This window comes from Klebsiella sp. NPDC088457 (assembly GCF_044900465.1).
In the GTDB taxonomy this organism is placed as follows: domain Bacteria; phylum Pseudomonadota; class Gammaproteobacteria; order Enterobacterales; family Enterobacteriaceae; genus Klebsiella.
On record NZ_JBJDNH010000044.1, the window covers coordinates 1 to 48,053 of the forward strand.

46 protein-coding genes, 1 other RNA gene and 1 pseudogene are annotated in these 48,053 nt (G+C 57.4%); 17 read left to right on the plus strand and 31 right to left on the minus strand.

All coding sequences use genetic code 11. The features are described 5' to 3' along the window. Nucleotides 1-22 precede the first annotated feature (22 nt). Nucleotides 23-883, plus strand: coding sequence for a 16S rRNA (cytidine(1402)-2'-O)-methyltransferase (rsmI, locus tag ACI2JR_RS22510; RefSeq protein ID WP_462479534.1), 861 nt, complete (start codon nt 23-25; stop codon nt 881-883). A gap of 32 nt (nt 884-915) precedes the next feature. On the opposite strand, the gene ACI2JR_RS22515 is transcribed toward rsmI, so the two are convergent. The 9 genes from ACI2JR_RS22515 to kbaZ form a co-directional block, all read right to left on the minus strand. After that, complete coding sequence (locus ACI2JR_RS22515; RefSeq protein WP_462479516.1) at nt 916-2,805, minus strand: enterotoxin; 1,890 nt, start codon at nt 2,803-2,805, stop codon at nt 916-918. An 89-nt stretch (nt 2,806-2,894) separates the two neighbouring features. Further along, nucleotides 2,895-3,764 carry a tagatose-bisphosphate aldolase subunit KbaY gene (gene kbaY, locus ACI2JR_RS22520; protein WP_462479517.1) on the minus strand — a complete coding sequence of 290 codons (870 nt, stop codon included), beginning with the start codon at nt 3,762-3,764 and terminating at the stop codon, nt 2,895-2,897. A gap of 12 nt (nt 3,765-3,776) precedes the next feature. Beyond that, complete coding sequence (locus tag ACI2JR_RS22525; protein ID WP_132729579.1) at nt 3,777-4,931, minus strand: SIS domain-containing protein; 1,155 nt, start codon at nt 4,929-4,931, stop codon at nt 3,777-3,779. A 300-nt stretch (nt 4,932-5,231) separates the two neighbouring features. Beyond that, the gene (gene nagA / locus ACI2JR_RS22530; protein ID WP_462479518.1) at nt 5,232-6,365 is read right to left on the minus strand and encodes an N-acetylglucosamine-6-phosphate deacetylase; all 1,134 of its coding nucleotides are present in this window, start codon (nt 6,363-6,365) and stop codon (nt 5,232-5,234) included. Further along, entirely contained in the window at nt 6,362-6,796 is a 435-nt protein-coding gene (gene agaF / locus ACI2JR_RS22535; RefSeq protein ID WP_462479519.1) for a PTS galactosamine/N-acetylgalactosamine transporter subunit IIA, read from the minus strand. Before agaF ends, nagA begins: the two co-directional genes overlap by 4 nt. Nucleotides 6,797-6,813: 17 nt before the next feature. Next, nucleotides 6,814-7,692, minus strand: coding sequence for a PTS N-acetylgalactosamine transporter subunit IID (agaE, locus tag ACI2JR_RS22540; RefSeq protein ID WP_462479520.1), 879 nt, complete (start codon nt 7,690-7,692; stop codon nt 6,814-6,816). After that, nucleotides 7,682-8,461 carry a PTS N-acetylgalactosamine transporter subunit IIC gene (gene agaW / locus ACI2JR_RS22545; RefSeq protein ID WP_462479521.1) on the minus strand — a complete coding sequence of 260 codons (780 nt, stop codon included), beginning with the start codon at nt 8,459-8,461 and terminating at the stop codon, nt 7,682-7,684. The genes agaE and agaW overlap by 11 nt, the downstream gene beginning before the upstream one ends. Nucleotides 8,462-8,471: 10 nt before the next feature. Further along, the gene (gene agaV / locus ACI2JR_RS22550) at nt 8,472-8,945 is read right to left on the minus strand and encodes a PTS N-acetylgalactosamine transporter subunit IIB (RefSeq protein ID WP_132729584.1); all 474 of its coding nucleotides are present in this window, start codon (nt 8,943-8,945) and stop codon (nt 8,472-8,474) included. A 19-nt stretch (nt 8,946-8,964) separates the two neighbouring features. Further along, nucleotides 8,965-10,260, minus strand: a complete 1,296-nt coding sequence (gene kbaZ, locus ACI2JR_RS22555) for a tagatose-bisphosphate aldolase subunit KbaZ (protein ID WP_462479522.1) — start codon at nt 10,258-10,260, stop codon at nt 8,965-8,967. 250 nt (nt 10,261-10,510) lie between these two features. Here kbaZ and ACI2JR_RS22560 point away from each other — a divergent pair, with 250 nt between their 5' ends. Beyond that, nucleotides 10,511-11,320 (plus strand): DeoR family transcriptional regulator, encoded by an 810-nt coding sequence (locus ACI2JR_RS22560; protein WP_462479523.1) that lies wholly within the window; start codon nt 10,511-10,513, stop codon nt 11,318-11,320. Between the two features lie 69 nt (nt 11,321-11,389). Here ACI2JR_RS22560 and garD read toward each other — a convergent pair whose 3' ends face one another. Next, the gene (gene garD / locus ACI2JR_RS22565; RefSeq protein WP_462479524.1) at nt 11,390-12,961 is read right to left on the minus strand and encodes a galactarate dehydratase; all 1,572 of its coding nucleotides are present in this window, start codon (nt 12,959-12,961) and stop codon (nt 11,390-11,392) included. A 532-nt stretch (nt 12,962-13,493) separates the two neighbouring features. On the opposite strand from garD, the gene garL reads away from it, so the two are divergent. The 4 genes from garL (at nt 13,494) to rnpB (ending at nt 16,805) form a co-directional block, all read left to right on the plus strand. Beyond that, nucleotides 13,494-14,264: a 2-dehydro-3-deoxyglucarate aldolase gene (gene garL / locus ACI2JR_RS22570; protein WP_132729587.1), complete on the plus strand. Its 771-nt coding sequence runs from the start codon at nt 13,494-13,496 to the stop codon at nt 14,262-14,264. Nucleotides 14,265-14,292: 28 nt separating this feature from the next. Further along, nucleotides 14,293-15,183 carry a 2-hydroxy-3-oxopropionate reductase gene (gene garR / locus ACI2JR_RS22575; RefSeq protein WP_462479525.1) on the plus strand — a complete coding sequence of 297 codons (891 nt, stop codon included), beginning with the start codon at nt 14,293-14,295 and terminating at the stop codon, nt 15,181-15,183. Between the two features lie 65 nt (nt 15,184-15,248). Next, nucleotides 15,249-16,394, plus strand: coding sequence for a glycerate 2-kinase (gene garK, locus ACI2JR_RS22580; protein WP_462479526.1), 1,146 nt, complete (start codon nt 15,249-15,251; stop codon nt 16,392-16,394). A 32-nt stretch (nt 16,395-16,426) separates the two neighbouring features. After that, nucleotides 16,427-16,805: RNase P RNA component class A (gene rnpB, locus ACI2JR_RS22585), an RNA gene on the plus strand. Between the two features lie 190 nt (nt 16,806-16,995). Here the strand turns inward: rnpB and ACI2JR_RS22590 are convergent. Together ACI2JR_RS22590 and ACI2JR_RS22595 are read right to left on the minus strand one after the other, a co-directional pair. Next, entirely contained in the window at nt 16,996-17,163 is a 168-nt protein-coding gene (locus ACI2JR_RS22590) for a hypothetical protein (protein WP_165905716.1), read from the minus strand. Between the two features lie 24 nt (nt 17,164-17,187). After that, entirely contained in the window at nt 17,188-17,889 is a 702-nt protein-coding gene (locus ACI2JR_RS22595; RefSeq protein ID WP_462479527.1) for a pirin family protein, read from the minus strand. 104 nt (nt 17,890-17,993) lie between these two features. Here ACI2JR_RS22595 and yhaJ point away from each other — a divergent pair, with 104 nt between their 5' ends. Next, nucleotides 17,994-18,890, plus strand: coding sequence for a DNA-binding transcriptional regulator YhaJ (gene yhaJ / locus ACI2JR_RS22600; RefSeq protein ID WP_132729591.1), 897 nt, complete (start codon nt 17,994-17,996; stop codon nt 18,888-18,890). A gap of 41 nt (nt 18,891-18,931) precedes the next feature. Here the strand turns inward: yhaJ and ACI2JR_RS22605 are convergent, their stop codons facing one another. From ACI2JR_RS22605 to ACI2JR_RS22655, 11 genes are all read right to left on the minus strand, one after another. Further along, nucleotides 18,932-19,297 (minus strand): DUF805 domain-containing protein, encoded by a 366-nt coding sequence (locus ACI2JR_RS22605; RefSeq protein WP_462479528.1) that lies wholly within the window; start codon nt 19,295-19,297, stop codon nt 18,932-18,934. A 126-nt stretch (nt 19,298-19,423) separates the two neighbouring features. Next, nucleotides 19,424-20,410 carry a glutathione S-transferase family protein gene (locus ACI2JR_RS22610; RefSeq protein ID WP_132729593.1) on the minus strand — a complete coding sequence of 329 codons (987 nt, stop codon included), beginning with the start codon at nt 20,408-20,410 and terminating at the stop codon, nt 19,424-19,426. A 77-nt stretch (nt 20,411-20,487) separates the two neighbouring features. Next, nucleotides 20,488-20,880: a DoxX family protein gene (locus ACI2JR_RS22615; protein WP_004867955.1), complete on the minus strand. Its 393-nt coding sequence runs from the start codon at nt 20,878-20,880 to the stop codon at nt 20,488-20,490. Between the two features lie 290 nt (nt 20,881-21,170). Continuing rightward, nucleotides 21,171-21,467 (minus strand): YqjK-like family protein, encoded by a 297-nt coding sequence (locus ACI2JR_RS22620; RefSeq protein ID WP_132729594.1) that lies wholly within the window; start codon nt 21,465-21,467, stop codon nt 21,171-21,173. Then, nucleotides 21,464-21,862, minus strand: coding sequence for a phage holin family protein (locus tag ACI2JR_RS22625; RefSeq protein ID WP_132729595.1), 399 nt, complete (start codon nt 21,860-21,862; stop codon nt 21,464-21,466). The genes ACI2JR_RS22620 and ACI2JR_RS22625 overlap by 4 nt, the downstream gene beginning before the upstream one ends. Nucleotides 21,863-21,864: 2 nt before the next feature. Next, nucleotides 21,865-22,170, minus strand: coding sequence for an ElaB/YgaM/YqjD family protein (locus tag ACI2JR_RS22630; protein ID WP_132729596.1), 306 nt, complete (start codon nt 22,168-22,170; stop codon nt 21,865-21,867). A gap of 41 nt (nt 22,171-22,211) precedes the next feature. Then, nucleotides 22,212-22,580, minus strand: a complete 369-nt coding sequence (locus tag ACI2JR_RS22635; protein ID WP_132729597.1) for a DUF1090 domain-containing protein — start codon at nt 22,578-22,580, stop codon at nt 22,212-22,214. A 150-nt stretch (nt 22,581-22,730) separates the two neighbouring features. After that, nucleotides 22,731-23,117, minus strand: a complete 387-nt coding sequence (gene mzrA, locus ACI2JR_RS22640) for an EnvZ/OmpR regulon moderator MzrA (protein ID WP_207896652.1) — start codon at nt 23,115-23,117, stop codon at nt 22,731-22,733. Further along, a complete protein-coding gene (gene yqjA, locus ACI2JR_RS22645) occupies nt 23,117-23,779 on the minus strand; it encodes a DedA family general envelope maintenance protein YqjA (RefSeq protein ID WP_132729598.1) in 663 nt (220 codons plus the stop codon). Before yqjA ends, mzrA begins: the two co-directional genes overlap by 1 nt. A gap of 337 nt (nt 23,780-24,116) precedes the next feature. Then, nucleotides 24,117-24,893 carry a transcriptional regulator ExuR gene (gene exuR / locus ACI2JR_RS22650; RefSeq protein WP_132729599.1) on the minus strand — a complete coding sequence of 259 codons (777 nt, stop codon included), beginning with the start codon at nt 24,891-24,893 and terminating at the stop codon, nt 24,117-24,119. A gap of 129 nt (nt 24,894-25,022) precedes the next feature. Further along, the gene (locus ACI2JR_RS22655) at nt 25,023-26,324 is read right to left on the minus strand and encodes an MFS transporter (RefSeq protein ID WP_132729600.1); all 1,302 of its coding nucleotides are present in this window, start codon (nt 26,322-26,324) and stop codon (nt 25,023-25,025) included. A 483-nt stretch (nt 26,325-26,807) separates the two neighbouring features. On the opposite strand from ACI2JR_RS22655, the gene uxaC reads away from it, so the two are divergent. The 3 genes from uxaC (at nt 26,808) to ACI2JR_RS22670 (ending at nt 30,427) form a co-directional block, all read left to right on the plus strand. Further along, nucleotides 26,808-28,220 carry a glucuronate isomerase gene (gene uxaC, locus ACI2JR_RS22660; RefSeq protein WP_132729601.1) on the plus strand — a complete coding sequence of 471 codons (1,413 nt, stop codon included), beginning with the start codon at nt 26,808-26,810 and terminating at the stop codon, nt 28,218-28,220. Nucleotides 28,221-28,238: 18 nt separating this feature from the next. Further along, nucleotides 28,239-29,726 carry a UxaA family hydrolase gene (locus ACI2JR_RS22665; RefSeq protein ID WP_132729602.1) on the plus strand — a complete coding sequence of 496 codons (1,488 nt, stop codon included), beginning with the start codon at nt 28,239-28,241 and terminating at the stop codon, nt 29,724-29,726. A gap of 149 nt (nt 29,727-29,875) precedes the next feature. Beyond that, the gene (locus tag ACI2JR_RS22670; RefSeq protein WP_132729603.1) at nt 29,876-30,427 is read left to right on the plus strand and encodes a YgjV family protein; all 552 of its coding nucleotides are present in this window, start codon (nt 29,876-29,878) and stop codon (nt 30,425-30,427) included. Between the two features lie 17 nt (nt 30,428-30,444). Here ACI2JR_RS22670 and sstT read toward each other — a convergent pair whose 3' ends face one another. From sstT to ACI2JR_RS22690, 4 genes are all read right to left on the minus strand, one after another. Further along, a complete protein-coding gene (sstT, locus tag ACI2JR_RS22675) occupies nt 30,445-31,692 on the minus strand; it encodes a serine/threonine transporter SstT (protein WP_132729604.1) in 1,248 nt (415 codons plus the stop codon). 254 nt (nt 31,693-31,946) lie between these two features. Further along, nucleotides 31,947-32,915 (minus strand): TerC family protein, encoded by a 969-nt coding sequence (locus tag ACI2JR_RS22680; RefSeq protein WP_462479529.1) that lies wholly within the window; start codon nt 32,913-32,915, stop codon nt 31,947-31,949. 280 nt (nt 32,916-33,195) lie between these two features. Next, nucleotides 33,196-34,185: a Gfo/Idh/MocA family protein gene (locus ACI2JR_RS22685; RefSeq protein WP_132729606.1), complete on the minus strand. Its 990-nt coding sequence runs from the start codon at nt 34,183-34,185 to the stop codon at nt 33,196-33,198. A 73-nt stretch (nt 34,186-34,258) separates the two neighbouring features. After that, nucleotides 34,259-34,759, minus strand: coding sequence for a M48 metallopeptidase family protein (locus ACI2JR_RS22690; RefSeq protein ID WP_132729607.1), 501 nt, complete (start codon nt 34,757-34,759; stop codon nt 34,259-34,261). 136 nt (nt 34,760-34,895) lie between these two features. Here ACI2JR_RS22690 and rlmG point away from each other — a divergent pair. Then, nucleotides 34,896-36,032, plus strand: a pseudogene (gene rlmG, locus ACI2JR_RS22695) (23S rRNA (guanine(1835)-N(2))-methyltransferase RlmG). Nucleotides 36,033-36,145: 113 nt separating this feature from the next. On the opposite strand, the gene ACI2JR_RS22700 reads toward rlmG, so the two are convergent. The 3 genes from ACI2JR_RS22700 to lsrR all read right to left on the minus strand — a co-directional run bounded on the left by ACI2JR_RS22700 (nt 36,146) and on the right by lsrR (nt 40,941). Beyond that, nucleotides 36,146-38,167 carry an FAD-dependent oxidoreductase gene (locus ACI2JR_RS22700; RefSeq protein WP_462479530.1) on the minus strand — a complete coding sequence of 674 codons (2,022 nt, stop codon included), beginning with the start codon at nt 38,165-38,167 and terminating at the stop codon, nt 36,146-36,148. Between the two features lie 172 nt (nt 38,168-38,339). Beyond that, entirely contained in the window at nt 38,340-39,932 is a 1,593-nt protein-coding gene (gene lsrK, locus ACI2JR_RS22705; protein ID WP_132729610.1) for an autoinducer-2 kinase, read from the minus strand. A gap of 37 nt (nt 39,933-39,969) precedes the next feature. After that, complete coding sequence (gene lsrR / locus ACI2JR_RS22710; RefSeq protein WP_132729611.1) at nt 39,970-40,941, minus strand: transcriptional regulator LsrR; 972 nt, start codon at nt 40,939-40,941, stop codon at nt 39,970-39,972. Nucleotides 40,942-41,158: 217 nt separating this feature from the next. Between lsrR and lsrA the strand changes: the two genes are divergently transcribed. The 6 genes from lsrA (at nt 41,159) to lsrG (ending at nt 46,990) form a co-directional block, all read left to right on the plus strand. Then, a complete protein-coding gene (gene lsrA / locus ACI2JR_RS22715; RefSeq protein WP_462479535.1) occupies nt 41,159-42,646 on the plus strand; it encodes an autoinducer 2 ABC transporter ATP-binding protein LsrA in 1,488 nt (495 codons plus the stop codon). After that, nucleotides 42,643-43,677: an autoinducer 2 ABC transporter permease LsrC gene (gene lsrC / locus ACI2JR_RS22720; RefSeq protein WP_132729612.1), complete on the plus strand. Its 1,035-nt coding sequence runs from the start codon at nt 42,643-42,645 to the stop codon at nt 43,675-43,677. The genes lsrA and lsrC overlap by 4 nt, the downstream gene beginning before the upstream one ends. Further along, on the plus strand, nt 43,678-44,655 hold the full coding sequence (gene lsrD, locus ACI2JR_RS22725; RefSeq protein WP_132729613.1) for an autoinducer 2 ABC transporter permease LsrD: 978 nt from the start codon (nt 43,678-43,680) through the stop codon (nt 44,653-44,655). It begins immediately after the preceding gene. A 129-nt stretch (nt 44,656-44,784) separates the two neighbouring features. Beyond that, nucleotides 44,785-45,798 (plus strand): autoinducer 2 ABC transporter substrate-binding protein LsrB, encoded by a 1,014-nt coding sequence (gene lsrB / locus ACI2JR_RS22730; protein ID WP_132729614.1) that lies wholly within the window; start codon nt 44,785-44,787, stop codon nt 45,796-45,798. Between the two features lie 11 nt (nt 45,799-45,809). Then, nucleotides 45,810-46,697, plus strand: coding sequence for a 3-hydroxy-5-phosphonooxypentane-2,4-dione thiolase (gene lsrF / locus ACI2JR_RS22735; protein WP_462479531.1), 888 nt, complete (start codon nt 45,810-45,812; stop codon nt 46,695-46,697). Continuing rightward, complete coding sequence (gene lsrG, locus ACI2JR_RS22740) at nt 46,694-46,990, plus strand: (4S)-4-hydroxy-5-phosphonooxypentane-2,3-dione isomerase (protein ID WP_462479532.1); 297 nt, start codon at nt 46,694-46,696, stop codon at nt 46,988-46,990. The genes lsrF and lsrG overlap by 4 nt, the downstream gene beginning before the upstream one ends. Nucleotides 46,991-47,045: 55 nt before the next feature. Here the strand turns inward: lsrG and ygjG are convergent. Next, on the minus strand, nt 47,046-48,053 hold a 1,008-nt coding region (ygjG, locus tag ACI2JR_RS22745), incomplete at its 5' end, for a putrescine aminotransferase (protein WP_462479533.1).

Here is a 48,053-nt window from a genome sequence, read left to right on the forward strand (position 1 = left end):
ATTCGGCAATACGGTCGAGACAATGAAACAACACGAATCAGCAGATAATTCTCAGGGGCAGCTCTATATTGTGCCCACTCCGATAGGAAATCTGTCTGATATCACGCAGCGCGCCCTGGAAGTGTTGCAAGCCGTTGATTTGATTGCTGCGGAAGATACCCGCCATACCGGCTTGCTGCTCCAGCATTTTGCGATTAACGCCCGTTTATTTGCGCTGCATGACCATAATGAACAGCAAAAAGCCGAAACACTTCTGGCGAAATTAAAAGAGGGGCAAAGCATCGCTCTGGTCTCTGACGCCGGTACCCCGCTTATCAACGATCCGGGCTATCACCTGGTGCGGGCCTGTCGTGAGGCGAATATTCGCGTGGTGCCGCTGCCAGGGCCTTGCGCGGCAATTGCGGCACTGAGCGCGGCGGGGTTGCCTTCCGATCGTTTTTGCTATGAAGGGTTCCTGCCGGCAAAAGCGAAAGGACGCCGCGATACGCTGAAGGCGCTGGAAGAAGAGCCGAGGACGCTGATTTTTTACGAATCAACCCACCGTCTGCTGGAAAGCCTGGAAGACATCAGTACGGTGCTGGGTGCATCCCGCTACGTGGTGCTGGCGCGCGAGCTGACCAAAACCTGGGAATCTATTCACGGCGCACCGATAGGCGAACTGCTGGCGTGGGTGAAAGAGGACGAGAACCGGCGTAAAGGAGAGATGGTGCTGATTGTCGAGGGATTTAAAGCCCAGGAGGAAGCCCTTCCCGCAGACGCGTTACGCACGCTGGCTTTACTGCAGGCGGAGCTGCCGCTGAAAAAAGCCGCCGCGTTGGCCGCAGAAATTCACGGGGTGAAGAAAAATGCCCTGTACAAGTACGCGCTCGAGCAGCAGGGATAAGCGAGTGGCCCGGTGAAACCGGGCCGTGTCACTTATTTCATCGGCGTTGCTTCAAAGACCAGCGTTTGTAGCGGCTGCAGCGTAATCACTACGGCGTCTTTGTAATTCTCCGGTACCGTTGAGTTACGGCCATAGACGGCTTTCATCGCGAAATGGGTCGCTTCCCCCTGAGGGATTTCGAAGTCCTTCGTCAGATTCAGATAGTAGCTTTGTGGCTTATCAGAAGGGTTACGTAGGCCCAGGATAGCCTTGTCTTTGTTCCAGGATGCCCAGCCATATACCTCAAGCGCCGTAGGGTCACCGCCGACCCAGTGGGTATCCACCAGCACATGCGCATTTTCTCGTGACCATTTTGCCGCCTGTGCCAGGACGTCCCATTTGGCGTTGTTCAACATCGATGGCGTGATGTAGAGCTCCTGTAGCTGGGTTCCGGTGGCGAAATAGCTCCATACCTGATCGGCAAAATCACCGTCCGTCTGCACTTTTTCCAGACCGTAATAGGCATTCTCTGCACTAACAATCCCGTGATACATCAATGAATTAAGTGGGAATAGCGGACCCTTTCTTACAATTGAACGGTAGGTTTCCGCATCGCGGTAGGTCATCCACTGCTGTACCGGCGTGCCGGGGCCATACAGGTTGATATCATCGCCCTGGCGCCAGATAGAATCGGCATAGAACAGCCACGACGGGCTGGCATCGGTGCCGGTCGTCAGGTTGATAAACAGATTCGGATTGGCGCTGCGCATGTTGTGCAGCAGGGCGATGGAAGCATCAAAATCGGAGGCGAACCGGCTGCCTTTGATATGCGAGTTGGCGTTACCCATCCCGTCCAGTTTGAAGGAGGTGATGTGCTCATTCTTAATCAGCTTCGCGATTTGTTCATTGAAGTTTTTGAAATAATTTGGCCCGGAGAGGGCGAATTTTCCGTCGACCGTTTCGAAGCCATACTCTTTGGCATGTGAAACGCGGATATCGCGCGGTTTATTGTAACCACCCCATGGCGAGAGCCATAAACCAACCGAGCTATGCAGGCTATCTGCCTTCTCTTTGACCTTACCGAAACCGTGGCTGAACGCCGGACCAAATAGCCACCTTCCGGTACGGTCGTCCCAGCCGTCATCCAGCAGGAAGGCATCAAGAGGCACGCCGCGGCCGGTAATAAACGCTTTATTCCATTCATCCATGCGTCCCAGCACGTCCTGCTCGGTGTAGGTGGTAAAGAAGCCGATATCCATCCAGCTGTTGTAATGCAGGTACGGTTTGTACGGGCGTGGACGCACGGCATCGATAAACTGGTTTACGCTGCGGCGTAGCTGGCTGGTTTCCGCCACGGTTCCGAACCAGGTGGTGTAGCTGACCGGAGTTTCCGGCTGAATGGGGGTTTTGAGCTCGACGTTGAGGTTCGTGGTGCCTTCATAGGCGTAGGTGTTGACGATGGGTTTGTCCGGTAACATGAAAAAGACGTCGGCAATAATCGGCGAGCTATTAATTGCGCCATCGACGTAGGGGGCCTGCGACTGCTTTTGGGTGGGGAAGAAGGTGATTTTCGCGACCTTCTGCGCTTTACCGACGGCGGCAATGGCGTAATCAATACTGGCGTACTTACCCTTCAGCAGACTCAGCGTCATGGTTACGTTGAAATCAGGATGGGTATATTCCACCACCAGCGCATTCTCTTTTTTCTCGACCTGTTTGATTTTAAAGTCGGCCGTATGAATGACGGTCTCATCCGGCAGCGTCAGAAAGAACGGCTCCTGCGGCGACAGCTGATGGCTGGAGCGCGTATCTTTAACCACCACAGCAGAGCTGGCATCATCGAACGAGAAAGCCATATTGTCGTTATTCAGTGCATAATCCGCCGCAAAGGCACTATGAGAGATAAAGAGGGCGAGCAACGAAATATTGAGCGCTTTGTTCATGGGGCAGAGGTCCTTTATTTTTGTTTTATCAGCGGTTGTCAGCGTTATCCTGCCGCGAAAAACGCTGTGGAGCGGGCGTAAAATGGCGATCAGGCTTCAGTGGGCAGCAGACGGTTTGCCGAGCCGCAAATGGTGATTTTGCTTCGCACCACCTCTTGCATCGCGTCCATGCCGACGCGCATGTAATAGCGGGGATCGTTACCCTGCGGGTTGTCGGCGAACCATTTTTTGACCGCTGTGGCAAAAGCGATTTTCAGCTCGGTGGCGACGTTGACTTTGCATACCCCGAGCTCGATTGTACGGCGTACGTAGTCGTCAGGCACATCGCTCGCGCCGTGCAGCACCAGGGGCACATCGACGACTTCGCGGATCTCCGCCAGGCGGCGGAAATCAATTTTCGGCGTTTTGGTATAGAGTCCGTGCGCGGTGCCGATAGCCACCGCCAGGCTGTCAACGCCGGTCAGTTCGACAAAGCGTTTGGCCTCCTGTGGGTCGGTCAGAAAAGCGCTTTCAGCATCAACGCTCATATCATCTTCCACCCCGCCCAGGCGACCGAGTTCAGCCTCTACGCTGCAATCACGCGCGTGGCAAAAATCCACGACCGATTTCACCAGGCTGACATTCTCGGCAAACGGGAAGTGGCTGCCATCGATCATCGCACTGCGAACGCCGGCGTTCACTTTATGGATAATATCTGTCAGCGATTCATGATGATCGAGATGCAGCGCCAGCGGCATCTCATAGCTGGTGGAGTAAGCGCTGCATAAAGCGTAGATCTCCTCCAGCGCAATATGTTTAAAGGTACCCGGGGTACCGGCGAGGATCACCGGCGATCGCATTTCGCCGCAGACCTCGAGGATCGCCTGGATCGTCTCGGCGTTATGAATGTTAAATGCAGGTACCGCATAGCCTTTTGCCTGGGCATCCAGCAGAAGATATTTTGTGGAAATGATGCTCATGATGCGATCCTCTTAAGCATTCCAGGGGTGAATGACAACACCTTGCACCACGCGGTTGACCGTACCGCTGGCGGAAGGGGTATCCGGGGTATTACCCATGCCGATGGATTGCGTGAGCGCGAACACCTGGGCATACATCAGGAAGCAGAAAGCCTGCTCGACATCGATAAAGGCGCGGGCAGACGGGAGCAGGATGTGCGGACCGGCTTCGACAACGGCATCGGTTTCGGCGGCAATCGCTACCACGCGCATTGCCTGTTGGTCGCGACGCAGTTCTGCCAGCAGATCGAGGTCGTACTGGCGCGTATACGGGTGGCTGGAGACAAACACCACGACCAGCGTCGCGCTATCCACCAGGGATTTCGGCCCGTGGCGAAAGCCGGTTGGCGAGTCATAAAACGCCGCCAGCTTACCGGCGGTCAGCTCCAGCACCTTCAGGGCCGATTCGCGTGCCGCGCCTTGTAACCCGCCGCTGCCGAGATAGACGATCCGTTTCCACGGCGCATGACCAAATACGCCATCGCTAAAATCCCCGAGCGACGTGAGGATCGTCTGACAGCGATCCGCCACGTCGCGGAAGGTTTTGCTGTTGATCGCAGCAGGCGCGAACACCGCCAGGCAGCTCGCCATCATGGTGGTAATACTGCTGGTCATTGCAAAGCCGCGGTCATGTGTTTCTGCCGGCATCAATAGCGCAAAGGCGTTATCGCTGTTGATCGCGTTTTGGTACAGGCTGCCGGCTTCATTACAGGTGATCGACAGGTGATAGCATTCCGGTACGAACTGGTTGGCCAGCTCAACGGCGGCGACGCTCTCCGGGCTATTGCCGGAGCGGGCAAAGGAGACCAGCAGCAGCGGGTGCGCGGCGTTCAGGTAGTCCATAGGATTGGTGACCAGGTCGGTCGTCGGCACGGCGCAGATGTTTTTCCCGGTCTGGCGCGACAGCCAGGGAGAGATGATCTCGCCGATAAAGGCGGAGGTCCCTGCGCCCGTCAGCACAATGCGTAGATCGTTTTTGCACAGCAATGGCGCGAGGAAGTTATCGATCGCCGAACGCATATTGTCGATGTTGTTGAGCGAGCGGATCCAGCTGGCGGGCTGCTGACGGATCTCTGCTTCTGTCCAGGTGCCGGTCGTGGCGGAGGTAGCGGTATAGGTTTCAGGCATAACTCAGTCCTTAGTCGTGTGAATTCCACATCAGACGCTGGCAAAATTGTCGCTATCTTTCGTTTCGTTTCACTTTTTCACGTAATCAGTTAGATAAAATTTATAGGAAAGAAATCGAAAGTTCAATCAAAGAAACAAGAAATAAAACGAAAACTGTGATCAAAGAGCGACAGGTTTATTTATTTTATTGATTTATATATTTTTTATTTGAGGTGACGTGTTGTTTAACGTGATTTAAGAAAGGAAAAGAAAGGCCTTGCGGGGCGAGACCGAAGGCCAACATGATACATAGTGAAAGGGCTAAAGGGGGAGAGCCTGGCCCTGAATCCAGATCTGCTGAAGCTGTAGCCTGTCGTCCAGCGCAATAACGTTCGCGCATTTTCCTGTCCGTAGCGATCCTAGCCGATCGTCGATACCCAGCAGGCGGGCAGGGTGAAGCGATGCCATATGAATGGCATCTTCCGGCACCACTCCTGCCAGTGCCGCCATGTTGCGAACGGCCGCATCAAGCGACAGCGTACTGCCCGCCAGGCTACCGGAGGCGGTGCGGACAATACCGCCGTGCATCGCCACCTCTTCACCGCACAGCGAATAGCGGCCATCGGGCATACCGGCTGCCTGCATCGCATCGGTGATCAGAACAAGGCGTTGCCCGGCACAGCAGCTACACAGACGCATGGCGGCGGGATGGACATGATGCCCGTCGGCGATAAGCTCCAGCCAGGCCTGCGGCGTAGTGAATCCGGCGCCGACCATGCCCGGTTCCCGGTGATGCAACCCGCTCATCCCGTTGTAGCAATGCACCAGCCCGTCAGCTCCGGCATCGAATGCGGCGCAGGTTTGCGCATAGGTCGCTGCGCTATGGCCCAGCATGACCCGCACGCCCTTTCGTTTAAGATGATGAATCGCCGCTATGGCACCCGGTTTTTCCGGCGCCAGCGCGACCACCCGCAATGTTTGTCGCGAGCGGGCAATTAAAGCATCCAGCTCGTTGGTATCCAGCTCACGAAACAGTTCAGCCGGATGGGCGCCTTTATTCTGCGGGGTAAAGTAGGGCCCTTCCAGGTAACTGCCCAGCACCAGCGCGCCGGGACCGCCGGATAGCGTGCGCCGGGCGATTCTTTCCAGCGCGCCATGGATGCTTTTCAACGGCGCGGTGACGGTGGTGGGCAGCCAGGCTCCCACCCCCTCGCGCGCTTTGTACATTGCCAGACTGTCGAGCGCATCCGGCGCTTCATCCATCACATCGATCCCCGCGCCACCATGGACATGAACATCAATGTAAGCCGGACAAAGCAGCTCGGCGTCGCGCGCGGTCACGCCAGCGGGAACCGGTTCGATCGCGACGATGACGCCTGCTTCCATACGAAGCTGACGATCGGCAAGCCAGCCCTCTTCGGTCAGCACGCGCCTGGCACGCAGAATATGCGTCATATCCCTTCCTCAACGGATTTTTCTTCACGGCAGCGCGGCAGCTCATCGACCAGACTGGTTAACCCGCGATGCCCGCACTCCAGCGCCTGCAGGCGAAACGTCTCGCTGTTCAGACCCTCGCGTTCCAGTACCATTTCCAGCAGCAGTTGCAGATTGGTGCCGGTGATGACTTCACGCCCTGGCTTTTTCATCGCCAGCGTCGAGGCCACGCGAAATGGCGTCCCGCCCAGCAGGTCGGTGAGAAAAACGATATCGTCTTCAGCGTCCAGTTTGCTTACCGCCTGCTCAAGCTGAGAGGTGAGCAGCGCGGTGGTCGATGTTTCCGGAAAGTCGATGGCGATAAACTGTGACTGTTCACCGAGTATCTGTTTCATCGCCATTGCCATACCGCTGGCAAAACCACCGTGACCCGTCAAAATAATGCCTAACATCGAATACCTCTTTGTATTTACAGGAAGTGGCAGAATTTGCCCACCACGCCCAGTACGACGGTGAGCGCGATGAGACGTAGCGGGCTCCAGCCGCGGCGTACCAGCCAGAACATTGTCAGGGTATACACCAGCGGCAGAAACGCCGGCATCAGCTTATCGATAACATCGGTTTGCAATTTGACTACCGCATCGCCTGCGGTGATCTCAAGCGTGGTGTTGAGGCGCACATAGGTTGCCACCAGCGCGCCAATCACCGTCATCCCGACGATAGACGCCGCGTGCCCCACTTTTCTGGTATTGGCCTTAATCAGCGGTATCGCCGCGACGCCCATGCGATAAGCGTAGTGCGCGAGGCCGAAGCGCAGCCCGAGATGTACCACGTTAAACAGTACGATAAACACCACCGCGCCGAGGATCGAACCTTGCAGCGCGAGGCTGGCGCCAATGCCGCCGCAAATCGGCAGCAGCGTTAGCCAGAACATGGCGTCGCCAATCCCGGCAAGCGGCGCGCCGACGGCAATTTTGGTGCTCTGGATACTGTTGACGTCCTGCTTGGACCGCTCCATAGCGAGGATAATGCCGATAACAAAGGTCACCAGAAACGGATGGGTGTTGAAGAACCCCATATGACCTTTCATGGCGCGTGCCAGGTCGCGCTTGTTGGTGTGGATCTTTTTCAGCGCTGGCAGCAGACCGTACAACCAGCCGGACGCCTGCATACGTTCGTAGTTGAACGAGGCCTGCAAAAGCATGGAGCGCCAGGCGACGCGGTTAATATCTTTTTTCGTCAGCTCTGCGCCGAGAGTCTGGTCTTCGTAGACGTTTTCATTGACGCCGGAAAGCAGCGTCTCTTCGGGGGTAGCGACGCCTGGCAGAGTGGTTTGATTAGATGCCATCTTCGAATTCCTCTTTCTGGGCCGTCGGTGCAGCCGGTTCTGGAGATTTACGCAGCAGATCAATCAGCGCCATCGCCAACGCCGCGGCGGCAATGGCCAGCACCGGGAGCTTCAGCCAGGCTGCGGCGACAAACCCGATGATAAAATAGGGGATATAGACGTTTTTCATCATGATTTTCAGCAGGACGGCAAAGCCGATTGCCGGCATGATGCCGCCCGCTACGCCGAGGCCGTCAATCAGGCGCTCCGGTAGGACATCAATGGCGGTTTTCGCATGCTCCGCACCGAAATAGATCGGCAGGAAGGCACAGAGAAAATAGAAGATCCCTAACGCCAGCAGGGCAAGATAGTTAACCCGCTCAATACCGTTGGTATCAGCATTTGCCGCCATACGATCGCAGCGGGACATCACGCCGGACATCACCGAGAACAGGAAGGTGATCCCCATTTGTACCGCGACGGCGAAAGGGACGGCGACGCCGACGGGGACATCAGGTTTCACGCCGGTGGTAATGGCAAAGGTGGTGCCGACGATGGTGCCGATAATCACATTTGGCGGCTGAGCGCCCGCCAGAGGGGCCAGCCCCATCCAGACCAGCTCCAGCGTGCCACCGGTTAAAATACCGGTATGCAGATCGCCCAGAATCAGCCCGACCAGCGGGCCAAGGACCACCGGGCGATGCATATGGGTTAACCCGTTGAACATATCCAGACCGGCGATAAAGGCAAGAATACCTAATGCAAAGGCCTGTAACAGACTGATTTCCATTATGAATCCCTCAGAGTAGTTTAAAGAGATCCAAAGCGGGTTCTGTCGGAACGCCCTGGACGAAACATTCCACCCCGGCGGCTTTCAGGCCGTTAAACGCAGCAATATCGTTAGCGTCTACAGAAACCGTTTTGGCAATGTGTTGTTTGCCATTGGCATAGTGCATATTTCCTACGTTGATGCGCGTGACCGGGACGCCGCCTTCGACCAGCCTGAGAAAGTCCGCGGGCGTTTTACAGACCAGTAGAATTTTTTGCCGATCCGCGGCGCGGTGGATAGTGTCGATCGTTTTTTGCAGCGACCAGAAGCGTACGGCGATCCCTTCTGCCAGCACCATCTCCATCAGGTTTTGCTGCACCGAATCTTCTGCCACCTCATCATTGGCGACCAGCACCAGGTTCGCCCCCGCAAATCCGACCCACTGGACCCCTACCTGACCGTGGATCAAACGTTCATCGATACGGCTTAAGACAATATTGGGCATCGCGTTTTCCTCTTTGTTGTTATGCGTTTTGGGACGTAACGCCTTTACTGGCGGCGTGGTACTGCTGAAGTATGTCCTGAATGTGGTCGATGATAAGTTCCCGCGGCGCCGCCTTGAGATCGCCCTCGCGAACTTTAATGTACTGCAAGGGCATATACTGGCTGATGAGCGGCAGCGGAATAGGCAAGTTCGCCAGGTTACGCACCAACCGGGCAAAGGCCTCATCGATTTGGCTGTCTGGCCAGTAGTAGCGAACGCGGTCAGAGTAGCTGTAGCCGCGTGCCAGACGCCGCGCGTTGCCATCGCCGTGATAGTGATTTTGCCAGTACTCCGGACGATCGAGCATCACGTTTTCCAGCACGTGGCGCAGGCCGGAACACGCTTTTGCGGGCAGCAGTTCTTCCTCTATTGCCGCCAGCGAGAACAGCGCTTCGCGCAGCGCGAAGGTGAGCGCCGGGCCGACTTTGAGAATGGCGAAGTGATGTTCCACCAGTTTACGCAGCGCCTGCGGCGTCTGGTAGTCGGTAGAGTGGGCTTCAAATACCAGCGTGTCATAAGCTTCAACCATGGCGCTGAGCGCGGCGGTTTGCTGTGGTTGGTAGTCGATAATATGGGCGTGATCGAATTCGACGCCAGGCTGTACCACCAGGCCGATAATGCGCGGCCAGATGTCGGTCAGACCCTGTTTTTCAAAGGCATGACGATGCGCCTCCAGCGTGGCGCGCGCTGCATCAGGAGTGGTGACCTGCAGTTCGGTGAGCGTTTCATGGGCGCCGCCGGGGATGGGGACTTCGGTGCCGATAACATACACCAGATCGGATTCGCCAAAGTGCTCACGGCAGGTCTCTTCGGCGATCTTTGCCAGTCGTGCGGCGCGTTCCGCGACGATCCCGTCGCTTAACGGCAGCGGATCGTCTTTGCAGGACATGCTGCAATCGAGGTGGATCTTCTTAAAGCCAGCTGCGACATAGCTTTTGATTAATGCATCGGCATGCGTCATCGCCTGAGAGGCGGGCAGGTTTTGCCAGCGGTTGGGGCCGAGATGATCTCCCCCGAGGATCAGCTGCGACTGTGGAAAATCGAGCGCATCGGCGAGCTGGCAGACAAAACCGCGAAAATCGGCCGGCGTCATGCCGGTGTAGCCGCCGAACTGATCCACCTGGTTGGAGGTGGCTTCAATCAGCAACGGCGTCCGCTGCGCCCGGGCGTAGCGAATGGCGGCTTCAAGTACCAGTGGATGCGCGGAACAGACGGCATAAATTCCGTTTGTATTCCCTTGTTTATGCTGTTCCACCATTTCAGTAAGATGTTTCACTTTCCTCTCCATTTCGGATGGTAATGATATTAATCTTTCGTTTTGTTTCATTTAATACTGCATCATGGTGATGTAAAAATAAAACGAAAGATAATAGTTTTCCGATCTGTTTCACAAAAGAAACATAATGAAAGGTTTCAGCGGTGGCAGCGCGGCCTCTGTCATGCGCCCTGGGGCTTGCATTCCGCTAAAAGAAAGGTGTTAATAGGCCAAACGAAATGAAACGAAAGATTCAACAAAAGGAATTCTTATGAGCGATACCGACTCTTCTGCAGATAAGCGCATCAGCGGCACCAGCGAGAGGCGTGAGCAAATTATCCAGCGGTTGCGGCAGTTGGGAAGCGTACAGGTGAACGATCTGGCGCTGTTATATGGCGTCTCTACGGTGACTATTCGCAACGATCTGGCTTTCCTTGAAAAACAGGGGATCGCCGTTCGCGCTTATGGCGGCGCGTTGATCTGTGACGGTACACTGCCCGCCCCTGAGCCTTCAGTGGAAGATAAAAGCGCGCTCAATACCGCAGTGAAGCGCAGCATCGCGCAAGCGGCGGTAGAGCTGATTCAGCCGGGACATCGCATTATTCTCGACTCCGGCACAACGACCTTTGAAATTGCCCGTATGCTACGCCAGCATAGCGATGTCATCGCGATGACCAACGGGATGAATGTGGCGAATGCGTTACTGGATGCCGAAGGGGTGGAGCTGCTGATGACCGGGGGCCATCTGCGCCGTCAGTCGCAGTCGTTCTATGGCGATCAGGCGGAACAATCTTTACAGAATTACCACTTTGATATGCTTTTTCTCGGCGTCGATGCGATCGATCTTGATCGCGGCGTGAGTACCCATAACGAAGATGAAGCGCGTCTGAACCGTCGGATGTGCGAAGTGGCGGAACGGATCATTGTCGTTACCGATTCAACCAAATTTAATCGTTCGAGCCTGCACAAGATCATCGATACCCAGAGGATCGATATGATTATCGTTGATGAAGGGATCCCGACCGAAAGCCTCGAAGGGTTGCGCAGGAGTGGCATTGATGTGCGGCTGGTTAAAGGGTAAAGATCCTTTTTCGGCCCCTCTCCATACAGGAGAGGGGGCAATTTCCGGCATCGCCTCGCCTAAGGAAAATCAGGTTACCGGCGCCGGGTTAAATACCGCCAGCTGGTTATGCAGCCCCCATCTATCTGAAAAGGTTTTTTTGCGGCCGCTGGCGACGTCAAGGATAAACTCAAACAGCTTCAGGCCGACCTCTTCGATGGTCTCTTCCCCCGTCGCAATGGTCCCGGCGTTGATGTCCATTAAGTCATACCAACGGTTCGCCAGCTCGGTTCGGGTCGCCATCTTAATGACCGGGACCGCCACCAGACCATATGGCGTCCCGCGCCCGGTGGTAAAGACCTGGACCGTAATCCCCGAGGCGACCTGCTGGGTCCCGCAGACAAAATCGCTGGCCGGCGTGGCGGCGAAGATCAGCCCGCGTTTGGTGGGGCGCTGGCCCGGGGAGAGCACCTCGACGATCGCGCTGTTGCCCGATTTGGCGATTGAGCCAAGCGCTTTTTCAACCACGTTGGCCAGGCCGCCCTTTTTATTGCCCGGCGAGGGGTTGGCGCTGCGATCGGTCTGACCCATATCAAGATAATTGTCATACCACGCCATCTCTTCGAGCAGGCGCCTGCCTACCTCTTCGTCCACCGCCCGCGGGGTGAGCAGATGGATGGCGTCGCGTACTTCTGTGACCTCGGAAAACATCACCGTCGCGCCGCAGCGGACTAACAGATCGGAGGCATAGCCAACCGCCGGGTTAGCGGTTACGCCGGAAAAGGCATCGCTGCCGCCGCATTGCATACCGACAACCAGCTCGGAAGCCGGGCAGGTTTCACGCTGGCGGGCATTGAGTTTTGCCAGATGGCGTTCCGCCACCTGCAGAATATCGTCGATCATCGACTGGAAGCCGACGTGCCGCTCATCCTGCAGACGCACAATGCTGGCGCCGTCGACGGCAATAGGCTCGACATCCTCCGTGCCCTGCAGCAGGCGTTCCGGCTGAAGCTTTTCACAGCCGAGGCCGACCACCATGACTTCGCCGCCGAAATTCGGGTTCAGCGACAGATTGTGGATAGTGCGGATCGGCACCACGGCGGCCGGGGCGTTGATCGCCACGCCGCAGCCATACAGATGGTTAAGGCCGACCACGCCATCGACATTCGGGTACTTTGGCAGCAGATCGCGCTCGATGATTTTCACCACGTAATCCACCACTCCCGCCACGCAATGCACGCTGGTGGTGATGCCGAGCAGGTTTTTAGTGCCGACGCTGCCGTCCGCGTTACGATACCCTTCAAAGGTATAGCCGTTGAGGGCCGGGAGAGGCTCAGGGACTTTCGTCGCCAGCGGCAGGGTGTTAAGCGGCGGCGAGCTGGGAAGTTCAACCGTTGACTCGTCAATCCAGCTGCCGCGCGCGATATCGCGAACGGCATAGCCAATGACTTCGCCATAGCGCACGATTTCAGCGTGCGCGGGAATATCCACCAGGGCGACTTTATGACCCTGAGGAATATGTTCAATCAGCTCCAGTCCGTCCGGGAAGCGACTCCCGGCTTTCAGACCATTATCATTGACAATAATGGCCACATTATCGCTATCGTGCACCTTTATATAAAATGCCGCAGGCGATTTTTGTCTCATTTCAATATCGACCATTGTCCAGCAAGCTCCAGCAAGGTGGTGATAATAATATGGTAATTCAGGTAGGTTGAATCTAATTATACAAATACCTGTTAGATGTTATGGAATAAGCATGTCAGGAGTCGGAGATTCAGAGTGTGATCAATATCACTCATTATTGTGATGGACAGCGAGCGGCCGGGACTAAAGCGTAAATATGTGCATCAGCGCCCAGCGTAGTAGGCAGTTGCTTTAATTAATATTTGAATTTAATTAATTAATTGTGCTTTTGCACAATGCACAGCCGATGGCGGCTGTTTATACTGAATGACGATTTCATGATGTCTGATGCGTTATTAAAGCATGACTATTCGAGGTCAGCATAAGGAATATCTGCCGAAAAATAATAAAAATACCTTTTTGCACGCCTGGAATAAATAAAAGATACCGGATGCGTTTGCAGAAAAACGCACGGTAGCCGAACGTGAATATTACTCATATTTGCTGGGTGGCGGATCAACGTATAAAGATAGCTAAATAATTAACGGTTAAGTGAAAGGTTGAAGCGATGAATAACGACATCTTCCCGAACAAATTTAAGGCCGCGCTGGCGGCACACCAGGTACAGATTGGCTGCTGGTCGGCGCTGGCCAGTCCGATTAGCACCGAAGTATTAGGTCTGGCGGGTTTCGACTGGCTGGTGCTGGATGGCGAACATGCGCCAAACGATATTTCGACGTTTATTCCACAGCTGATGGCGCTGAAAGGCTGCTCCAGCGCGCCGGTGGTACGCGTGCCAACCAACGAACCGGTGATCATTAAGCGTCTGCTGGATATCGGTTTTTACAACTTCCTGATCCCCTTTGTTGAGACCGAAGAAGAGGCGGTTAACGCCGTTGCTTCCACCCGTTATCCGCCGGAAGGCATCCGCGGCGTTTCCGTGTCGCACCGCGCGAATATGTTTGGCACCGTGGCGGATTATTTTGCCCAATCGAACAAAAACATCACCATCCTCGTGCAGATTGAAAGCCAGCAGGGCGTGGATAACGTCGATGCTATTGCGGCGACTGACGGCATCGACGGCATCTTCGTCGGCCCCAGCGATTTAGCCGCGGCGTTAGGGCACCTGGGAAATGCTTCCCATCCTGAGGTCCAGCAGGCGATTAAGCATATTTTTGCGCGGGCGAAACTCCACGGTAAACCGAGCGGCATCCTTGCACCGGTAGACGCGGATGCACGTCGCTATCTTGAATGGGGCGCGACCTTTGTTGCCGTCGGTAGCGATTTGGGCGTTTTCCGCTCCGCCACGCAGAAACTGGCGGATGCTTTTAAAAAATAACCTCCAGGGTTGAAAGAGAGAGAACGTTATGACGATGAAAGTTGGTTTTATTGGCCTTGGCATCATGGGCAAACCCATGAGTAAAAACTTGATCAAAGCCGGTTACTCGCTGGTGGTCTCCGACCGTAATCCTGAAGCCGTTGCTGAAGTGATTGCGGCCGGTGCGGAAACGGCGTTAACGGCGAAGGCGGTTGCCGAGCAGTGCGACGTGATCATCACCATGCTGCCCAACTCCCCGCATGTGAAAGAGGTGGCGTTGGGTGAAAACGGCATTATTGAAGGCGCCAGACCGGGTGCCGTGCTGATTGATATGAGTTCTATCGCACCGCTGGCCAGCCGTGAAATCAGCGACGCGCTAAAAGCGAAAGGCGTGGATATGCTGGACGCCCCGGTCAGCGGCGGCGAGCCTAAAGCGATCGACGGCACTCTGTCTGTGATGGTCGGCGGCGATAAGGCTATTTTCGACAAATACTATGACCTGATGAAGAGCATGGCCGGCTCGGTGGTGCACACCGGTGAAGTTGGTGCCGGCAACGTCACCAAGCTGGCTAACCAGGTGATCGTCGCGCTGAATATTGCCGCCATGTCGGAAGCGCTGACGCTGGCAACGAAAGCCGGCGTTAACCCGGAGCTGGTGTATCAGGCGATTCGCGGCGGTCTGGCGGGAAGCACCGTGCTGGATGCCAAAGCACCGATGGTGATGGATCGCAACTTTAAGCCGGGATTCCGTATCGACCTGCACATTAAAGACCTGGCGAATGCGCTGGATACTTCCCACGGCGTTGGGGCTCAGCTGCCGTTGACGGCTGCGGTAATGGAGATGATGCAGGCCCTGCGTGCCGATGGTCTGGGCACCGCCGACCATAGCGCGCTGGCGTGCTACTACGAAAAACTGGCGAAAGTGGAAGTCACTCGCTAACAAGAAGGGCGCGGTAACGCGCCCTGTACTTCTTGCCTTGCGCGGCACTGTCAGGCTACATAATTATGAAAATCGTAATCGCCCCAGACTCTTATAAAGAAAGCCTTTCTGCCGTCGAGGTAGCTCAGGCGATAGAAAAAGGATTTCGGGAAATTTTCCCCAATGCGGAATATGTTTCTGTTCCGGTCGCCGACGGCGGCGAAGGCACCGTTGAGGCGATGATTGCGGCCACGCAGGGTTGTGAATATCGCGCTCTGGTGACCGGGCCGCTGGGGGAGAAGGTGCACGCCAGCTGGGGCATGTCCGGCGATGGCCACACCGCATTTATTGAGATGGCGGCGGCGAGCGGGCTGGGCCTGGTTCCCCTCGCGCAGCGTAACCCGCTGCTGACAACCTCGCGCGGTACCGGCGAGCTGATTCTCCAGGCGCTGGATCATGGTGCGAAAAACATCATTATTGGTATCGGCGGCAGCGCCACCAACGATGGCGGAGCCGGCATGGTGCAGGCATTAGGCGCGCGGCTCCAGGATGCGAACGGCGTAGATATCGGTTACGGCGGCGGCAGCCTGGCCAGCCTGAATAGCATCGATCTCTCCGGGCTGGATGTTCGGCTGCGTGAGTGTACGATCCGCGTGGCCTGTGACGTCACCAATCCGTTGACCGGAGCCGTGGGGGCTTCGCGTATTTTCGGCCCACAAAAAGGGGCGACGGAGGCAATGATTTTCGAGCTGGATCGCAACCTTGAACATTACGCGGACGTCATTAAACGTACCCTGCGCGTGGATGTCAAACAGGTGGCGGGGGCAGGGGCAGCTGGCGGCATGGGGGCGGCACTGATGGCGTTTCTTAATGCTGAATTACGCAGCGGGATTGAAATTGTGACCCAGGCGCTGAATCTGGAAGAGCATATCCTCGACTGCTCTCTGGTGGTGACCGGAGAAGGTCGGCTGGATAGCCAGAGCATCAACGGTAAAGTGCCGGTTGGCGTGGCGAGCGTGGCGAAAAAGTTTCATAAGCCGGTGATTGGGATTGCCGGTAGCCTGACTCGCGATGTGGACGTGGTTCATCAATATGGTATTGATGCGGTGTTCAGCGTGCTGAGCAGCGTGACGACTCTGGAGGAGGCGTTTTGCGGCGCGTCGGACAATATCTACCGCGCCTCACGCAATATTGCCGCCACTTTGCAGGTCGGGATTGCGATGGAAGGATGACAACCGGCGGCAAACCTTTTATACTTCGCGCCGAAGCTGACCAGGCAGTCGCCGCTTCGTCGTCGTCCTCTTCGGGGGAGACGGGCGGAGGGGAGGAAAGTCCGGGCTCCATAGGGCAGGGTGCCAGGTAACGCCTGGGAGGCGCAAGCCTACGACCAGTGCAACAGAGAGCAAACCGCCGATGGCCCGCGCAAGCGGGATCAGGTAAGGGTGAAAGGGTGCGGTAAGAGCGCACCGCGCGTCTGGTAACAGTTCGCGGCACGGTAAACTCCACCCGGAGCAAGGCCAAATAGGGGTTCACAAGGTACGGCCCGTACTGAACCCGGGTAGGCTGCTTGAGCCAGTGAGCGATTGCTGGCCTAGATGAATGACTGTCCACGACAGAACCCGGCTTAACGGTCAGCTTCAACTATTGCGGAAACCCCCATACAGTGCGAGCTGTATGGGGGTTTTGCTTTGCCGCTTCGTGAGACAGACAGCATGGAAGTGGATGAATGACTGTCCACGACAGAACCCGGCTTAACGGTCAGCTTCAACTATTGCGGAAACCCCCATACAGTGCGAGCTGTATGGGGGTTTTGCTATTGCGGAAGGTGGTCGTTCAGGCGGCGTTTTCTTCGTCCTGAATCCGCGTTTCGGCTTCTGCGACAATGGCTTCCAGCTCGCTGAGCATCTCTTCGTAGCCGAAGCTGAGCACGTTTGACGGCTCTGGTAACAGAGGTTGCGGCGACGGTACGGCTTTCGTGACTTTCTTCTTATGCTTACTCACTGACAAACTCCATGACTCCCGTTATTACACCGGTAAATCTATCAGCAAAGCGCGCAATGGCGTATCGGCGACGAGGGTAATGTTAGCTTCGTCACGAATAAACGCGCCATCGCCGCAGGTCAGCGCCTGTTTTTCTTCCTCATGGGCGACGGCATGCACCGTCCCGTGGATGGATTGCAGATAGGCGCGCGGCCCGTGAAGCCGTACATCGATCCGCTCGCCTTTGGCGAGATCGAGGTGGTGGATCCAGACCTGCTGACGCAGCTGCAAACTGTTCTGTACTCCGTCCGGTGAGGCGAGCAGCTGTTGCGGGACGCCGGCGATCGTCATCTTCTGCACCAGCGGATTTTCCCGCTGCGGGCAGGCATCCAGCCATAGCTGCATCCGGGTCAACGACCCCTCTTTACTCAGGTTGTGCTCGCTGTAACTCACCCCTGGCTGAGTGGCTATCAGCAGCGCTTCACCGGCCTTTGCCTGCACATGATTGCCGTCACTGTCGCGATACTCCGCTTCCCCTTCCAGAATCAGGTTCAGAATATCGACTTTCGGGTAGGTACGCGGTTGAAACGACGCGCCTGGTGCCAGAACTTCCTGGTTGAGCACGCGTAAAGACGCGTAGCCTAACAGTTTCGGGTCAAAGTAGTGTCCAAAGGAAAAGGTGTAGCGGGCCTGCAGCCAGCCGAAATCTGCTTGTCCGCATTGTTTGGCTGTTCGGGTAGTAATCATTTTCTTGACCTCTCTTTACACTAAATCAATGGTAAAGGTATGGACGCTGTATTGTTAGCCAGATATTCTGCCTGGTATGTTCAAATTTCCTGAATGAGACTGCTATGGCTAAAGAGAGAGCATTAACGCTGGAAGCGTTACGCGTAATGGACGCTATCGACCGGCGTGGGAGCTTTGCTGCTGCGGCCGACGAGCTCGGACGGGTACCTTCAGCCCTCAGCTACACCATGCAAAAGCTGGAAGAGGAGCTGGATGTGGTGCTGTTTGACCGCTCAGGTCATCGGACAAAATTCACCAACGTTGGACGGATGCTGCTCGAGCGCGGACGCGTGCTGCTGGAAGCGGCCGATAAGCTTACGACCGATGCCGAAGCGCTCTCGCGCGGCTGGGAAACGCATCTGACCATCGTGACAGAGGCGCTGGTGCCAACCCAGGATTTTTTCCCGCTGATTGAAAAACTGGCGACCAAATCGAATACCCAGCTGTCGGTTATTACCGAAGTGCTGGCCGGGGCGTGGGAGCGGCTGGAGCAGGGGCGGGCGGATATTGTCGTCGCGCCGGATATGCATTTTCGTTCATCGTCAGAAATTAACTCCCGCAAGCTCTATTCGGTGCTGAACGTGTATGTCGCCGCGCCGGATCATCCTATTCATCAGGAGCCGGAACCGCTGTCTGAAGTGACGCGAGTAAAATATCGCGGCGTGGCGGTGGCGGATACCGCCCGCGAACGTCCGGTGCTGACGGTACAGCTGCTCGATAAACAGCCGCGGTTAACGGTCAGTACGATTGAGGATAAGCGCCAGGCGCTGCTGGCGGGGCTGGGGGTTGCGACCATGCCCTATCCGCTGGTGGAAAAGGATATTGCGGAAGGGCGCTTACGGGTGGTCAGCCCGGAATACACCAATGAGATCGACATCATCATGGCCTGGCGCCGCGATAGCATGGGCGAAGCGAAGTCCTGGTGTCTGCGCGAGATTCCGAAGCTGTTCGCCGGGAAGTAAATCCGCGATGCGCTCCTTCCGCGGGAGGAGCGCATCCTGCATCAGGAGACGGTTTTTGGATCCGCGCCGAAGCGGTTGCTTCCGGGCGTTCCATTCTGGCAATTGAAGATCAGGATCACCAGCCAGCCAATCACCGGGATCAGCAGCAGCAACAGCCACCACGCCGAGCGATCCGTATCGTGCAAACGACGAAACTGCACCGCCCACCACGGTAAAAACACCAGCACGCCATAAATCGTCGTCAGGATGCCTTCACCGCCTGCGCGTTGCCAGCCCAGCATCCTGTCGATGATGCTGAGTACGCCGGTCAGGATGAGGTTGACCAGAATAAACATCCAGTACTCTTTCCGGCGTGCGCGGCCGCCAAATCCAATATAGTTTTTTAGTACGTTTAAATACCAGTCCATTTTTACGCCTCAATTAACGGTCAATCACTTGTTTTTAAAGCGATCGTAATAAGAATAGACGTGAATGAAAGACGGGTAAATATTCAGGAACTGAAATATCAGGCGCCGCAGGGGGCGCCCGATCGCTTAGCGGAAAAGAAGATCCCGACCGTGTGGCTCGCTGAGATCCTGCTGCGGGCCGATAGAGATAATCCCGGTGGGGTTAATGGTTTTATGGCTGCGATAGTAGTGATTGCGGATATGAGCAAAACTCACCGTCTCCGCAATACCCGGTATCTGGTAGATATCGCGCAGGAAACCGTACAGATTGGGATAATCGCTGATGCGCCGTTTGTCGCATTTAAAGTGGGTCACGTAGACCGGGTCGAAACGCACAAGGGTGGTCCACAGGCGAATATCTGCTTCGGTCAGCTGGCTACCCGTCAGGTAGCGCTGTCGGGCAAGAATCTGCTCCAGGCGTTCCAGCGAGGCGAATACCGCAGCAACGGCTTCATCATAAGCCTGCTGGCTGGTGGCGAACCCGGCTTTATAGACGCCGTTATTGACGTTGTCGTAGATCCAGCCGTTCAGTTCGTCAATTTTCTCGCGCAGCGCTGGCGGGTAGTAATCCCCGGCCGTCGCCCCCAGCCCATCGAAGGCGGTATTGAACATGCGGATGATTTCAGCCGATTCGTTGCTGACGATGGTGTGCTGCTTTTTATCCCATAATACCGGCACCGTAACCCGCCCGGTATAGTGTGGATCGGCGTGCAGGTAGAGCTGATAGAGGAATTCGTGTTGATACAGCGTATCCCCGGTCGCCTCGGGGAAATCGTCGTCGAAGGTCCAGCCGTTTTCCAGCATCAGCGGATGAACGACCGACACGGAAATAAAGGGATCCAGCCCTTTCAGCTTACGCAGGATAAGCGTGCGATGCGCCCACGGGCAGGCGAGGGAAACGTACAGATGGTAGCGGTCTTTCTCTGCGGCAAAGCCGCCTTCACCGCTGAGACCAGGCGCGCCATCGGCGGTCAGCCAGTTACGGAAGGCCGAAGCGGAACGCTTGAAACGTCCTCCGGTGGATTTGGTGTCATACCAGGTATCGTGCCAGACGCCGTCGATTAGTTGTCCCATTCTTTCCTCCTTCAGACTTTAGATAGCAAAAGCGAGGAGATTTCTCCTCGCTTTACACTTCACTCAGTATAGTGTGCTTACCACTTTTTATTCAGCACGCGGTCGATGCTGAATGCGCCCGGGCCGGTGATAGCCAGCAGCAGGAAGCCGCCTGCGATGGTCAGGTTTTTCATAAACATCAGCGAGTTCACGCCTTCAGCAAAGTTGCTGTGGAACAGGAACGCGGTCAGCAGGGTGAAGCCGGCGGTGAACAGCGCGGTGGTACGCGTCAGGAAACCGAACAGGATAGCCAGACCGCCGCCGAACTCCAGCAGAATGGTAAGCGGCAGTAATGCACCCGGTACGCCCATGGCTTCCATATATTGTTGAGTACCCGCATAACCGGTGATTTTGCCCCAACCTGCAGTGATAAACAGGATTGGCATCAGAATGCGTGCGACCAGTACACCAACATCTTCTAATTTTTTCATTTCTTACTCCAGAGAACCCAAAGGGCGGCGGTTTCATTTTTTGGTGCAATCCTGCGTAGTTACGCGGGGTTGCTGTCGATGGAGGGAATATTAACGAGGCGCTGAGAGAATTGTTAGCAAGGAAAACTGTAGATCTTCATCAAAGATTCTGAGCAATTGGGGCGATTAAGCGGCCGGGCGTCGGGCAGAGAGAGCTTATGCCGCTGGCAACAGGAAGCGTCACGGATAGCGAGGCGTTTACGCCTCGGCACAGGGAAATGAGCGGATAGAGTCGTGGTGGGAAAGAGGGGTTAGCGGGAGGATGACTGCCGTAGCAAGCCTTTGGCCATCCGCCAGGTGCTCCAGATACCGAAGCCGCGTTTCGTCCAGCGGAGTAAAAAGCGCGGGTGGCGAACTGACCACACCGCCATGATACCGCTGCCCACCATCGCCCATGAGCGAAGCTGGAGTAACGTCTGCCAGCCGCGGTCCAACGGCGCGGTGGCGGCAAGCCAGTCGCGACGGCTGGCGATTAAATCCAGCCGCTGTTGTTGGATCTGGCGCAGCAGCAGGGCTTTACGCCGCTCGCGTTCCTGTTTGTTGCTCACGATCGATCGTCCTCCAGCAGAGCCCGATCGTCAGCCAGCTCTTTGCGCGTCATGCGCAGGAGAGTCGATCGACGGGCTTTACGCAGCGTCCAGATGCCGCCTGTCAACGAGGCGAGCAGCAGCACGGCGGTGGTGGCAATCATGACGTGCAGCCGGTACTGAGGGTCGATGGCCCAGATAATTAGCACCAGCAGGCTCATCAGGCCGAACGCGGCAAACAGCAGCGTCAACCCCAGCATCAGCAGCAGCTGGAAGAGGTTCGACTTCTCTTCTTCCAGCTCCACGACCACCAGGCGCAGGCGCGTTTCCACCATTTCGACCAGCAGCGTGATTATCCGCTGGCCAATACCGAAGACGCTTTTGCCCGGTCCTTGCGCGTGTTGAGAGTCCGCCATAATTAACGACGCGTCAGCAGGACACCCAGCACCAGCCCGACGGCTGCGCCAATACCGACCCCGGTCCACGGATTTTCGCGAACGTATTCGTCGGCGCGAGCGGCGGTTTCACGGGTTTGCTTGACGATTGCATCGCTGGTTTCACCCAGGCGAACGCGGCTTTCTTTCAACGCACTTTCCGCTTTGCTGCGTAGTTTGCCAATTTCTTCTTTCGACTTATCCGCAGAGGAATTCAGCACTTCTTCCAGGGTATCAGCCAGAGTCTTCAGTTCTGCACGCAGATCGTCTGCAACGTTGTCTTTAGGCATCTTTCTCTCCTGTAGAGTGGGTCCATGTAAAGTGTGGCTTATCAGTAATCACGCGACTCAAGCGTTTTCAGCTCGTGCTGCGCTTCATCAAGCTTGCGTTGGCGCTTGCTGATTTTATCGGCATCGCCTTTCTGCTGAGCTTCCTTCAGATCGCGCTGACGCTCGGTAATTTCCTCACGTTGTTTCGCGATTTTTTGCTGATGTTCGGCTTTGAGCTTACCGTCGCTGCAGTTCGCTCTGACTTCACGAAGCGCTTTGTTCAAACCATCAATCCGGTTCTGGTTGTGATGTTTTTCGGCATAGCTAATCTCCCGCTGGATATCCTGCTCTTTTTCCTGACAGGGGGAGATGGCAAAGGCGCTGGAGCTCAGCGAAGTCAAAACCAGAATCAAAGCGATGCGGTATTTCATGGATGCTACCTTCCATTGTGTGAGGGCATACCCGGGAGATATGCCCGATCCAGTCGATAAACGTCAGCCCGGTGGCTCCCGCAGTCTTAAGCATAGTCAGGAAAACGGGAAACCACCAAACTGCGTGAAAATATTCAGAATTTTGGCTACTTATCCCAATCTGTGTGGGGTATCGCGCAGACGGGAGAGCCAGGCTGTCGGCGTATTTTCATCCTCCAGCAAAGCAATAATATAACCATGTGGCAGAGCGCGGCCCAGAACTTCTTTTGCGGCGATGCTCTGCGCGCTGGAATCAAATTTGATCAACAAACCGTCTTTTTGCGGGGTGATGCTTTTGAAACGGATACCGTTCGCGTCAAGGTGATGCCAGACGGAGAAACCGTCCGGCATACCAACGCCCTGTCTGACGGGATGGATAGTCAGGGTTGATTCCTGATGCTGCATCGCCAGCCAGAGCCAGGCCAGGGCGCACAGGAGAATGGCGCCGCCCAGCAGCCAGCTCATCTGACGCAGAGAGGGGCTTTTTTTCGCCATCATCAGCTCCGGCTTCTGTATTTTTTCTTCCACAGGACCACCAGCGACCCGATTAAGCCAAACACCAGCAGCACAAGCGGCAGCAGCATCAGGCAGGACATCAGCTGATCTTCATATTTGAGGAATACCGGGGTTTTACCCAGCAGGTAACCCAGGGAGGTCAAAATCAGAACCCACAGCAGGCCGCTCATCCAGTTAAAGAACTGGAAGCGAGTATTATTCAGGCCGGAAAGCCCGGCGATAGTCGGCAGCAGCGTCCGCACGAAGGCGATAAAGCGGCCCATCAGCAGGGCGGAGAGCCCATGTTTATGGAACAGATGGTGCGCGCGCTGGTGATAGTGGGACGGCAAATGTGAAAGCCAGTTTTGCACAATCCGCGTATTGCCCAGCCAGCGCCCCTGAATATAGCTCAGCCAGCAGCCGAGGCTGGCCGCCGTGGTCAGCAGCAGCAGCGTCTCCGGGAACCCCATCGCCCCTTTGGCAATCAGTACGCCAACCAGGACTAACAGGCTGTCGCCCGGTAAAAAGGCGGCAGGAAGCAGGCCGTTTTCAAGGAACAAAATCATAAACAAGACAAAATATAGCATGCCAATCATGGAGGGATTGGCGAGGGTCTCGTAATCCTGACTCCACAGAGCATTCAACAATTGGGTTAATAGTTCCATTCACGATTCCTGGTACATCGGTTAACGGTTCGTCTGAACGCGGTGTAGATAGCGACATCGTTTTTTATTGGATTATGGTCGCTGTTCATGCGTCCTGAACGGTTCCCTGTTTAACAGCGCAGTCAGCAAAACGCGCTTTCAGAACGACGAAATGCATCTAATTGTAACAAAAGCACCGACTTTCCGTCAGAAAAATTACAGTCTGTTGCGCATTGATTTTGCTGATTGCGGCGGCGGGTGGCGAGTGTCTTTACACAGGCTGACACTATATATGTTTGCTTACCCAGCCTGATTTGCGGGCAGATGCTGATAGCCTGCCCGGAGAGAGGAAAAGCGCTTATTTTGCGCCGTTGGCCGCGGTATCGAGGTGAACAACCGGGTTTTCGGCAAACAGGTAACGGTCGGCATTGAATTCAAAATCATCGCTGGTTTCGTTAAACAGCATCAACTTGGTGTTTTCCAGGTGCTGCCACATGGCCAGTTTCGCCGCATGCGGATCTTTGCGAATCAGCGCCTTAAGGATTTGGTCATGATCGTCACACCAGTTATCCACGGTGCGCAGGTCGATGTGGTCATGGAGCTTTTTCCAGTACGGGTTATGCACGCGCTGGGTCCACATTTTTTCGACGATGGCGGCTAAGGCGGTATTTTGCGTCGCCAGCGCGACCTGGACGTGAAACTGCAGATCCCATTCCGAATCGCGGAAACACTTCTCTTTGCGCGCCTTCTCCTGGATTTCCATCAGCTTCATGATGTCCTGCTTGGTCACCTGAGTGGCGGCAAACTCGGCAATATTGCTCTCAATCAGCTGGCGCGCCTGCAACAGTTCAAACGGACCATAGCTGGCAAACTCCAGCGATTCGTCGATCGGCTGCTGGTGTTTGGGGTGATTGGCGATAACGTGAATGCCGGAACCTTTGCGCACCTCAACATAGCCTTCCACTTCCAGCATGATAATGGCTTCGCGAACCACGGTTCGGCTGACGCTTTTCTCATCGGCGATAAAGCGTTCTGCAGGCAGCTTATCGCCTACAAGGTAGACACCTTGCTCAATACGCGCCTTCAACTCTGCGGCAAGCTGTTGATACAAACGACGTGGTTCTGTGATTTCCATATTCGCTCCCGGAAGATGGCGACAATATTGGATTTGTTATACCACTTTTACGCGCATCTCACCACTGCCGGATAGGAAAAAGCCGCCTTCATGGCGGCGGCCTGGTGTATGAATCAATCGCGATGAGGCTTAGTTCTGCGCCAGCGGTTTATTTGTTTTGAGCGGTGGCGAGTCGTCGTCGGCGGACTGGTTCTTCAGCACGGTCCAGATAACCACGGCCCCCAGCAGGTCGAACACCGCCAGCACCGCGAACAGCGGGCTGAAGCCGATGGTATCGGCCAGAGCGCCGACCACCAGGGCGAACAGGGTGCTCGCCATCCATGCCGCCATCCCGGTCAGGCCGTTAGCCGTCGCCACTTCGTTACGACCAAATACGTCGGAAGAGAGGGTAATCAGCGCGCCGGACAGCGCCTGGTGGGCAAAGCCCCCGATGCACAGCAGCGCGATGGCGACGAACGGGCTGGTGAACAGGCCGATCATCCCCGGTCCAATCATCAACAGCGCCCCCATGGTGACCACCATTTTACGCGACACAATCAGGTTAACGCCGAACCAGCGCTGGAACAGCGGCGGCAGATAGCCTCCAATGATACAACCGAGGTCAGCGAACAGCATCGGCATCCACGCGAACATGGCGATTTCTTTCAGGTTAAAGCCGTAGACTTTAAACATGAACAGCGGGATCCAGGCGTTAAAGGTCCCCCATGCCGGCTCGGCGAGAAAACGCGGTAGCGCAATGCCCCAGAACTGACGGTTACGCAGGATCTGCCATGGGGACATTTTCTTGCTGTTGTCGGTTTGATGATGCGATTCCTGACCGCCGATGATGTAGTCGCGCTCTTCGGTGGTTAATTTCTTCTGGTCACGCGGGTGTTTGTAGAATACCAGCCACGCCATGGCCCAGATAAAGCTCAGGACACCGGAAATGATAAACGCCATCTGCCAGCTGTGCATCACAATTGCCCAGACCACCAGCGGCGGCGCAATCATCGCGCCGATAGAGGAGCCGACGTTAAAGTAGCCCACGGCAATAGAGCGTTCTTTTGCCGGGAACCATTCGGAGCTGGCCTTCAGACCCGCCGGGATCATCGCGGCTTCTGCGGCGCCGACGGCACCACGCGCCAGCGCTAATCCGCCCCAGCTGCCGGCCAGCGCCGTTGAACCGCAGAAAACGGCCCAGGCGATAGCAAAGAAGGCGTAGCCGATTTTGGTGCCCAGAATATCGAGAACGTAGCCGGCAACAGGCTGCATGACGGTGTAAGCAGCTGAATAGGCTGCGATGATATAGGAGTACTGTTGGGTGGAGATGTGTAACTCTTCCATCAGCGTCGGCGCAGCCGCAGCCACAGTGTTACGCGTCAGGTAACCCAGCACGGTGCCCATGGTCACCAGTGCGATCATATACCAACGTAACCCTTTAATTTTACGCATGTAAAACCTCATCGTTTGTTATATCTCCGCAGCAAGTGCGGCCATCTTCCAGCCCGGCAACCCGGGGTGGAGAGGGAGAAACGGAGGGCTCAGGAGGGAAAACCCATATGGCCCGAACCTTGGCATCAATTGTGTTGCTTAATTCGGTATCCGTACCGGTCAATGCGATGTAATAAATCATCGCGAATACATTCCTACGGTTTATATGTTGCGACGGCAGAAAGATAACTTGTCATACAACTTTAAAAGTTGAGTACTGTCACAAAAGTGGGAAAGTTTATGGGGGTATTCTTTCTTGCGAGCAAAGCCGCTTATGGCGCGGCCTGTAGCGCTGTTTACTCCTTTAAGGGTAAATTTTTTGTCAGCGTTTATTGATCTAACTCACGAAAAAGATTTCGGCCTGTGGAAATTGGTGTGATAACTTTGTCAGCATGATCGTCAATCATCTGAAGGGCTCCGTAACGGGGCGAAGAGGAAATGAAAATGACACCGTTTATGACCGAAGATTTTCTGCTTGATACCGAGTTTTCCCGCCGTCTGTACCATGACTACGCCAAAGACCAGCCGATTTTCGACTATCACTGCCACCTGCCGCCGCAGCAGATTGCCGAAAATTATCGCTTTAAAAATCTGTATGACATCTGGCTGAAAGGCGACCACTACAAATGGCGCGCAATGCGGACCAATGGCGTTGCGGAACGCCTGTGTACCGGCGATGCGTCGGACCGGGAAAAGTTTGATGCGTGGGCGGCAACCGTACCGCATACCATCGGTAACCCGCTCTATCACTGGACGCATCTGGAACTGCGCCGTCCTTTTGGTATTACAGGTAAGCTGCTCTCCCCGTCTACCGCCGATGAAATCTGGAATCAGTGTAACGATCTGCTGGCGCAGGAGAGCTTCTCCGCCCGCGGCATCATGACGCAGATGAAGGTGAAAATGGTCGGCACCACCGACGATCCGATCGATTCACTGGAACACCACGCGGCGGTGGCGAAAGAGACCTCCTTCACCACCAAAGTGCTGCCGAGCTGGCGCCCGGATAAAGCGTTCAACATCGAACAGGCCACTTTTAACGACTACATGACCAGGCTCGGCGCGGTATCCGATACCGATATTCGTCGCTTTGCCGACCTGCAGTCTGCGCTGGTCAAACGCCTGGACCACTTCGCTGCTCACGGCTGCAAAGTTTCCGATCATGCGCTGGACGTGGTGCTGTTTGCCGAAGCCAGCGAGGCCGAACTGGATACCATCCTGGCGCGTCGCCTGGCCGGCGCTACCCTGAGCGAACACGAAGTCGCACAGTTCAAAACCGCGGTACTGGTCTTCCTCGGCGCCGAGTATGCCCGTCGCGGTTGGGTCCAGCAGTATCACATTGGCGCGCTGCGTAATAACAACCAGCGTCAGTTCAAACTGTTAGGCCCGGACGTTGGCTTTGACTCCATCAACGACCGCCCGCTGGCGGAGGCGCTGTCCCGACTGTTGAGCAAGCAGAATGAAGAAAATCTGCTGCCGAAAACCATTCTCTACTGCCTGAACCCGCGTGATAACGAAGTCCTGGGCACCATGATCGGCAACTTCCAGGGCGAAGGGATGCCCGGCAAGATGCAGTTCGGTTCCGGCTGGTGGTTCAACGATCAGAAAGACGGTATGGAGCGTCAGATGACCCAGCTGGCGCAGCTCGGTCTGCTGAGCCGCTTCGTCGGTATGCTGACCGACAGCCGCAGCTTCCTGTCCTACACCCGTCATGAGTATTTCCGCCGCATCCTGTGCCAGATGATCGGCCGCTGGGTGGCCGCGGGTGAAGCGCCGGCGGATATCCAGCTGTTGGGCGAGATGGTGAAAAATATCTGCTTTAACAATGCGCGTGATTACTTCGCCATTGAACTGAATTAAGTCCAGAGGTCGGTTGATATGCAATACATTAAGATCCATTCGCAGGATAACGTAGCCGTCGCGTTGGCTGACATGAGTGCAGGTACCCAGGTCACTATCGATGATGATACGGTCACGCTAAGCCAGGACGTGGGGCGTGGGCATAAGTTCGCGCTACGCCCGGTTGCGAAGGGAGATAACGTGATTAAGTATGGTCTGCCCATTGGTCATGCGCTGGCGGATATCGCGCCAGGGGAACATATCCATGCCCATAATACGCGCACCAACCTGAGCGACCTTGACGAGTATAGCTATCAGCCGGACCTTAGCGAGCCATCGGCACAGCCCGCCGACCGCGAGGTGCAAATTTACCGTCGCGCTAACGGGGAGGTCGGGGTGCGCAATGAACTGTGGATCCTGCCGACCGTCGGCTGTGTTAACGGGATTGCCCGCCAGATCCAGAACCGCTTCCTCAAAGAGACCAACGATGCGGAAGGCATCGATGGCGTCTTCCTCTTCGGTCACACCTACGGCTGTTCGCAGCTGGGGGACGATCACATCAATACCCGCACCATGCTGCAAAATATGGTGCGCCACCCCAACGCCGGGGCGGTGCTGGTGATCGGTCTGGGCTGTGAAAACAACCAGGTCGATGCTTTCCGTGAAACCCTGGGCGAGTTCGATCCGGCACGCGTGCACTTTATGATTTGCCAGGCGCAGGAAGATGAAGTGGAGGCGGGGGTTGAGCACCTGCACCAGCTCTATCGCGCGATGCGCGAGGACAAGCGCGAACCGGGCAAACTGAGCGAGCTGAAGTTTGGCCTGGAGTGCGGCGGCTCGGATGGCCTCTCCGGCATCACCGCCAACCCGATGCTGGGCCGTTTCTCGGACTACCTGATCGCCAACGGCGGGACGACCGTGCTGACGGAGGTGCCGGAAATGTTCGGCGCCGAGCGGCTGCTGATGAGCCACTGCCGGGATGAAGAGACCTTCGGCAAGCTGGTGACCATGGTGAATGACTTTAAACAGTACTTTATTGCGCATAACCAGCCGATTTACGAGAACCCATCGCCGGGCAATAAGGCGGGGGGGATCACCACGCTGGAAGATAAGTCGCTGGGCTGCACCCAGAAAGCGGGTTCCAGCCAGGTGGTAGATGTGCTGCGCTACGGCGAGCGTCTGAAGGTCCACGGTCTCAACTTGCTGAGCGCGCCGGGTAACGATGCGGTGGCGACCAGCGCCCTGGCCGGGGCGGGTTGCCACATGGTGCTGTTCAGTACCGGTCGCGGCACCCCTTATGGCGGTTTTGTGCCGACGGTAAAAATCGCCACCAACAGTGAGCTGGCGGCGAAGAAGAAGCACTGGATCGACTTCGATGCCGGCCAGTTGATTCACGGCAAAGCGATGCCGCAGCTGCTGGAGGAGTTTGTCGACACCCTTGTCGAAATCGTCAATGGCAAACTGACCTGTAATGAGCGCAATGACTTCCGCGAGCTGGCCATCTTCAAGAGCGGCGTCACCTTGTAATGGCCAGTCGCTCCTCGTCTGACGGTCAGGGGACGTGCCAGCGCGGCGGTGGGCGAAGGTATCTGTTTTGGTTATCATTGTTGATGTGAATAACGGCGCGCCATACAAGGGGCGCTGTTTGTTTTTATCTTTTCTGACAAGGATCTTTCATGACCGCGTATTGGCTTGCCCAGGGCGTGGGGGTCATCGCCTTTCTGATCGGAATCACCACCTTTATCAATCGCGACGAGCGTCGTTTTAAATGCCAGCTGGCGTTGTACAGCGCCATTATCGGCCTGCACTTTATCCTGATGGGGGCGCTGCCGGCGGGTATGAGTGCCGGGCTTAACGCCGTGCGCACGCTGATTTCTCTGCGTACCCGCAATCTGTGGGTCATGGCGATATTTATTGCCCTGACGCTGATTCTCGGCTTTGGAAAACTCCAGCATGCGATGGAACTGTTGCCGGTAGTCGGCACCGTCGCCAGCACCTGGGCCCTGTTTCGCTGCCAGGGGCTGACCACCCGCTGCGTGATGTGGTGCTCTACGGCGTGCTGGGTCACGCATAACTTTTGGCTGGGGTCGATTGGCGGCACGCTGATTGAAGGCAGCTTTCTGATCGTCAACGGTCTGAATATTATTCGTTTCTGGCGGCTGCAAAAACGCGGTATCGATCCGTTTAAAAGGGAGGAGGCGCTGGAAGAGAACCCCTCCGCCCGCTAGCGGAGGGGAGGCGGGGCTTAATCGCGCAGCGCGTTTTTCGCCAGCTGCTCATCTTCAGCAATACAGGCGGCGGCGGTAAACAGCACATCGGTGGAGGAGTTCAGCGCGGTTTCGCAGGAGTCCTGCAACACGCCGATGATAAAGCCGACCGCGACCACCTGCATGGCGACATCATTGGGAATACCGAACATATTGCAGGCCAGCGGAATCAGCAGCAGCGACCCTCCCGCTACGCCGGACGCGCCGCAGGCGCACAGTGAGGCGACCACGCTGAGCAGCAGCGCCGTAGGCAGATCCACCGGGATCCCCAGGGTATTCACGGCGGCCAGGGTTAGCACCGTAATGGTGATCGCGGCCCCGGCCATATTGATGGTGGCTCCCAGCGGGATAGAGACGGAATAGGTATCGCGATCGAGGTTCAGTTTTTCGCTCAGCGCCATGTTCACCGGAATATTGGCGGCGGAGCTGCGGGTGAAGAAGGCGTATACGCCGCTTTCGCGCAGGCAGGTCAGTACCAGCGGATACGGATTGCGGCGGATTTTCCAGAACACCAGCAGCGGGTTAATCACCAGCGCCACCAGCAGCATACAGCCCACCAGCACCATTAACAGCTGAGCGTAGCCCCACAGCGTTGCAAAACCGGTAGAGGCCAGAGTTGAAGAGACCAGGCCGAAAATACCCAGCGGCGCAAAGCGAATAACCATTCTCACCATGAAGGTCACCGCATGGGAGACGTCATTGATCAGGTTTTTGGTCGTCTCGTTGCCGTGACGTAGGGCAAAGCCGAGACCGACGGCCCACACCAGAATTCCGATATAGTTGGCATTGAGCAGGGCATCGATCGGGTTCGCGACCATACTCATCAGCAGCCCGCGCAGTACTTCGATAATCCCTGACGGTGGCGTAATATCGCCGGCAGCGGAGGTCAGGTGCAGCGTTGACGGGAAGATGAAGCTAAACAGCACGGCGGTTAACGCGGCGCTGAAGGTTCCCAGCAGGTACAGGAACAGAATCGGGCGGATACTGGTTTTTTGCCCCTGCTGATGGCTGGCGATGGAGGCCATCACCAGCATCAGCACCAGTACCGGCGCCACGGCCTTCAGTGCGCCGACGAACAGCGTGCCGAGCAGACCGACGGCGATCGCCGTCGGCTTCGAGACCAGCGCCAACAGCACGCCGAGAACCAGACCGACTAAAATTTGTTTGACCAGGCTGCCCTGGGCCAGACGTTGAAACAGGCCCGATGGGGGAGTTTGTGTCGTCATTATCTATACCTTCTTGTGATGTTGCTGTCCGTCTCACGTACGTACTCTTTGTTACGTTTATGTCCGGATGTAAGTAAATATTTGCCTGGTCGAGTATACGGAAAGAACGGTGGGGAGAAAGCGTAAAATGCTGCTTCTTTATCCGGGATCTTGTTTTTTAACTATGTATTAACGATTTTGTGACATGGTGAGAAATACTGCGCGGTGGAGGTTGCTGGCCGGGGGAAAGCAGGCTCCACCCGGCCATTTGCGGTTTATTGCCGCTGTTTCTTCTTATCGTGTTGCTGATTGACCCAGGCGTTAATCAGCAGGGTCAGCGTCAGAATGCCGCCAACCGCGCCGAGCGAAACGCTAATCGGGATATGATAGAAGTCGACAATCAGCATCTTGACGCCGATAAATACCAGAATCACCGACAGGCCATACTTCAGCATCGAGAACCGCTCCGCGACGCCCGCCAGCAGGAAGTACATCGCGCGCAGGCCCAGAATCGCGAACAGGTTTGAGGTTAGTACGATAAACGGATCGGTGGTCACGGCAAAAATCGCCGGGATGCTATCGACCGCGAAAATCACGTCGCTTAGCTCCACCAGGATCAGCACCAGCAGCAGCGGCGTGGCGAACAGGACGCCGTTTTGCCGGGTAAAGAAGCGCTCGCCTTCAATCTTATCGGTCATACGCAGGTGATTGCGGATCCAGCGTACCAGCGGTTTATCGCCGATACCGGAATCATCTTCTTTCGCCAGCGCCATTTTCACCCCGGTAAACAGCAGGAATGCGCCAAACAGGTACAGCAGCCACTCGAACTGGGAAATAAGCCAGCTGCCAGCGAAGATCATCGCCGTACGCAGCACGATCGCCCCCAGCACGCCATAGACCAGCACCCGGCGCTGTAGCGCAGGCGGCACGGAGAAATAGCTGAACAGCATTAACCAGACGAAGACGTTATCGACGGCCAGCGCTTTCTCAATCAGATAACCGGTGAGGAAAGCCAGCGCCTGCGGATCGGCAACGGCACGCCCTTCGGTTTGTACCAGGTACCACCAGAAAGCCGCGTTGAAGAGAAGAGAGAGCGTTACCCAGAGAATGGACCAACCTGCGGCCTGTTTCATCGTCATGCTATGCGCACCGCGCCGTCCCTGAAGCAGGAGATCGATGGCCAGCATGATCGCCACGACCACAGCGAATCCGCCCCATAACAACGGTGTGCCGACAGTATTCATTACAATGTTCCTTACATAAAAACAAAACGGCTGACGTCGGAAGACGGCAGCCGTTGCGTGTTTATGCATAGACCTCGCCTTCCGGCAAGGTCTCACTTACAACAATAAAAGAGCCGCTTAACGTCGGCTGATGCTTTTATTATTGCCCGGCGACCGGATGCGCTTTTGCACGCATCGTAATGACGATCCACCGGCAAGGAAGTTACTCCCCTTTGCACGTAACAAAGTATTACAAGTCATAAATGGCGTCAATGGCGACGGACGGCCTATTTACACTCCTTTACGCCACCTGCGGATTATCCGCCGGGAATACCACGCCGGTCTGGCGGCGAATTTCGCTCAACAGTTTGGCCGTGCTGCGGCTCACTTCCAGTCCCGGGTGAAGCACCTGATTATTTTCCACCAGACGCGCAAACTCTTCCGCCTCATACAGCATCGTATTGATGTGCTGCGGCTGCGTCAGATCCTGCGCTTTCCCGCCGCGTGGGATGAAAGAGAGCTTCTGGCATTCAGAAATTTTCTCGATCACCAGCGCGCCGGCCTCGCCCTGGATTTCGCTTGCCAGGGTAGAGTCGCTCACCTTGGAATGGTGCAGGGTGACGTCAAAGTCCGCGTAACTGAGCACCACCGTCCCCTGGGCATCGACGCCGCTGTCCAGCAGGCTGGCGCTGGCGTGAACCGCCCGCGGCTCGCCCCATAGCGCGACGGCCGAAGCCAGGCAATAAAAACCGATATCCATAATCGAGCCGTTGGAGAAGGCCGGGTTGAAGGTATTCGGATTCTCGCCGTCGAGATAGCGCTGATAGCGGGAGGAGTACTGGCAGTAGTTGATAAACGCTTTATGCAGTTTGCCTACTTTGCCGAGCGACTGCTGCAGCAGCAGGAAATTCGGCAGGCTCGCGGTTTTGAAGGCTTCGAACAGCACCACCTGGTTTTCGCGGGCGGTATTGATAGCGGCTTCGACTTCCCGCAGATTGGAGGCCAGCGGTTTTTCGCAAATCACGTGCTTTTTATGGCTCAGGAACAGCTGCGTTTGCGGGAAGTGCAGGGAGTTCGGGCTGGCAATGTACACCGCGTCGACGGCATCGCTTTGCGCCAGAGCGTCCAGCGAGGTGAACAGATGGTCGACGGGATAGTCGTTAGCGAAAGCCTGCGCCTGCTCGAGGCTGCGAGAGTAAATCGCGGTGAGTTTATACTTGCCAGTTTCATGGGCGGCATCGACAAACTGTTTGGTAATCCAGTTTGTACCAACAACAGCGAAACGTATCATAAACGTTGACGAACTCCGTTAGAGGGGACCTCCTGCCACTCTACCATGCCATCATGACAAAACCAGTGCGTGACTACGCAGAACGATTTAACGAAAGATGCGTTAGCCACAGGCGCGTATCAAACTCCAGCTGGTGGTACTGCGGCTCCATATGGCAGCACAGCTGATAGAACGCTTTGTTATGATCCTTCTCTTTCAGGTGCGCCAGTTCATGCACCACGATCATTCGCAAAAACGCCTCCGGCGCCTCGCGGAACACCGTCGCCACGCGGATCTCGGCTTTCGCTTTCAGCTTGCCGCCCTGGACCCGTGAAATCGCGGTATGCAGGCCGAGCGCGTTGTTGAGGACGTGGATCTTGCTGTCGTACATTACCTTGTTCACCGGCGCGGCGCCGCGCAGATAGCGGGTTTTCAGATCCTGAGTGTACTGATACAACGCCTTATCGCTATTGACGTCATGCCCTTGCGGGTAACGTTTTTGCAGGACCTCGCCCAGCCGCTGCTCGGCAATTAAGGTGCGAACCTGAGAAAGTAAATTCTCCGGGTAACCCTGCAGGTAAGTGAGTTGACTCATCAACGCTCCAGATAAAAGATATTCATATCATCCCTCAGGCTGCTGCGGCGCATCCTGAATGATTTTGTCGCTAAAAAGGGTATACTCACGCACCCTTTTCAGGGATAACGCCAAATTTTACCACTCAGGAGGGCCGATGAGCCACTTAGACAACGGTTTCCGTTCACTGACACTGAAACGTTTCCCGGAAACGGATGACGTTAACCCGCTACTGGCGTGGGAAGCGGCGGATGAGTATCTGCTGCAGCAGCTGGACGATACGGAGATTAAGGGCCCGGTCCTGATTCTGAACGACACCTTCGGCGCATTAAGCTGTGCGCTGGCGGAACATACGCCATACAGTATCGGCGACTCGTACCTGACGGAACTCGCCACGCGTGAGAATTTGCGTCATAACGATATTGCCGAGTCCAGCGTGAAATTTCTCGACAGCACGGCAGAGTACCCGCAGACGCCGGGCGTGGTGCTGATCAAAGTGCCAAAAACGCTGGCGTTGCTGGAGCAGCAGCTGCGGGCGTTACGCCTGGTGGTGACGCCGCAAACCCGTATTATCGCGGGCGCCAAGGCGCGCGACATTCATACCTCCACGCTGGAGCTGTTTGAAAAAGTGCTGGGCCCGACCACCACCACCCTGGCCTAGAAGAAAGCCCGCTTGATCAACTGTACCTTCGCCGCGCCGGCCCTTGCCGAGGCGCCGCAGACGCTGAGCTGGAAGCTGGAAGGGACGGAGTGGACGATTCACAATCACGCGAATGTGTTCTCACGAACCGGGCTGGATATTGGCGCGCGTTTCTTCATCGAACATCTTCCTTCCAACCTCGAAGGCGAAATTGTCGATTTGGGCTGCGGCAACGGGGTGATTGGTCTGACGCTGCTGGAGAAAAACCCGCAGGCTAGCGTGGTGTTTGTGGATGAATCGCCGATGGCCGTGGCCTCCAGTCGCCTGAACGTGGAAACCAACATGCCCGAGGCGCTGGACCGCTGCGAGTTTATGATTAACAACGCCCTGTCCGGCGTTGAGCCGTTTCGCTTTAACGCGGTGTTGTGCAACCCGCCGTTTCACCAGAAACATGCGCTGACGGATAACATCGCCTGGGAGATGTTCCATCACGCGCGCCGCTGCCTGAAGATTAACGGCGAGCTGTATATTGTGGCCAACCGTCACCTCGATTATTTCCACAAGCTGAAGAAGATTTTCGGTAACTGTTCTACCGTCGCCACCAATAATAAATTCGTGGTGTTGAAAGCGGTGAAGGTGCGTAAGCTGCGCTGATGTGCCGATCGCCTTCGCCGGGCGAGGTGAGGGCAGTCGCAGGTCGTTCGGCGAGGCGTGTAGCCCGGAGAAGCGCAGCGCCTCCGGGGAACCCCCGGCCCGGGCTACTGCCGTTAAATGGCCAGCGCAAGCTTTGTTCCCTGGGCAATGGCGCGGCGGGCATCCAGCTCCAGCGCCACGTCGCAGCCGCCTATCTGATGCACCACCTTACCCGCCGCGCGTAGCGGATCCGCCAGCTCACGCTTCGGCTCCTGACCGGCGCAGATAATCACCTGATCCACCGGCAATACCCGCGCTTCGCCGCCGATCGTCACATGCAATCCCTCGTCGTCGATCCGCTGATAGCTGACCGCCGGGATCATTTTTACCCCGCGCGCCAGCAGGGTGGCGCGGTGGATCCAGCCGGTGGTTTTACCTAAACCCTCGCCGGGCTTGCCGGGCTTGCGCTGGAGCATCACAATCTGCCGCGGGCTTTTCGCTAGCTGCGCCCCTTCCGGACGCAGGCCGCCGGGCGCCTGCAGGCTGGTATCAATTCCCCACTCGGCGCAAAATCCGGCGATATTCTGGCTGCTGGCAACCTCCGGCTGGCTCAGATACATCGCGGTATCAAACCCGATGCCGCCGCAGCCGATAATCGCCACTTTCTCGCCTACCGGCGCTTTGTCGCGCAGTACGTCGAGATAGCTCAGCACTTTCGGGTGCGTAATTCCGGCGATATCCGGCATCCGCGGGGCGATCCCGGTGGCGAGGATCACTTCGTCAAACGCCATCAGTCGATCCGCCGTGACCAACTGGCCCAGCTGCAGATCGACGCCGTTCAGAGCCAGCATCCGGCGGTAGTAGCGTAAGGTTTCAGAGAACTCCTCTTTGCCGGGGATCTGCCTGGCGATATTAAACTGGCCGCCAATCTCTTTTTGCGCGTCGAACAGCGTTACCGCGTGGCCGCGAGAAGCGGCATTGACGGCAAAAGCCAGCCCGGCGGGACCCGCCCCCACCACCGCCAGGCGTTTCACCGCCGACGCCGGGATGACCGGCATCAGAGTTTCATGGCAGGCGCGCGGATTGACCAGACAGGAGGTGACATGCCCGGCGAAGATCTGATCCAGGCAGGCCTGGTTGCAACCGATGCAGGTGTTGATCTCATCCGCTCGCCCGCTTTGCGCTTTGGAGAGGAATTCACCGTCGGCCAGGAAGGGGCGTGCCATCGACACCATATCGGCATCGCCACGGGCGAGGATCGCCTCCGCTACCTGCGGATCGTTGATCCGGTTAGTGGCGATCAGCGGGATCGCCACGGCGCCTTTCAACTTGCGGGTCACCCAGCTAAAGGCCCCGCGCGGTACCGCCGTGGCAATGGTCGGAATGCGCGCCTCGTGCCAGCCGATACCGGTGTTGATCAGGGTGGCGCCTGCCGCTTCAATCGCCTGCGCCAGTTCAATCACTTCCGGCAGCGTGCTGCCATCGTTAACCAGATCGAGCATCGACAGGCGGTAGATAATAATAAAGTCGTGGCCGGCTCGTTCGCGCACCGCGCGCACGACTTCAAGCGCAAAACGCATGCGTCGGGGGTAATCGCCGCCCCACTGGTCGTCGCGGTGGTTGGTGCGCGCAGCGAGGAATTCGTTAATTAAATAACCTTCAGAGCCCATCACTTCGACGCCGTCATAACCCGCCTCCCGGGCCAGCTGGGCGCAGCGGGCGAAATCATCGATCAGCTGCAGGATCTCATCATGGCTGAGCGCGTGCGGGACAAAGCGGTTAATCGGCGCCTGCAGCGCCGACGGGGCTACCGGCCGCGGCTGATAGCTATAGCGGCCGGTATGCAAAATTTGCAGAGCGATTTTGCCGCCTTCCCGATGGACCGCATCGGTAATGTGGCGATGGTGCGCCAGATGGCTGGCATCGTCGAGCACCGCGCCGCCCGCCATTGTGACCCCCGACGCCGTCGGCGCAATCCCGCCGGTGACAATCAGCGCCACCCCGTGGCGAGCACGCTCTGCGTAAAAGGCCGCCAGCCGCTCCGTGCCGTCGGCATGTTCTTCCAACCCGGTGTGCATCGACCCCATCAGCACACGGTTTTTCAGCTGGGTAAAACCCAGGTCGAGCGGGGCGAATAACGACGGATAGTGGCTCATAATGGCTTCCAGTATCTAATATGTAACATTATTGTTATGTGGTCGGATGAGTTACTAATTTAGCCGTCGCGGGCAAAAAGTGAAAAAGGGAGTGCGGTGATTGTGATGGGATTCAAAGAACGAGGGCGGGAGCGTCCCCCGCCGCCGTGGAAGCGGGGGAAGAAGGGGGCGTTCAGGGGGCCGGGACGACAGGGGGCCGGCGCTTAAGGCCCGGCGCCTGCCACATCGAGGTGGTCAGCCCGCTGTCGACCAGCCCAAGCTGGTCGGCATAAACCGACTGCCATTTCTCCATCATCCCCTGGTACAGCTCGCGGTGCGCCGGATTGGGCGTAAATACCCGATGCCAGCTCACCAGCTGCTCGCCGGTCGTTGCCATATCGGCGTACAGGCCGGCGCCGGTTCCGGCGGCAATGGCGCAGCCGAGAGCGGTGGCTTCACGGACCACCGGCACGCGTACCGGCAGGCCGGTGACATCGCTGAGGATCTGGCTCCACAACGCCCCTTTCGAACCGCCGCCGGCAAAGACCAGGCTGTCGAACGTCACCCCGGAAAAGCGTGAGATTTGCGCCAGATTACAGGCGGAGACAATCGCCGCATTCTCCTCCAGCGCGCGGAACAGAGTGGCTTTATTGCATTTCTCCGGGTCGATGGAGAGGTTAATAAACGACGGCGCGGCGTGATACCACTGCTTGAAATGCATGGCATCGGAGAAGATCGGCATCACGCCGTGGGAACCAGCGGGCACCCGGCTGGCCATCTCTTCCAGCAGGGAGTAGGCGTCGACGCCGAGGCGCTCGGCGACCAGCTTCTCTTCGGCGCAAAAGGCATCGCGGAACCAGCGCATGGTCAGGCCGGTAAAGAAGCTGATCGATTCCGCCTGGGCCATGCCGGGAATCACGTGCGGGTTCACGCGAATATTCATCTCCGGGTCGGTTCGCACTTCCGGCAGATTCACCACCTGTTGCCAGAAGGTACCGCCGAGTACGGCGCTTTGCCCCGCGCGCACCACCCCGAGACCGAGGCAGCCCAGCTGCACGTCGCCGCCGCCCATCACTACCGGAGTTCCGGCCCGCAGGCCGCTCTGCTGCGCAGCCGCCTCGGTCACCGTTCCGAGCAGCGTGCCGGTCTCTTTGACCGGCGAGAGCATATCGGCCCGTAGCCCCGCCATATCGAGCAGCGCCGGGCGCCAGTCGCGGCTAAACAGATCGAGCATCCCGGTGGTGCCGGCGTTGGACGGGTCGACGGCCAGCTCGCCGGAGAGCTTTGCTGCCAGCCAGTCGCTAATCATGGTGACGGTAGCGGCTTTACGGTAGATATCCGGGCGGTGGTGGGCCAGCCACAGCAGGCGCGGCATGGCGCTTAACGCCAGCGTCTGGCCGGAGACGTCATACACTTCGGATTCAAAGTGGTCATCGTGGATCTCTTTGAGCTCCGCCACTTCGCGGCTGGCGCGGGCATCGACGTTGGCGCAGGCCCAGATGGCCTCGCCGTTACGGTCGTAAAGGACGATGCCTTCGCGCATGGAGCAGCAGGCGACGGACTGAATATCGGCCGCCTGCAGATGGGCGACCGCCAGCGCCTGGTGGATGCACTGACAGGCCAGTAGCCAGTTGGTGGTGAGATCGAACTCCATGGAGCCGGGAACATTTTCTACGCTCAGGTGTTTCCATTCGGCCTGGCCGACCGCGACCTGGCGGCCCGCCAGATCAAAAATGACTGCCCGAATGCTGCCGGTCCCGGCATCTAACGCTAACAGGTAACTCATGACATGCGCCTCGCGATTGTTGCGCGGCGCAGGGCCATCAGGAGGCCAGCGTGAGCACCGCGCGTGCTGTTGTCTCTTCCGTTACCAGGCCATTGATGCGTTTGCCCATCAGGGCGGCATAAATCGCCTGCGCTTTTTCCGTTCCACCGGCAACGCCGACAATGGTCGGCAGCTGTGCCAGCTCATCGAGGGTGACGCCGAGTAATTCCCGGTGTATCTCCAGCCCCTCAACCCGCCTGCCGTCGGCCTGCAGGAAATAACCGAGAATGTCGCCTACCGCGCCTTTACGGGCGTACATCAGCTGTTCGCCTTCGCTGATATAGCCGGAACGCAGAATCGTGGCGTCGCGGCGCTGATCGATAGCGCCAATGCCTACCACCGCCGCATCTGCCGCCGTGGCGGCCAGCATGACATCGCGGACGCTCGACTCCCGGCGCAGGATCTCCGCCACTTCGGCGGAGGAGACCCGCAGCGGCGCCGGAATAATGCTGACGCTACAGGCGGCATCCAGCTGGCCGATGCCGGTCATATAGGGCCCGACGCCGCCGGAGAGCGTCACCAGCCGCACCTGCTGCGAGCTGATAAAGCCGCTCAGGTGCTGCAGGCAACTCATGGTGGCTTCGCCAAACCCCACCGCCAGCAGCTGCCCCGGTTCCAGTACTCCCATCAGCGACTGCGCCGCGCCAATGCCTAAACGCGCGTTCATCGGTGGCGTATTGAGCGCCGGCAGCACGCGGGCAATCTTCAGGTTAAAACGCTGTTGCAGCTCGGTCTCCAGCGCCAGGCACCCTTCGTAACGGGAGTTGATCTGCACGCGGATCACCCCGGACTGGCGGCCTTTTTCCAGCAGACGGGAGATCTTTAACCGCGGCAGCCCCAGGCGCTCGCCGATATCGTTCTGCGTCAATCCATCGTGGTAGTAACACCAGGCCACCCGCGCCACCAGCTCCTCTTCGGCTAACGCCAGGCCGGCATAGCGGCCCTCTTCCGTAATGCGTTTTTCGCTCATAAAGTGAACTCTTATAAAAATTTAGATCATATGTTCGTTATTGCGCGGTCGGAAAGTGTGAGCCGACTGGCAAAACCGATCTTTCATTGTGGGCTGATTTTTTCCAACGATCTAAAGCATAAAACTGTGATCTTTGCACGGTTGTAAATATAGTTCACCGTCTACGCTTTTGAACATTATTGAATTAAAAAATCATTTGTTCAACCGAGGCGTGATGATGAAGCCATTGCTTGAAGCCCGCCAGATCCGCAAACAGTTCTCCGGCATCGCCGTGCTGAAGGGCATTGATTTCACGCTCTTTTCCGGGCAGGTACATGCGCTGATGGGCGGCAACGGCGCCGGGAAATCGACGCTGATGAAGATTATCGCCGGGGTGGAAACGCCAGATGACGGTGAACTTAACCTTGGCGGCCGCGCTTTTGCGCGTCTCAATCCGGCGCTGGCCCACCAGCTGGGGATCTACCTGGTGCCTCAGGAGCCGATGCTGTTTCCCAACCTGACGGTACGGGAAAATATTCTCTTTCGCCTGCCGAAGCGCGCGGATAACGACGCGCGCTTACGGGAGACGCTGCAGCAGCTGCACTGCCAGATCAATCTTCAGGCGGCGGCCGGAACCCTGGAAGTGGCGGATCAGCAGATGGTGGAGATCCTCCGCGGGTTAATGCGCGACGCGCAGATCCTGATCCTCGATGAACCCACCGCCTCGTTAACGCCCGGGGAGACCGAGCGGCTGTTTCGCCAGATCCGCGCTCTGCAGGGGATCGGCGTCGGCATCGTCTTTATTTCGCATAAGCTGCCGGAGATCCGCCAGATCGCCAGTCATGTCTCGGTGATGCGTGACGGCGCGGTAGTGCTGAGCGGAGAGACCGCAGGCTACAGCGATGCGCAGCTGATCAACGCGATGACGCCCGTCGAGCGGGATCGCGATCTGAGCGATACGCAGAAACTGTGGCTGGCGCTGCCGGGCAATCGTCGGACCCAGGCGCAGGATTTCCCGGTACTGCGGGTAGAGGATCTGACCGGCGAGGGCTTTATCGATCTCAGTCTTGAGATCCATGCCGGGGAGATCGTCGGCCTGGCCGGACTGGTGGGCTCCGGGCGCACCGAATTTGCTGAAACCCTCTACGGCCTGCGTCCGCCACGGGCAGGGCGGGTATGGCTGGAAAACCGCGACATCAGCCACGACAGCACCCGCGCGCGGCTTGCCAGCGGACTGGTCTATTTACCGGAAGACCGCCAGGTTTCCGGGCTGTTCCTGGATGCGCCGGTACGCTGGAACACGGTGATGTTTAACCAGCCGTCGTGGTGGCAGCAGCGTCAGCGCGAAGCGGCGGTGGTGGAGCGCTACCACCGGGCGCTGGGGATCAAACTCAATCACAGCGATCAGACCGTGCGTACGCTCTCCGGCGGCAACCAGCAGAAGGTCCTGCTGGCCCGCTGTCTGGAGGCTAACCCGCTGCTGCTGATCGTCGATGAACCCACGCGCGGCGTCGACGTTTCCGCCCGCGCCGACATCTATCAGCTGCTGAAAAGCGTCGCTGCGCAAAACGTGGCGGTACTGATGATTTCAAGCGATCTGGATGAGTTTGTCGGATTGGCCGACCGGGTGCTGGTGATGCATCAGGGCAGGCACAGCGGCGAGCTGATAAAGCCGGCGGTGACCGTCGATCGCATGATGGCGCTGGCCTTTGGAGGGCAGTCATGAAAACGTTATTCAGGAACCGCGAGCTGAGCGCCCTGCTGGCGATTCTGGCGCTGTTCGCGCTGCTGATCGCGCTCAATCCCGCCTATTTTAGCTTCCAGACCCTGGCGATGATCTTTGCCAGCTCGCAAATTCTCTGCCTGCTGGCGCTGGGAGCGACGCTGGTGATGCTGACCCGTAATATCGACGTTTCCGTTGGTTCGACCGTGGGGCTGAGTGCGATCGCGGTCGGCGTTGCGCTTAACGACGGATATGGCCTGACGGCGGCAATCGCCTTTGCGCTGGCGATTGGCGCCCTGGCGGGGGCTTTTAACGGCCTGCTGGTGGTCGGGCTGCGTATTCCGGCGATTGTCGCCACTCTCGGCACGCTTGGCCTGTATCGCGGGGTGATGCTGCTGTGGACCGGCGGGAAATGGATCGAGGGGCTGCCCGATGACCTGAAATCGCTTTCCGAACCGCTGTTTATCGGCGTATCGCCCTTGGGCTGGCTGGTGCTGGCGCTGCTGCTGGCGGGCGCATGGCTGCTGTCGCGCACCGCGTTCGGTCGCGATTTTTACGCCGTGGGCGACAACCTGGCCGCCGCGCGCCAGCTTGGGGTGGCGGTGAACCGTACCCGTATGTTGGCCTTTACCCTCAACGGCATGCTGGCGGCCTGCGCCGGGATCGTCTTTGCCGCGCAGATCGGTTTTGTCCCCAATCAGACCGGCAGCGGCCTGGAGATGAAGGCCATCGCCGCCTGCGTGCTGGGCGGGATCTCGCTGCTTGGCGGCACCGGGACGCTGATCGGCGCTTTTCTCGGCGCCTTTTTTCTCACCCAAATCGATACCGTGCTGGTGCTGTTCCGGCTGCCGGCGTGGTGGAACGACTTTATCGCCGGCCTGGTGCTGCTGGGGGTTCTGGTACTCGACGGTCGGCTACGTCAGGCGCTGGCGCGCCATCAGCGGGCGCTGAAATACAGCCGCTTTCAGCCCGGCAATAAAGGGGGAAAGCACGTCACCCCGTTCGCAAAACGTAAAAACAAAGAGGTGGCGTAGATGAAGCTCAACTGGGAAAGCGCGCTGCTGGTATTACTGGCGGTGGAAATTCTGCTGTTTGGGGCGATCAATCCGCGGATGCTGGATATCAACATGCTGCTGTTCAGCACCAGCGACTTTATCTGTATTGGCATTGTCGCGCTACCGCTGACCCTGGTGATCATCAGCGGCGGGATCGATATTTCGCTCGGATCCACCATTGGTCTGTGCGCCATTGCGCTGGGGGTGATGATGCAGGCGGGCTGGCCGATGGCGCTGGCGATTCCGCTGACGCTGCTGATTGGGCTGCTGTGCGGCCTGGTGAATGCCGCCCTGATTCACTATACCGGCATCAGCCCGCTGGTGATTACCCTCGGTACGCTCTATCTCTACGGCGGGGCGGCGCTGCTGCTTTCCGGCATCGCGGGGGCGACCGGCTATGAAGGGATTGGCGGCTTCCCGGATAGCTTTACCGCCTTCGCCAACCTGACGCTGGCCGGTCTTCCGCTACCGCTGCTGCTGTTTGCCGTTATCACCTTTTTCTTCTGGCTGCTGACCCACCGCGGGCGTTTCGGCCGCCACCTCTTCCTGATCGGGCAAAACCCGCGGGCGGCGCGCTACGCCGCGCTGTCGGTGAACGGCATGCCGTACGTGCTGTATGGCCTGGTGGGCGTGGCGTCGGCGGTGGCCGCGCTGATTCTGGTCTCTTACTTCGGTTCGGCGCGTTCGGATTTAGGCCGCGACCTGCTGATGCCCGCGCTGACTGCCGCGGTGCTCGGCGGGGCGAATATTTATGGCGGGTCGGGGTCGATACTCGGCACGGCGCTGGCGGCGCTGCTGGTGGGGTATCTGCAACAGGGTTTACAGATGGTCGGCATCCCCAACCAGGTGTCGAGCGCGCTGTCAGGGGCGCTGTTGGTAGTGGTGGTGATGGGGCGCTCGCTGAGCCTGCATCGTGAAGGGCTGCGCACGGCCTGGCGGCGTCTTTCTCGCGCATAGCCGAAATCATGCACTTTGCCAGAAGGCGGCAAGTTTATGCGTTCCCGGGGGCCGCGGGGGGGAACGAACGTAGCCAACGCACATGCAACCTGAAGTATGACGGGTATAAAACAATCGGAGCATAACAAGATGAAAGCAAAGCATATCCTGCAAATAAGCACCCTGGCGCTGGCCATGAGCGTCGCGGCGGCCCAGGCGGCCGACCGTATCGCCTTTATTCCTAAGCTGGTCGGCGTCGGTTTCTTTACCAGCGGCGGCAACGGCGCGAAAGAGGCGGGGAAAGCGTTGGGGGTGGACGTCACCTACGACGGCCCGACCGAGCCGAGCGTCTCCGGCCAGGTGCAGCTCATCAATAACTTCGTCAACCAGGGCTACAACGCCATCATCGTCTCCGCCGTGTCGCCGGACGGCCTGTGCCCGGCGCTCAAGCGGGCGATGCAGCGCGGCGTGAAGGTGCTGACCTGGGACTCCGACACCAAACCCGAATGCCGCAGTATTTACATCAATCAGGGAACGCCGCAGCAGCTTGGCGGCCTGCTGGTGGATATGGCCGCCAGGCAGGTGAGCAAACCGGCGGCGAAAGTGGCGTTCTTCTACTCCAGCCCGACGGTGACCGACCAGAACCAGTGGGTGAAGGAGGCGAAAGCCAAAATCGAAAAAGAGCACCCGCAGTGGCAAATCGTCACCACCCAGTTTGGCTATAACGACGCCACCCGCTCTCTGCAAACCGCCGAAGGGATCTTAAAGGCCTACCCGGATCTTGACGCCATCATCGCCCCGGACGCCAACGCGCTGCCGGCAGCCGCCCAGGCGGCGGAAAACCTCAAACGCCAGGGGGTGGCGATCGTCGGCTTCAGTACCCCAAACGTGATGCGCCCGTACGTCGAGCGCGGGACGGTGAAAGCGTTCGGCCTGTGGGATGTGGTCCAGCAAGGCAAAATTGCGGTAAACGTCGCCGATCGCTTACTGAAAAAAGGCGATCTTAACGTGGGGGACAGCGTGGCAGTGAAAGATATCGGGACGCTGAAGGTCGAGCCGAACAGCATCCAGGGCTACCAGTATGAGGCGAAAGGCAACGGTATCGTGCTGCTGCCGGAGCGCGTGGTGTTCACCAAAGAGAACATCAATAACTACGACTTCTGACGGAGGATGAGATGGCAGATTTAGACGATATCAAAGAGGGGAAAGACTTCGGCTTCGACAGGCCGCAGAAGAACACGCTCTATACGTTGAAAGGCTGCGGTTCGCTGGAGTGGGGGATGCAGTCCCGGCTGGCGCGGATCTTTAACCCGCAGAGCAACCGCACGGTGATGCTGGCTTTCGACCACGGCTATTTTCAGGGGCCGACTACCGGGCTTGAGCGTATCGATCTCTCCATCGCGCCGCTGTTTGCTGAGACCGATGTGCTGATGTGTACCCGCGGGGTGCTGCGCAGCCAGGTCCCGGCCGCCACCAATAAGCCGGTGGTGCTGCGCGCTTCCGGCGGTAACTCGATCTTAAGCGAGCTCTCCAACGAGTGCGTCGCGGTGGCGATGGAGGATGCGCTGCGTCTCAACGTCTGCGCGGTGGCGGCGCAGGTCTATATCGGCAGCGAGTACGAACATCAGTCGATTAATAACATTATTAAGCTGGTGGATGCGGGCAACCGCTACGGCATGCCGGTGCTGGCGGTGACCGGCGTGGGCAAAGATATGACCCGCGACGCCCGCTACTTCTCGCTCGCCAGCCGTATTGCCGCCGAGATGGGCGCGCAGTTCGTTAAAACCTACTTTGTCGAGGAGGGGTTTGAAAAAGTCACCGCCAGCTGCCCGGTGCCGATTGTCATCGCCGGGGGCAAAAAGCTGCCGGAACATGACGCGCTGGAGATGTGCTGGCGGGCGATTGATCAGGGGGCGTCTGGCGTTGATATGGGGCGCAATATCTTCCAGTCCAGCGCGCCGCGCGCGATGCTGAAGGCGGTGAAGAAAGTGGTCCATGAGAATATGAGCGCCCGCGAGGCGTACCAGTTCTGGCAGGAAGAAAAACAGGGAGAGCTGAAATGAACGTGACGCTGGTGGAAATTAATATCAAACCGGAGCGGGTGCATGAGTTTCTCGACGTCTTTCGCGCTAACCATGAGGGGGCGCTGCAGGAGCCGGGCAATCTGCGCTTCGATGTCCTGCAGGACCCGGAAGTGAAGACCCGTTTTTTTATCTATGAAGCCTATAAAGATGATGAGTCGGTGCTGGCGCATAAGAAAACCCCGCACTATCTGGCCTGCGTGGAAAAGCTGGATGAGATGATGTCGCAGCCGCGGCAGAAGCGCAGCTTTATTGGTTTATTACCGCAGGGATGAGATATTCTCCTCGCCGCTCCCCTCGCCCATACGCAGAGGGGAGGGCGAGGGGAGATCAGGCTTCTTCTACGGAAACGCGCAGAGCTGCCAGCGCCTTACCCGCCGCTTTGAGGACCTGCTCACACTGATCGGGCGTCAGCGTCAGCGGCGGTTCAATGCGAATGGTTTTGGCGTTATTCAGCGTCCCGGCGACCAGAACCCGTTGGCGGAACATCTCGCTGGAGAAGTGATAGCCGATTTCGTTATCGACGAACTCAATCGCCATCAGCATGCCTTTACCGCGTACTTCATTTACCAGGTCCGGATACGCGTCAGCCAGCTGCCGGAAGCCGTTCAGCAGCCGTTCGCCTTTCTGTTCCGCCTGCGCCGGGAGATTCTCCGTCAGCAGTACGTTGATCGTCGCCAGCGCCGCCGCACAGGCCAGCGGGTTACCGCCGAAGGTGGTGGTGTGGAGGAACGGATTGTCGAACAGAACCGAGAACACCTCTTCGGTGGCAACCGTCGCGCCAATCGGCATCACACCGCCGCCGAGCGCTTTGGCGAGGCACAGAATGTCCGGCTGAACGTTTTCGTGCTCGCAGGCGAACATTTTGCCGGTGCGCCCCATGCCGGTCTGTACTTCGTCGAGGATCAGCAGCGCGCCGAACTCATCGCACAGCTTACGTACCGCAGGCAGATAGCCCGGCGGCGGCAGGATCACTCCCCCTTCGCCCTGGATCGGCTCGAGGATCACCGCCGCGACGTCATCACCGGTTTTCTTACACTCGCTGAGCAGCGTGCGCATGGCGTTGATATCGCCAAACGGTACGTGGCGGAAGCCCGGCAGCAGCGGCATAAAAGGCTTACGGAATGTCGATTTGGCGGTGGCCGACAGCGCGCCCAGCGATTTACCGTGAAACGCGCCGCTGGTGGCGACGAAGGTAAATTTGCCGCGCGGCGACTGGTAGGCTTTAGCGAGCTTCAGCGCCGCTTCGACCGACTCCGTACCGCTGTTGCTGAAGAAGCTGTATTTCAGTTTGCCGGGCGTTAAGGCGGCCAGCGTTTTGGCCAGCATGGACCGCAG

Bases quoted from the DNA above. Each gene is read 5' to 3' on its own strand.
- rsmI (WP_462479534.1), top strand. From the start codon at position 23: ATGAAACAACACGAATCAGCAGATAATTCTCAGGGGCAGCTCTATATT.
- ACI2JR_RS22515 (WP_462479516.1), bottom strand. From the start codon at position 2,805: ATGAACAAAGCGCTCAATATTTCGTTGCTCGCCCTCTTTATCTCTCAT.
- kbaY (WP_462479517.1), bottom strand. From the start codon at position 3,764: ATGAGCATCATTTCCACAAAATATCTTCTGCTGGATGCCCAGGCAAAA.
- ACI2JR_RS22525 (WP_132729579.1), bottom strand. From the start codon at position 4,931: ATGCCTGAAACCTATACCGCTACCTCCGCCACGACCGGCACCTGGACA.
- nagA (WP_462479518.1), bottom strand. From the start codon at position 6,365: ATGACGCATATTCTGCGTGCCAGGCGCGTGCTGACCGAAGAGGGCTGG.
- agaF (WP_462479519.1), bottom strand. From the start codon at position 6,796: ATGTTAGGCATTATTTTGACGGGTCACGGTGGTTTTGCCAGCGGTATG.
- agaE (WP_462479520.1), bottom strand. From the start codon at position 7,692: ATGGCATCTAATCAAACCACTCTGCCAGGCGTCGCTACCCCCGAAGAG.
- agaW (WP_462479521.1), bottom strand. From the start codon at position 8,461: ATGGAAATCAGTCTGTTACAGGCCTTTGCATTAGGTATTCTTGCCTTT.
- agaV (WP_132729584.1), bottom strand. From the start codon at position 8,945: ATGCCCAATATTGTCTTAAGCCGTATCGATGAACGTTTGATCCACGGT.
- ACI2JR_RS22560 (WP_462479523.1), top strand. From the start codon at position 10,511: ATGAGCGATACCGACTCTTCTGCAGATAAGCGCATCAGCGGCACCAGC.
- garD (WP_462479524.1), bottom strand. From the start codon at position 12,961: ATGGTCGATATTGAAATGAGACAAAAATCGCCTGCGGCATTTTATATA.
- garL (WP_132729587.1), top strand. From the start codon at position 13,494: ATGAATAACGACATCTTCCCGAACAAATTTAAGGCCGCGCTGGCGGCA.
- garR (WP_462479525.1), top strand. From the start codon at position 14,293: ATGACGATGAAAGTTGGTTTTATTGGCCTTGGCATCATGGGCAAACCC.
- garK (WP_462479526.1), top strand. From the start codon at position 15,249: ATGAAAATCGTAATCGCCCCAGACTCTTATAAAGAAAGCCTTTCTGCC.
- ACI2JR_RS22595 (WP_462479527.1), bottom strand. From the start codon at position 17,889: ATGATTACTACCCGAACAGCCAAACAATGCGGACAAGCAGATTTCGGC.
- yhaJ (WP_132729591.1), top strand. From the start codon at position 17,994: ATGGCTAAAGAGAGAGCATTAACGCTGGAAGCGTTACGCGTAATGGAC.
- ACI2JR_RS22605 (WP_462479528.1), bottom strand. From the start codon at position 19,297: ATGGACTGGTATTTAAACGTACTAAAAAACTATATTGGATTTGGCGGC.
- ACI2JR_RS22610 (WP_132729593.1), bottom strand. From the start codon at position 20,410: ATGGGACAACTAATCGACGGCGTCTGGCACGATACCTGGTATGACACC.
- ACI2JR_RS22615 (WP_004867955.1), bottom strand. From the start codon at position 20,880: ATGAAAAAATTAGAAGATGTTGGTGTACTGGTCGCACGCATTCTGATG.
- ACI2JR_RS22625 (WP_132729595.1), bottom strand. From the start codon at position 21,862: ATGGCGGACTCTCAACACGCGCAAGGACCGGGCAAAAGCGTCTTCGGT.
- ACI2JR_RS22630 (WP_132729596.1), bottom strand. From the start codon at position 22,170: ATGCCTAAAGACAACGTTGCAGACGATCTGCGTGCAGAACTGAAGACT.
- ACI2JR_RS22635 (WP_132729597.1), bottom strand. From the start codon at position 22,580: ATGAAATACCGCATCGCTTTGATTCTGGTTTTGACTTCGCTGAGCTCC.
- mzrA (WP_207896652.1), bottom strand. From the start codon at position 23,117: ATGATGGCGAAAAAAAGCCCCTCTCTGCGTCAGATGAGCTGGCTGCTG.
- yqjA (WP_132729598.1), bottom strand. From the start codon at position 23,779: ATGGAACTATTAACCCAATTGTTGAATGCTCTGTGGAGTCAGGATTAC.
- exuR (WP_132729599.1), bottom strand. From the start codon at position 24,893: ATGGAAATCACAGAACCACGTCGTTTGTATCAACAGCTTGCCGCAGAG.
- ACI2JR_RS22655 (WP_132729600.1), bottom strand. From the start codon at position 26,324: ATGCGTAAAATTAAAGGGTTACGTTGGTATATGATCGCACTGGTGACC.
- uxaC (WP_132729601.1), top strand. From the start codon at position 26,808: ATGACACCGTTTATGACCGAAGATTTTCTGCTTGATACCGAGTTTTCC.
- ACI2JR_RS22665 (WP_132729602.1), top strand. From the start codon at position 28,239: ATGCAATACATTAAGATCCATTCGCAGGATAACGTAGCCGTCGCGTTG.
- ACI2JR_RS22670 (WP_132729603.1), top strand. From the start codon at position 29,876: ATGACCGCGTATTGGCTTGCCCAGGGCGTGGGGGTCATCGCCTTTCTG.
- sstT (WP_132729604.1), bottom strand. From the start codon at position 31,692: ATGACGACACAAACTCCCCCATCGGGCCTGTTTCAACGTCTGGCCCAG.
- ACI2JR_RS22680 (WP_462479529.1), bottom strand. From the start codon at position 32,915: ATGAATACTGTCGGCACACCGTTGTTATGGGGCGGATTCGCTGTGGTC.
- ACI2JR_RS22685 (WP_132729606.1), bottom strand. From the start codon at position 34,185: ATGATACGTTTCGCTGTTGTTGGTACAAACTGGATTACCAAACAGTTT.
- ACI2JR_RS22690 (WP_132729607.1), bottom strand. From the start codon at position 34,759: ATGAGTCAACTCACTTACCTGCAGGGTTACCCGGAGAATTTACTTTCT.
- ACI2JR_RS22700 (WP_462479530.1), bottom strand. From the start codon at position 38,167: ATGAGCCACTATCCGTCGTTATTCGCCCCGCTCGACCTGGGTTTTACC.
- lsrK (WP_132729610.1), bottom strand. From the start codon at position 39,932: ATGAGTTACCTGTTAGCGTTAGATGCCGGGACCGGCAGCATTCGGGCA.
- lsrR (WP_132729611.1), bottom strand. From the start codon at position 40,941: ATGAGCGAAAAACGCATTACGGAAGAGGGCCGCTATGCCGGCCTGGCG.
- lsrA (WP_462479535.1), top strand. From the start codon at position 41,159: ATGAAGCCATTGCTTGAAGCCCGCCAGATCCGCAAACAGTTCTCCGGC.
- lsrC (WP_132729612.1), top strand. From the start codon at position 42,643: ATGAAAACGTTATTCAGGAACCGCGAGCTGAGCGCCCTGCTGGCGATT.
- lsrD (WP_132729613.1), top strand. From the start codon at position 43,678: ATGAAGCTCAACTGGGAAAGCGCGCTGCTGGTATTACTGGCGGTGGAA.
- lsrB (WP_132729614.1), top strand. From the start codon at position 44,785: ATGAAAGCAAAGCATATCCTGCAAATAAGCACCCTGGCGCTGGCCATG.
- lsrF (WP_462479531.1), top strand. From the start codon at position 45,810: ATGGCAGATTTAGACGATATCAAAGAGGGGAAAGACTTCGGCTTCGAC.
- lsrG (WP_462479532.1), top strand. From the start codon at position 46,694: ATGAACGTGACGCTGGTGGAAATTAATATCAAACCGGAGCGGGTGCAT.